The sequence below is a fragment of the Paucimonas lemoignei genome, assembly GCF_004342585.1.
GTDB classification, from domain to species: domain Bacteria; phylum Pseudomonadota; class Gammaproteobacteria; order Burkholderiales; family Burkholderiaceae_D; genus Paucimonas; species Paucimonas lemoignei.
In genome coordinates this window covers 1-56,446 of sequence record NZ_SLZQ01000010.1, presented here as the reverse complement: position 1 = coordinate 56,446, position 56,446 = coordinate 1, and the positions used below count along the sequence as shown (strand labels likewise).

The following is a 56,446-nucleotide window of genomic DNA, read 5'->3' as shown; positions in this document are numbered from 1 at the left end:
ATCTTCCGGCCCCATGCCGGCCATCGGCTCGTCGAGCAGCAGCAGCTTGGGACGCGCCGCCAGCGCCAGCGCGACATCCAGCTTGCGCTGGGCGCCGTGCGGCAGCGTGCCGGCGACACGGTCGAGCGCGTCGCCCAGGCCGACGGTTTCGGCCAGCTCATGAGCGACGGCAAGCAGCGCGGCTTCCCTGTCGCGCTGCCCGAGACAATGAAAGCTGGAGCCGGCATGGGCCTGCGCCGCCAGCAGCAGGTTGTCGCGCACGGTATCGCGGGCAAACACGCTGGTGACCTGGAAACAGCGCGACAGGCCGGCACGCACGCGCCAGTGCGGCGGCAGGCCGGTGAGATCGACGCCGTCCAGCGCCAGCTTGCCGGCGTCGGGCGCCAGCATGCCGGAGATCAGGTTCACCAGGGTCGACTTGCCGGCGCCGTTGGGGCCGATCAGGGCATGGATTTCGCCGGGCTCGACGGTGAGGTCGACGCCGCCGGTGGCGAGCAGCCCGCCGAAGCGTTTCACCAGCCCGCTGGCTACAAACAGGCTCATCGCGCTTTCCCCTTTCCGGCAAAGAGCGCGGCCACGCCGCGCGGCGCACAGAACACGATCAGCAACAGCAGCAGCCCCATCGGCCAGTGCCAGTACTCCGTGTAGAACTTGAGCACTTCTGCCAACACCATCCAGATGACCACGCCGAGCGGCGCGCCCCAGCGGCGGCCGGCGCCGCCCAGCACCACCATCACCAGCAGCGTGGCTGATTCGGTCCAGTGCATCATCGAGGGGCTGACGAAATTGTTATGGCTGGCCAGCATCGCGCCTGCCAGTCCGGCCACGGCGCCGGCGCCGGTGAAGGCTGCCAGCTTCAGGCGATACACCGGATAGCCCAGCGCCATCATGCGCGTCTCGTTGTCGCGGATGCCCGTGAGCGCATGGCCGAAGCGCGATACCTGCAACCGGCTGGCAAAGGCAAAGGTCAGCGCGGCGGCGGCCAGCACGATCCAGTAAAAGATATCGGCATGCAAGGCATCGAGCGCGGCGCCGAAGGACAGCGGCGTGTAGATGCCATAGCCGTCGTCGCCGCCCCAGGTATTGAGCGACACCGCCAGGTAATACAGCATCTGCGCGAAGGCCAGGGTAATCATCAGGAAGTACACGCCGCGCGTGCGCAGCGAAACGGCGCCGATCATCGCCGCGAACAGGGCGCTAACGGCAAAGGCCGCCGCCCATGCGCCCCATGCGGAGGCAAAGCCGGCATCGACCAGCGCCACCACCGTGTAGGCGCCGACGCCGACGAAACCGGCATGGCCGAGCGCGACCATGCCGCCGTAGCCGAGGATGACATTCAGGCTGGCGGCGGCGATCACCATGATCAGCAGCCGCCGCACGAAGCCGACGTAGTATTCGAGACCGAAATGCGGCGCCAGCAACGGAAAAACCGCCAGCGCCAGCAGCAGCGCCCACGGCAGCAGCTTGGCGCCAATGTGGCGGGCGGTCGGCGCGGCGGCGGAAATCGCAAGGTCTTTGGTCTGGTCCATGGCCATCCTCATCCGCGCGCGGGAAACAATCCCGCCGGTTTCAGCGCCAGCACCAGCGCCATCAGCACGTACATGGAAATGCCGGCCAAGGCCGGGCCGAGGTCGGCCGCCAGCGAAGGCGGCAGGATCGCGCGCAGCAATAGCGGCAAAAAAGCGCGGCCGGCGGTGTCCACCATACCGACCAGCAAGGCGGCGACGAAGGCGCCGCGCACCGAACCGATGCCGCCGATGACGATGACCACCAGCGCCGGGATCAGGATCTGCTCGCCCATGCCGATCTGCACCGCGCTGATCGGCCCCATCAAGGCACCGGCGAGCGCAGCCAGCCCGGCGCCCAGCGCAAACACGAAGGAAAATACGCGTCCCACCCGCACGCCCATGTGCTCGGCCATGACGCGGTTGGAGGCGCCGGCGCGCACCAGCATGCCGATGCGGGTATGGCTGACCAGCAGATAAAGGCCGAGCGCCACCACGAAACCGACGCCCAGCAGCATCAGGCGATAGGCCGGATAAGGCAGGCCGTCGAACAGCTGCACCGGACCGGCCAGCGCAGCGGGAGTCGGCGCCAGGATCGGCGACGGCCCCCAGATCATCTTGACGACATCGTCGGCGATAAAAATGATGCCGAAAGTGGCCAGCACCTGGGCCAGATGGTCACGGCGATAAATGCGGCGAAACACCAGCACCTCCAGCAGCGCTGCGACCAGGATGGTCGCCAGCACCGCGATGGCGACGGCGCCGATGAAGGAGCCGCTGGCCTCATGTACCTTGGCGGCGATATACGCGCCGGCCATGTACAGCGACCCGTGGGCAAGGTTCATGGTGTCCATGATGCCGAACACCAGGGTCAGGCCGGCGGCAAGCAGGAACAGCATCAGGCCAAAACCAAGGCCGTTGAGCAGCTGCTCGAAGATGAAAATGGCGTCCATCGGAGTGAGGGTACCGGATGCGGGAAAAACCAGACACGGAGGGCGGCGGCCGCCCTCCGCTTACTGCGGCAAAAGAATCAGCGGGTGCATTCCCCGACGTAGGCGTCCTGGTGCTTTTCCAGCACGGTGCCGACCAGCTTGTTGGCGAGCTTGCCGGAGGCATCCTTGTCCACCACGCGCAGGTAATAGTTCTGCACCGGGTAATGGTTGACGCCATAGGCAAATTCGCCGCGCACCGACTTGAAGCTCGGCTTGGCCAGCGCCTTCACCAGCGCTTCGCGGTTATCCGTCTTGCCGCCGGCGTCGCGCACCGCCGCATCCATCGCCATGATGGAATCGTACGCCATGGCGGCATACACGGACGGCGTGCGGCCGTCGTATTTCTTGCGGAAGGCGCTGACGAATTCCTTGTTGGCCGGCACCGGCAGGTCGTGCGCCCAGTGCGCGGTATTAAGCAGGCCGAGCATCGGCTCGCCGACCGCCTGGATAACGTCCTGGTCAGCCGAGAAGCCGGGAGCGATCAGGGGGATTTCTTTCAAGCCGCCGCCGACATACTGCTTGATGAAGTTGATGCCCATCGCGCCGGGCAGGAAGAAGAACACGGCATCCGGCTTGAGGGCGCGGATGCGGGCGATCTCGGCGGCGTAATCGATCTGGCCGACCTTGGTATAGATCTCATCCTTCAGCGCGCCCTTGTACAGGCGCTTGAAGCCGTTCAGGTGGTCCTTGCCGGCCGGGTAGTTCGGTGCAATCAGCACGACATTCTTGTAACCCTTTTCGTTGGCGATCTTGCCGGCAGCCTCGTCATAGGTGTCGTTCTGGTACTGGCCGAAGAAGTACGGGTTGCACTGCTTGCCGGCGTACTGGCTGGGGCCGGGATTGCTGGAGATGAAAGGCACCTTGGCGGCGAACAGCGCGGGGCCGACTGCCAGCGCGGCATTGGACGGGATCGGCCCGGTGAAGAAGGTGATCTTGTCGCGCTGCAGGTAACGGTTCACCAGCTCGGTGGCCTGCTGCGGATTGCCGGCGTAATCGGCCTGCAGGAATTCCGCCGGCTGGCCGCCGAGCTTGCCGCCGAGTTTTTCGATCGCCAGGTTGAAGCCGTCGCGCGCTTCGGTGCCGAGCGCGGAAAAGGGACCGGAAATATCGAGCGCGATGCCGACCTTGATCGGCTCGGCATAGGCGCCGATCGCGCTGCCCATCGCCACGGCGAAGATGGCGGATTTTATTCTTTTCATGAATTCTCCTGAATTCGGGTTGCTGAAGTTGCGGTTGACTGAACGAATAAAGGCGAATGGGGCCTGGCAGCAGGGGCCCACGCCGGAAGACTGGCCGCGATGGCGGCTGCAGGTGTCGCGCAGTTTTTCAGGATATTACTTGAATATGGTGCATGCTGGCGAGAACTAGCCGGCGGCGGTACTACATTCAGGTACTACATCATGCAGCACCGGCCGTTTTGCTGGCTCCCCGCTTGACGTGCGCAAAGCCGATTCGCTTTGCCCGGCACATCAGGCAGCCGGCAGGGCCCAGGCTTGCTCGCCATAGATATCGTCGAAGTGCGGCACCCCGACGGTTTCAACGCCGACGGCTCGCAGAAAATAAAGCTTGCCCTCGTTTTTTTCATTCGCGGAATGCACATACCAGGCCGGCTTGCGCCGTTCCGGAAACACCCGATAGTACTTGGCGCGCTCAATCAGCAGCCAGCGCAAAAACACTTCGTTTTCGCTCAGTCCCAGCCCGAAAATCAGCAAGGGCTTATGAAAGACGATTTGCAGCCAGGTGGAAGCGCCCACCCAGGCATTGATATCGGCGCCGGAAAACAAGCGTATCGTTCCGCGATATAACAAGGCCCGCGCCCGCTCCACTGCCCCCATGTAATGGGTCAGGCCGAGCCGGATGCTTTGGCGGTAGCATTGCATGCCATTGATATGCCAGACGCCAAAGCCCTTGCAGGGATCGTCGATGGTTTTCAAGCCGTAATAGCGCTCCCACGGATAGTAGGCGGTGAACCTGGGATTGCGCACGCGCTGCAGCGTGCACCCCAAGGCATTGCCGAGAGTGTTTTCGAAATTGGTCGTCAGTACCGGCACGTCATGGCGATGCGCCCATTGCATGACCCTTTTGTGCTGGGCTTGCGGCTGCCAGCTCGCCAGCAGCTCGCAAAATTGCGCCTGCAAACTCGACTTGCCTTTACCTAGCGTGGAAGACAATTCCAGCACATCATAGAACTCGGTCAGCGACATGCCGCTCGGCAACGCGGCGTGCGCCGGGTCCAGCAGCTTTTGCGCCAATGTCGACAACAAGCCATCCCAGGAACTGGCCGCCGCCTCCGCGCCATAGCGATTGATGCCATTACCTATCAATAATGCCAGATCCTGACACTGCGCCTTAAGAATGTCTTTCAAACTCATTGGGAAATTTGCCTTGTATGGGTTTGATTATCGCCGCGAGAAAAATTCCCACATCACGTCATTGGCGGAAATTGCCTGAGAGGCTGGCTCGCCGCGCGTTTGCGAAGCGCCCGGCCAGGAGTGGCCACCGGTTTGCGTGACGCATAACTCGACCTCTGTCCTGCTCCGACATGATGCATAGACTTCGCAATACGCGCCGGCAGTCTCCAATACCCTTTTCGGTGGCGCCGAACAGCCATTCAATTTTGCCCACTTCGACACCGTATCGCCTACCGAGGTAAAGTCAGTCACGGCCTGCTCATTCGGCACACCCGGCCCGGCACCGCCATCGAACAAGACATGCGTATCGTTTTTGGCATGGATATGCAAGATCGAGACCGGCGTCTTCGGATTGCAGCTCACTGTGTTGTCGGTACCGGCCACGGCGGCGATGGCCCTGAACACATCCGGCATTTCACAGGCCAGCCGGTATGCCATCATGCCGCCGTTGGACATGCCGGTGGCATAGATGCGTTTGCGGTCGACATGGACCTGCTGCGAGACACGCGCGACCACTTGGCGGATGAAACCGACGTCATCGACCTGATTATCCCGCGCTGCGCCGCAGCACTTCCCCGCATTCCAGGTTGCGAGTTTTCCGCTTTTCATCCTGCTGTACCCGTTCGGAAAAACCACGATGAACCCTTCCTGCTCCGATTTCGTGATCAAACCGTAGCGATGGTCGTCCGCCTGGAAATCCATGCTGCCACCGCCACCATGCAAGGCTACCAGCAAAGGCATGGAGGTTGCGGGCGTATAACCGGCCGGCACGTGCACGAGATACTGGCGCGTCAAGCCATCATGCTCGATGGTGTAGCGATAGTCGCCCGGCCGCACGATGGCGCCGTCGGGCTGGGAGGACTCGGAAGCGGATGCTTGCTGGTGTCGTTGCATCCAGCGCTCTTTCAGCCGCTGCCTGATCGGCCCATCCTGCGCCGATGCCGCTACCGGCAAAGTGGCAAGGCTGCAGGCAAGCAGCGCGTATGCGAAGAAATCACGGACAGCAGTGCGTTTCATAATCAGCCTCCCCAAGCGAATGACCGGCCGTGGACATTGGCCGGCTCAAGCCTCAAACCGGTACTCGCGCCTGATTTCCGCAACCTGCACGAGGTAAGACTCGTACCATTTTTCGCGCCCGAGCTGCTGTGCGAGAAGATGGTCCGTGTGCGCTTTCCATTGCCGGATGCTGGCCTCGTCCGGTCAGTAAGAAATCGCGACTTCGGCATTGCCTTCGCTCACCGATACAAAGTCCAGGCAGCCAAACGATGTCAGTGCCGTTTCGCGCAACATCGCGGCAACCCGGATATATTCATCATCGATTGCGCCAATCTTTGCCCGGAAAATGACGGCGTACATAAGCGATATGCATTGAGTGTAGTGAATGGCGGTAAACCCGCCCCACAGATTTACCGTCTGATACGGAAGTTACAATTGCAATAATTCTGATTCAAGCCTATTGAACGGCAAGCCGCCAGCGGACTGGAGCATAGCGTCTCAAACATGCCGGCGCCATCCCATGAATATGGGAAGCGGAAGGAAAAAGCGATGAAGGCTATGCCGCCTTCGGTTTCTGCAGCAAGGCCTTCAGATTCGCCAGCCGGTCCTGCGGCGTCAGCACTTCCTCTTCCGTCGGCACGGCATCGCCCTCGTCCAGGCGCATCTCGGCAATAAAGCGCGACATGTCGCAACTGACCGTTTCGCGCGCACGCTTTCTGCGCTTGCACCAGCTGATCGTCAAGGAGCGCTGCGCCCGCGTAATGCCCACGTACATCAGCCGGCGCTCTTCTTCGATGCGCGCCGCCAGCGTGTCGATCGGCGCATCGGGGTCGCCCTTGTGCGGCAGGATGCCCTCTTCCACGCCCACCAGGAACACATGGGGATATTCCAAGCCCTTGGAAGCATGCAGTGTCGACATGCGCACCGCATCCGGTTCTTCATCTTTGCCGTCCAGCATGCTCATCAATGCAACCATCTGCGTCAGTTCCAGCAGGCTCTTTTCCGCGTCCGTCCCATCCCTGCCGCCCTTGGCCTTGTCCTTGAGCCAGTCGGTGAAGTCGAGCACGTTTTGCCACTTGCTCTGCGCCGCGCGATCGTCGAAGTTATCGTACAGGTAAGCTTCGTAATTAATCTCCTTCATCATGTCGTCCAGCAGCTCGGCGGCATTCTCGCCGCGCTTGGAGGCGCGTGCCTCGACCTGGTTGATGAAGTTGCAGAATTCGCGCAGCGGGTGCAGCTGGCGATCGGCCAGCTTGGCTTCGATACCGCCCTTGAAGACCGCCTCGAACAGCGAACATTGCCACTGGCCGGCAAACGCGCCCAACGCTTCCAGCGTCGACTGGCCGACGCCGCGCTTGGGCGTGGTGACGGCGCGGATGAAGGCCGGATCGTCATCGCCATTGGCGATCAAACGCAGGTAGCTGATGATATCCTTGATTTCGGCGCGGTCGAAAAAACTCTGGCCGCCGGAAATCGTGTAGGGAATGCGCTCTTTTCGTAACGCCTGCTCGATCACGCGCGCCTGGTGGTTGCCACGATACAGAATCGCGTAATCGGAAAACTTGGCACGCCGCTCGAACTTATGCGCCGACAGCATGATCGCCACTTGCTCAGCTTCATGCTCGTCATCGTTCATCGCCATGACCTTGATCGGGTCGCCCAAGCCATGTTCCGACCAAAGCGACTTTTCGAACAGCTTGGGATTGTTGCCGATGACCGCATTGGCTGCCTGCAGGATGCGCGTGGTGGAGCGGTAATTTTGCTCCAGCTTGATGATTTTCAGGTCCGGAAAATCCACCTGCAGGGTTTTCAGGTTTTCGATGGTCGCGCCGCGCCAGGCATAAATTGCCTGATCATCGTCACCCACCGCGGTAAACAAGGGTTTCTTGCCGATCCCTGTCACTAACAGCTTCACCAGTTCATATTGGCAGGTATTCGTATCCTGGTATTCATCCACCAACAGGTAGCGCAGCTTCCTTTGCCAGCGGTCGCGCACGGCTTCGCTATTGCGGAACAGTTCCACCGGCAGGCGAATCAGGTCATCGAAGTCCACCGCCTGGTAAGCGGCCAGCGTGGCGACGTAACTGCGGTAGATGCGCGCCGCCTGCGCCTCTTCTTCAGTGACCGCGCTTTTCAGGGCAACCTCGGGGTCGATCAAGCCATTTTTCCACAGCGAGATCGCCGTCTGGATGCGCCGCACTTCCTGCTTGTCGGTCGTGAACGCCATATCCTGCACCAGCGAAAAACAGTCATCGCTATCCATGATGGAAAAGCGATCCTTCAATCCCAGTTCCTTGGCTTCACGGCGCAGGATATTGACGCCGAGCGAATGGAACGTCGAGACGGTCAATTGCTTGGCTTGGCGCGGCTCCTTCAACATCTTCGCCAGGCGTTCCTGCATTTCGGTGGCGGCTTTGTTGGTAAAGGTCAGCGCGGCGATGTTGCGCGGATCGTAGCCGCATTCCTCGATCAGGCGCGTGATCTTTTGCGTGATCACGCGGGTCTTGCCGGAACCGGCGCCAGCCAGCACCAGGCAAGGGCCATCCATGTAGTTGACCGCTTCGCGCTGCGGCGCGTTCATACCAAACGTCGGGGATTGTGACATGCGAAAAACCGGAAGGACGACAAGCGCAACATTGTAGCAGTGCACAGGCGGCATCACGGTTGCCGCACGGCTTTAAATACCGCGAAGTCGCCAGTCAGGCATACATTCCTGACATCATTCAGCAAGGGCAGCGTGCACTTGCTGGCGCAGCGCCGGCACCACCTGCTCCTCGAACCAGGGATTGCGGGTTAACCAAAGCCGGTTGCGCGGACTCGGATGCGGCAATGGAAAATATTGCGGCAAAAACTCGGCGTAATGCGCCACCGTTTCCGTCAGCGTGCTCCTTTTGGACAGGGATAGATAGTGGCGTTGCGCGTAACTGCCGATCAGCAGCGTCAGGCGGATGTGCGGCATGAGCGCCAGCAAGCGGGCATGCCAGGCTGGGGCGCATTCGCGACGCGGCGGCAAATCGCCGCTTTTTCCGGTGCCCGGATAGCAAAATCCCATCGGCATGATGGCAATCCGGCTGGCATCGTAAAACTCGTCTGGCGACATGTCCAGCCAGGTGCGCAATTGCGCGCCGGAGGCATCGTTCCAGGGAATCCCGGTTTCATGCACCTTGCGGCCCGGCGCCTGACCGATGATCAAGAGGCGTGCCGTGCCGCTCATCTGCACTACCGGCCGCGGTCCATGCGGCAGGTGATCGGCGCATATTCGGCAATCTTCGATTTCCCGGTGAATCGGGATGCGGGCGTAAGCGGCCATGCCGCTACTTTACCGCATCCCTTCAGGGCTTACTTGACCGGGGCAGCGAACGGCTTGTCCTTTTCGACGATATATACGGCCAGCACCTTGACGGGCGAGGTGCCGCTGGCCTTGGCATTGTGGGTCTGCCCGGCTTCGATGAAATAGGTGTCGCCGGGTTTTAATGTCCTGGCCGGTTTGCCATCGGCTTCCAGCACCAGCTCGCCTTCGAGAACGTAACCCATTTCCTCGCCCGGATGCGTATGCTTGCCGGTTTCAAGGCCGGAGACGATTTCCGCATGCCCCATGACCGCATCGCGCCCCTGCACCGACAATTCATGCTTCAGCAACACGGTGCGCTTGATGCCGCTTTGCTGCGCATACAGTGCGCCCATGCCGAAAGCACCGAGCAGGATACCGGTAGAAAGAGTGATGCACGTCCTGAGCAAAGTTTTTGTCGTCTTTTGCATGCGAATCTCCTTGAATTGTTGTTGTGCCGTCAATATTGGCGGCTGGTTATCAAACCAAATTCCTGAACATTATTCAAGTTCCCCAGCTCAACAAAAAAGCCGGCATTGGCCGGCCTGTTCATCTTGGAAACGGAGAACTCATCCGCGCTGCTTGATGCGGACCGAAGCCGTTGCCGGACCGTCGATGCGCAAGGCGGCGGCGCGCACCAGGCGCAGCGGAGCCGGCTCTTCCTGCCGCAGGTTCAGATTGGCACGGACCCAGCGCTTGTGTTGCTCCTTCCATTCACGCAACAGCTCAGCCGGATAATGCGCACCCTTGTTTCTGCTGGTGAGCTCGGCGCATTTACTGCACAAGAAGATGGCGTTATCGATCGCCTTGCGCTGATTGCTGCTCATGCCGGCAAGGTAGCGCGGTCCGCCTTCGGGACCGCAGATCGCCACGGCGCGTCCGCGATAGCTCACTCGTTCGGCGTCATCGCCAACCAGGCTCAATGTCAGGCAACGACAATCCGGATTGGCACAGACATAGGCTGCACGGTGCGCCAAAGTGGATTTGACGGATTTGGAAAATTCAATTGCTGTCATGTTATGCCCAAGAAGTATGTCCCTATTCCGCAAATGGTCATGGGTAGAAAACAACGTTGCGGAAGTTTCAATCAATGACTTGATTCTCTGCAGAGCTTCAGCAGGCATTGCTGATTACTATGCGAAAAGGAAAAACTGCCTGGTACAAATCTTAATGCGCACCACGCTGGTGCACATCCCATAAATATGGGAGAAAACGTAAAAAAATTTACATGATCACCCTATGGAAAAGTTAGCGTCGGTAAGCGCCAGCGTAGCTGCTACTGCGCACGAAGTCTTGCTTGATCTGGGCATTGCCTTATTATTGGGTAACACTTGGGAAACGGTTTTCAATGATTCCCGCTGGACTTGGCGGTCCTTGTATATCGCCTATACCCACGATAAGCTCGGCACTCCGGATCAAGTGCACGGAGTATTCTTCGAACAAGACGAAGCTGAAAACCTGATTGAGGAGATCACGCGCGAACATCTGCGCAACCAACCGGGCGAGCAACCCTTTTACAAATATAAAGTTGCGAACTGGCCGCTTGGGGCCTTAGCGATCCGCGATGCACGCGATAGCTTTCACCGCAGTGTCGTAAGTCATCTAGTAAAACGGATCAAACAAGCGCTACAGCAATCAGGCCAGTTGCCTGCCGGCGTAGCCGTAGTCACCGTCACGCCAGCCAACGCGCGTCATACGCCACCGCTTCCTGCCTACATCGATCAATCCGGCGACAGGATCGTGTTATGGGAAGACTTTGAGGGCCTGACCGGGCGTGAAGATACGATCAATTTCCGCACCCGCAGCAATCCCCCTTTATGCGGCTTGATGAATAGTGCCGGGGAAATCCTGATTCCAGCCGCTTTCCATAAAATTGCGCCATTGCGCGAAGGCTTGGCGGTCGTTATGCTGCGCGGCAAATATGGCTATGTCGATGCTGGCGGCAACGTCATCACGCCGATCCAATACGAGGAAGCACTCGATTGCTGCCAAGGCTTGTTGCTCGTGAAAAGCGGCGGGCTGTGGGGCGCGCTCGACCGCAATGGCCAGAAAGTGATTGCGCCACGCTATACCATGCTCAGGCATGACAGCGGCAATGGCGCATTACGCGCCACGCTCGATGGCCGACATGCTTATTTATCGCTATCCGGCCAGTTGCTGGTCGGCTTTTCTGCCCGGCCGCTTTCTTTGGTCAAACAAGCGTTTCTCCGCGACAGAGCGGCGTTTATTGCCAGGAAAAACAAGGGCGAAAGCTTGCGCCTGGCTGGCGACACAACCGGAGACGCGGGAGCGGCCGCCTCCAAAGTGTTGGTGGATGTGCTTGGCCAGTCATGCACTCCGCACGGCTTTGCCTCGATTACCTATGGCGGCCATGACGAGGGCATGCTTTGTGCCAGTACACCACATGGCAAGGAATTTCGTCATGGCTATATCAGCCAGCATGGCCAGGTACTCGTCGACTTCCGCTTCGCTGCCGCCGAAAGCTTTTCAGAAGGGCTGGCGGCTGTCACCGACCCTGCCGACCCGCAACTGTACGGGTATATCGACCGGCGCGGGGACTGGGTCATTAGCCCACGTTTCGACTATGCCGGCGAATTCCGGCACGGGCTTGCTGCGGCAAGTGCCCGGGATATATCTGAGCCGCGTAAAGAATGGCGCCGGATTGCCCGGAAATTGCTGCGGAAGGCGCCCGTGGGGAACGAGAACCAGCGCACGCAAGTGCAACAGGAATTCGCGCGCAAGTATGGCTACATTGACCGTAAAGGCGAGTGGGCAATCACCCCGCGATTTTTGGAAGCCAAGCCGTTCAGCGAAGGCCTGGCATCGGTGCGCACGGAAAACGGCTGGGAATATATCGATGTCTGCGGCATAGCGATTACTTCTGATTATTACCAGGAAGCCGGTCCATTCAAGCGTGGCGTCGCCCGTGTCGGGCGGCGCGTCGATGGCTCGATCCGCTATGGCCTCATCGATTGCAGCGGGCGGGAAATCATCCCGCCACGCTATGACAGGCTGTCATATCCGCAGCAGGGTTTGATCACGGCGCGGGATGAGTTCGGCCTCTGGGGCTGTATCACCCTTTACGGCAACGTCGTCATCCCTTTCATTTACCGCGAAATTCCTGACCTGCAGGTGGCGCTGGCTGCACGCAGCCAAACCCTTCATCACCTCGGCTGAGCCAGGTCCATCGTCCAGTAATATCGATAGCTAGACGCATCGTTGCGCACGCACGCCACGCCGACTTCCGTAAAATTCTGGTTCATCAGATTGGCGCAGTGGCCCGGGCTATTCACCCATGCCGTCATGACCTGATCGACCGTGGTCTGGCCGGCGGCAATGTTTTCGCCGGCCGCGCGCCAGTTGTAACCGGCATTGGTCATGCGCTGGCTGAATGTGCGGCCATCCAGGCTGGTGTGCGAGAAGTAGTTCTTGGCAGCCATATCAGCCGAGTGCCCTGCCGCGGCATTGGACAACTTGTCGTTCCATTTCAGCGGCGGCGCGGCGGCATAGGTGAGCGAACCGCAGGCGCGTGCGGTGGCACGGATTTGGTTGATACGGTTGATCAGCTCTTGCTGGAAATTGGCGAGGCCGCATGTCTGCGCGGCGGGCAAGCCCGCACTCGGTGCGAGAGTCGTGGTCGAGGTGGATGCCAGCGTTGTCGTGGTGGCCAGACTTGACGAAGTCGTGGTGGTGGCCAGCCTGGTGGTGGTCGTGCTTGCCCTCGTCGTTGTGCTACTGGCTTTCGTGGTGGTCGTACTGGCTTTTGTCGTCGTGGTGCTGGCCTTCGTCGTGGTGGTCGACCAGTTCCGGTTAAACAAGCGGGAAAAATCCGCAAAGCTCCAAGCGTAGGCTTGGCCGGCAGTCGTTGCGCACAATGCTCCTAGCAGTGCTAGAGCACAAGTATTACGTCTCAATTGAGTCTCCCTGGACAATTTTGGCTGATGACGCCCGCCAGGACGGCAGGCGTAAGTTTTTCTGGGACGCGCCGACGGCTGCGTGCCTGAAACATTGACATTTCCAGTTGCCAACAAGTTCCATGAAGCAACTACTTATTTCCAGCCCCAGGGTACGCCGACTGGCTGATTTGCTATGCTGTTTTCTTCAGCTATCGCTTGTTCAGCCTTGCCTGTTAAGCTCACGTTCCTGAGTGTCCATTCTTTTTTAATTTAGCTTCTGCTTGTCTGATGAAATTCCACCACCTTATTGAAATTAACGATCGGTTGAATCCCTTGGCTGATTTTTTGACACGTGAACAACTCTGGCACGGGCTCGTGTTGCGTGCGGAAGCGCCGAATCTCTTCATGGCTCACCTCGATCAGTGCACCATCCTGGAAAAAACCGCCACGGGCCTGACGCGTGAACTACGTTACGGCACCGTGATCATTCGCGATCACGTCACGTTTACGCCGCAACAGGAAGTCTTGTACGAAGTGCCGGCACAAGGCGAAATTGCCGCTTCGCGCATGACCATGCGGATCGAAGAACCGCAGCCGGATGCCTTTTTCGTCCGCTTCGATTATGAAGAAGGCTCGCCTGAAACCGCAGGGACGATGGATGATTTTTATAATGAATTTCGCCGCTCGGCATATTATGAAGCGGATCTCGATACCATCAGCACGATTCGCCAGCTGGCTGCGGAAGGCAGGCTTGACCGGCTGCCAAGCTGAGTCGCGGCAGACTTTTCTTGGTAATTGCGCTACCTGACATGCAAGCATGAAAAACGAGGCAATCCGGGGAGCGGATTGCCTCGTTCACGATCACGTATGCGCTGACTTATTGCGAGGCAGTCTAGCGCGTTGCCTTTTCCCAGCCATAGCGCACGGCATTCTTGGCTTTTTCCCAAGGCGTCGCCGCGCCGTAACGGGACTCCCAGTCCGCATGCACGTCTTCCTCGGATTCATCCCAGTTATGGCCGCGGAAGCGTTCGTCTGCCGCCACCGTGGAACCATAGCGATAGGCCGGTTCATAATCTTCAAACCTGTCCGAGGTATCGGTATAGGCGGAACTGAAGTGTTGGCGAAACTCATCGTCGTTGAGGAAATTCCTGCCGGAAGTATCCCGGTCGGTCCCGCTCAACTGTTCCACTTCCACGTCGGTACGCCGGACCTTGTCATGGATTTCCTGGGTGCGGTCACTAGCTTCCTTGCTGACCACGACTTCCTCGACGATGCGAGCGGTTTTGCCGATCACGGCTTCTTCCGCGGTTTCACGCAATTCGAAGGAAGATTCCTTCAGCCCGCTCAAATCGGCTTCGCTGGCCGGCCGGTCGACGGAATGGCGTTCGACATGCACATGCTCTTCATGCAGGCGGACAGATTGATCGACCGGCGTTTCCTTGACGCGCTGATAGACACGCACGCCGCCACGTTGCACTTCCCGTTTGCCGACCTGGAGCTCTTCCTGAATGACGGGAATGGTGCGGGAGTCCGGCGACGTGCCGGCAGCGGTCATATGACGTTGCGACAGGGTGGTGTCGGCATCGGACAAGCGTGTCGCCGCCGGCTCGCTGACTGTCCTGTCTGGCATGTCTGACGACGTCGACGCAAAGTTGGCACCGGTAGTGGTCGTGGTATCTGATGCACTGGAAGTCATCGGCGTCGAGAAGTCGGCGCGAGTGCGATCATCTTCCATCATGTCATCGGTGTGAAGCGTTTCCGATGGCATGGTATCGGCGCGGGCGGTACCGTAATCGGTCGTGGTGTCGCTACCCGCCATGCTGCCGGTGCTGCCGGCCGCGGTCATACCGGCCGACGTGGTGGTGGCATCACTATCCGTTGTCGCCCTGTACGTCTCGTTATCCGTGCTCGGCGTGGTATCCCGCACACTGTAGGTCGGATTGGCGGAGACAGTTTCATCGGCGCGCGAAGTATCGGCGATGGTAGCGTCGGAGGCATTCGTGGCCGCCCCCATGCTGGCGGCGCCTGCTGCGGCTGCGCCCATCGACGGCGAGGTGGAATAATGGCGGCGTTCATCCTCGATCTCGGAATCGTTCAGCGCCGGCGCCGTTTCATCGTAGCGCGACCAGCCACGGCTGCGCCATCCGGCGGCGCGCTCGTCGATATCGATGGGACTGAACTTGTTCATGACCTGCGTCGCCTGGACTCGCTCCTCGTCGCTATCGGTATGGACCGTTACCAGGTAATGGCCGCGGCGCACGGCTTCGGCATAGACATCCGCATGTTCCTGGTATTCATCGTTGCCGCTGAACAGATTATGAAAAAAGTGGCGGATACCGGCGCCGAACGATTGATCGCTGCTATCCTCGCCTGGCGTGCTCGTCGTGCCGGCCGAACTCAACGTCGACTGGCGTGAATCCGATGATTCATCCGATGGGGAAAGCTGCAGATCGCCGCGGTCGAACCCGCAGGAAAGTAGTTCATCGTAAGCTCCGCGAGCCTCGCTGAACCTGTCATACACACCTACCAGAGTGTTAGCCATGATGATCTCCTAAAGTCTTCATTGCCCGGCAGATGTGCCAGGACTATTTGTATTCTGCTTAGGGTTACTTGGCATTCCTGTAGTTCCGCGCCAGCGCGTGTTTTCATCGAAGTGTTCAATACTGACTTCTTGCGACTGCAGGACAACATGCTGCGGCGCGCGAATTTCGCGTTTATGCCGAGTAATGCGCACTTCTTCCTTCAGGCGCAATTGGCGCTCCACGACCAGCACTTCTTCGAATACCGGAACGATGAATGTTTCCCCCTCCTGGCGCGCCTGCGGGATTTGGGCACGGTCGACGGGGCGGCCGATCGGCACGCGTGTGACTTCCAGCACGTCTTCCTGCAGCGGTACATCGACGACTTCGGTGCGTTCCACGACATGCTGATGGACGCGAATGCCGCGTCCGGTCTCGATGGTGCGCTTATTTACCTGCAACTCCTCTTGAATCACAGGAATGACTTGTCCTTGCTGTGGGCTTCGTGTGGCGTTATCCAATGCCGAGAATGCAAATGGAATGGAATAGTCGCCGTCGCTACGTTGTTGCAGCAGGTCTAGCGGGATCTGCAAGCTGGTGCCATCTTGCTGCTTCAAGATAACGTAAGTCCCTCCATTCGTTTCGCCACGCTCGACGATATTTGCCTGGCGACCATCCGTGTCAAAGACCGTCGCATTTTCTGATTGATCGACGGCCGTGCGATCGCGAGTGACCTTGTCTTTCATGAATTTTGTAAATTGCACCGGTACATTAAGGTCTCGTTAGACCAGCAATTGCGGCTCCTGTGCCGCGAAATTATGACGATGGCGGAAGCTCGGATGATCGATCCGATTAGGTGCAAACTTCTCTGGCTCGACATCACTATTGCCGAACTAAATCCCTATCCGGTGTTCTTATTGTTTTGTAATGGTTCATTGTTTTTTGAGGAGCTATTCATGGGGAATATCATTGCCGGTCGATTCGATCAACAAATTTCTGCTGACGAAGCCCGCGCTGAAATTTTGCGTGCGGGTTTTGCTGAAGAACAGGTTTCGACTTTTTACGTCAGTCCGCCGGGCCAGCATGACATGACCCTGATAGGTGGCGATGAAATCAAGTCACATGGCGCGGAACACACCGAGCGAGGGATCGCCAAAGGCGGTATCGCTGGCGGCGTCGTGGGCGCCGTGATTGGCGCGGCGACCATGCCAGTGATCGGGCCGGTTGCGCCGGTTGTCGGCGCGCTGGTTGGGGCGCACGTGGGCGACCTGGCGGGATCATTATCCGAGACGGAGGACGATGGCACCGAAAGCGGCACGCTGCCTTATCGTCGGTCAGGCATGATGCTGGCCATCTCGGCGGCCAGCGAGGATGAGGAAGCACGCGCGGTGCGTGTGCTGCGCGAGCTGCAAGCCTTGGATATCGAACGTGCCGAGGGGACGATCGCCAACGGTGACTGGGAAGATTTCGATCCGCTGCAACCGCCTCGACTGGTGGACTTGCATTGACAATACAGTGATCCGGCCACAACGGGGAAGTGGAAAGTCACGGCGTTCTCGACAGACTTAAATATCTTGCGGGTCCACTTCCAGTGACCATTTGATGCGGGGTTTTATTTCCCGCAATACCGGCAGCCATGCCGTCAAATAAGCCTGCAAGGCCACCCTCGACGTTGATTCGATGAGCAATTGCGCCCGCTCGACATTGGCCACTCTTGTCATTGCCATGGGAATCGGGTCATGGAGAATCACTTCGGGCGGCAAATCCATAGATGAGCGCGCCGCTTCCAGGAATTCCAGCGCGGTTTGCAATTCCCGCGCTTCGGCCCGCATCAGCGCCTGGTAAATAAAGGGTGGCAAACCGGCTTGCACGCGGTCTTGCAGCTGCACGTCCGCAAAGCGCTCATAGTCATGCGCACGCAAGGCGGCATACAAGGGATGTTGAGGATAGCGCGTCTGGATCCAGACTTCGCTGGGATTGCCATCTTCCTTCTGCGCCCGGCGCCCCGCGCGTCCGGCCACCTGCATCAATTGGGCGAACAGGCGTTCGGCGGCGCGGTAATCCTGCGAAAACAATGCCGTATCCGGATTGAGCACGCCGACCAGGGTGAGGTTTTGAAAGTCATGGCCCTTGGCCACCATTTGCGTGCCGATGAGAATATCGACCTCTCCCCGGTGCACGGCATCGAATGCGGCTTGTGCGCTGCCCTTGAGGCGAGTGGAATCGGCATCGATGCGCTGGATGCGCGCAGCAGGAAATAGCTGCTGCAGGCTTTCTTCGACGCGCTGGGTGCCGCGGCCGATCGGCTGCAGGTCGATATTGCCGCAGGTGGGGCAATTGCGCGGGATCCGCATTTCATTGCTGCAGTGGTGGCAACGCAGCTTGCGGTCCAGCTTATGCAACACCATGAATGCGCTGCAATGGGCGCAGTTGCTGATCCATCCGCAGGCTTCGCATGCCATCACCGGTGCATAGCCGCGCCGGTTCAAAAACAGGAGCGATTGTTCGCCGCATTCCAGGCGCAGCCTGACCGCCTTGATGAGGGAAGAGGTCATGCCGCCGGTCGGCCTGTCGCGCTCCATATCGATCATGCGTACCTTGGGCAGCACGGCATCAGGCACGGCGCGCTCGCGCAATTCGAGCTTTTTGTAGCGGCCGGATTGCACATGCTGCCAGGATTCCAGCGAAGGCGTGGCCGACCCCAGCACGACCGGGATGCCCAGCTGGTGAGCGCGCCATACCGCCAGGTCGCGGGCGGAATAGCGCAAGCCCTCCTGCTGCTTATATGAAGGATCGTGTTCCTCGTCGACCACGATCAGTTTCAGGTTCGGCAGCGACGCCAGGATTGCCAGCCGCGTGCCCAGAACGATTTGCGCCCGGCCGTAATGCGCCGCCAGCCAATGCGTCAAGCGCTCGCCTTCCGCAAGCCCGCTATGCAACAAGGCGATGGTCAAGTGCGGGAAGCGCGCTTGCACGTTAGCCAGCCATTGCGGCGTCAGGTTGATCTCTGGAACGAGGATCAAGACCTGAGCCGGCGGGCCTTCACTGTGCGCCTGAGCGAAAATGCGTGCCGCCGCTTGCAGATAGACTTCCGTCTTGCCGCTGCCGGTCACGCCGAACAACAGGTAGGGAGTAAAGCCCATTGTTTCGGCGATGCTTGCGACGGCTTGCTCTTGTGCGGCATTCAGGTTCGGTGTGGCAGACCAGAATACCGGGCTGGCAAGCGCGGCCGGCTCGGCGACTTCAACCGCTGCTTCCGCCTGGGCCGGCGATTCGACCGGGGTAGTTATTGCAGCGTTGCGTCCGCGTGCGCGCGCAGCTTTGCGGAGCCTCGGCAAAGCGACATCTGCGGGCCTGGCGAGCTTTGCCAAGGCTTTGTCGAGCGCTGTCGTCTTGGTGGTACGGAGGTTTTTCGGCAAGCCTGGAATAGCGACTTCGCCGAGCGGGCGGTGGTAATAATCGGCCGCAAAACGGCACAAGTCCAGCCACTCGCGAGACAAAGGCGGCACTTGCACATGCACGGCAAGCGCCTCTCTCAGTTTTTCCGCAGGCAAATCGCTATGGTCGCTCACCGCCACGATGATTCCCACGACTTCGCGGCGGCCAAACGGCACGATGGCCAGTTGTCCCGGCCGTGGAAGTGGCACCGTTTCATCCTGAAGTTTCCACTGGTAATCGAACAGGCTGTCGAGTGGCGAATCCAGCGCGATTTTGAGAATGCAGTGTTCCACGCAATTAAAGTAAATCTTTAATAATTTTGCTAAGCATAGGTTTCATAAGCATTTTTTCAGCTATCCACAGTTATTGTGGATAACTTTGTGGACAAGGCCCTCTTGACAGCCGCAAATGCCAGTATTTATGCGGGTTTCAATAAAATGCCTATTCGACGAGCAAAAATTTTTCCCTTTAAATTCAAATACTTAAGTTTTTGTATTTGATTTGAGAAATTTTTTAAATCAAAAATTGTTTGCTGCTTTGCACCAGTTCAACCTTGTGAATAAGTTCCGGCTAATAGCACTTTTTAGCGATGCTTCAGATCAAAAAGTATTCATGTCGTCAAGCGTTGCCCCATGGCATTTACTGCAGGCTACAACAAGAAAGTTCTGAAGATTTTCACCTAAGTATGTGTCTTATAAAGACTTTTTCATTCTATCCACATCTTCTGTGGATAACTTTGTGGACAATCGCCTCTTGACAGGCTGAAACCCGCGTATTTTCTCTGTTTCTAGGAAATTTCCTACATAGCAGAGGAAAATCGAGCATCAATAAAATCAAGGAGTTACAGAAATTGCCTTGCGAAAAGTCATTTATTTAAAAAAATTTTTTATATACAGAAATTTGCACACTTTTTGTGAATAAGTCCTTGTTTTTTCCCAAACTAGTTACTTACGCGCAATGTTGTTCTATGGACTTAACCTGCTTGACGAAGTTGGCGGCTATGCTTGTGGACCGCATCGACCAGGACTGCCACGGACTCCGGCGGCGTGAATTGCGAAATGCCGTGGCCAAGGTTAAAGACATGACCATTACCCGGCGTGCCGAAGGATTGCAGCAGCCTGCTCACTTCGGCTTCGATCTGTTCCGGTTTGGCGAACAGCACCGCAGGGTCGAGATTGCCTTGCAAAGCGACCTGATGCCCGACACGGGCGCGTGCCTGGCCGAGATTGACGGTCCAGTCCAGACCGACGGCGTCGGCGCCGATCGAGGCGATTTGCTCCAGCCACAGGCCACCGCCCTTGGTAAAGACGATCGAAGGAATCCGTACCCCATTGTGTTCGCGCTTGAGCCCGTTGATCACCTCACGCAGGTACGCCAGCGAAAAGTCCTGGTATGCGCCGTCTGCGAGCACGCCGCCCCACGTATCGAACACCATCACGGCCTGGGCGCCGGCGTCGATCTGTGCGTTGAGATAGGCCGTCACTGCCTGGGCGTTGATTTTCAGGATATGGTGGATCAGGTCGGGACGCTGGTAAAGCATCGTCTTGATGGTACGGAAGTCGTCCGATCCTCCGCCTTCGACCATGTAGCAGGCGAGGGTCCACGGGCTGCCGGAAAAACCGATCAACGGCACGCGGCCGGCCAGCGCCGTGCGGATTTGCGTGACGGCGTCGAAGACATATTGCAACTCGCCGAGATCCGGTGCGCGCAAGGCGTGCACGGCCGCTTCATCGCGGAGCGGACGCTCGAACTTGGGGCCCTCGCCTTCGGCAAAATAAAGTCCCAGCCCCATGGCGTCCGGTACGGTCAGAATATCCGAGAACAGAATGGCGGCATCCAGCGCAAAGCGGTCGAGCGGCTGCAATGTCACTTCGGTGGCGAAGCCGGGATTCTTTGCCAGGCCCAGGAAGGAGCCGGCGCGCTTGCGCGTGGCATTGTATTCAGGCAGATAACGGCCTGCCTGGCGCATCAGCCATAACGGCGTATAGTCGGTCGGCTGGCGCAACAAGGCACGCAGGAAGGTATCGTTCTTGAGAGGCGCGAATGAGCTGGACATGGATTCGATGAAATGAATGGACTAACCCGCTATTATCGCCCAAGCAGTGCGATTGAAGAGGAAATGTCGCGAGCTAACGAGAAAATCGGTTTTGCTTGAAGCCACTGGCACGCAGCGATATTGATGCGATAAGTGCATACGGGCTGAGCGCCGCCGCATAAAAACAAAAGGCAGCCGAAGCTGCCTTTTGCTGCAAGCGAATCTCGCTTAGTGTTGCTTAACGCTTTTGACGCAGTTTCTGGATTGCCGCCAGTTGCGCGATGGCCTGAGCCAGTTCTGCTTGCGCCTGGGCGTAATCAATCTTCGAATCCTTGTTGGCCAGCGCTTCCTCGGCCATTTTCTTGGCTTCGGCAGCTTTGGCTTCGTCGAGGTCGGCGCCGCGGATAGCGGTGTCGGCCAGAACCGTCACCGCGTTCGGCTGCACTTCAAGAATGCCGCCGGCGACGAAGACCAGCTCTTCCTGGGCTTGGTTGCCGACCTTGATGCGCACCGCACCCGGCTTGATGCGAGTGATCAGCGGGGTGTGCATCGGATAGATGCCCAGCTCGCCTGCTTCACCCGGCAACGCGACGAATTCGGCTTCGCCGGAGAAGATTTGCTCTTCAGCGGAAACCACGTCAACGTGAATAGTGTTTGCCATGTTGGAACCTTATACGTTCGTCGGATCGAGGCGGCGAAGCGTTTTCACGATTCACCGCCTAGCGATTTAGGCAGCCTTTTTGACTTCCTCGGCCATCTTGCGACCTTTTTCGATCGCTTCGTCGATGGTGCCGACCATGTAGAAGGCTTGTTCCGGCAGGTGATCCAGTTCGCCGGAAGCGATCATCTTGAAGCCCTTGATCGTGTCTTTCAGCGAAACGTACTTGCCCGGGGAACCGGTAAACACTTCAGCGACGTGGAACGGCTGCGACAGGAAACGCTGCATCTTACGAGCGCGTGCCACCACCAGCTTGTCTTCCGGTGCCAGTTCGTCCATGCCCAGAATCGCGATAATGTCACGCAGTTCCTTGTAGCGCTGCAGCGTGCCTTGCACGGCGCGAGCGGTTTCGTAGTGCTCGGCGCCGACCACGTTCGGGTCCAGCTGACGCGAGGTCGAATCCAGCGGATCCACGGCCGGGTAAATACCCAGAGCAGCGATGTCACGGGACAGAACCACGGTCGAGTCCAAGTGAGCAAAGGTGGTTGCCGGCGACGGGTCGGTCAAGTCATCCGCAGGGACGTACACGGCCTGGATCGAGGTGATCGAACCAACCTTGGTCGAGGTAATACGCTCTTGCAGGCGGCCCATTTCTTCAGCCAGCGTCGGCTGATAGCCCACGGCGGAAGGCATACGGCCCAGCAGCGCGGACACTTCGGTACCGGCCAAGGTGTAACGGTAGATGTTATCGACGAAGAACAGCACGTCACGGCCTTCGTCACGGAACGATTCAGCGATCGTCAGACCGGTCAGCGCCACGCGCAGACGGTTGCCCGGCGGCTCGTTCATCTGGCCATACACCATCGCCACTTTCGACTTGGTGAAGTCTTCAGTGTTGACGACGCCGGCTTCGATCATTTCGTGATAGAAGTCGTTACCTTCACGGGTACGCTCACCCACGCCGGCGAACACGGACAGACCCGAGTGCGCCTTGGCGATGTTGTTGATGAGTTCCATCATGTTCACGGTCTTGCCCACACCGGCGCCGCCGAACAGGCCAACCTTACCGCCCTTGGCGAACGGGCACACCAGGTCGATAACCTTGATGCCGGTTTCCAGCAGGTCTTGCGACGGGCTCAGCTCGTCGTAAGCCGGAGCCTTGCGGTGAATCGAGGCGGTTTGGGTTTGAGCGACAGGACCGACTTCATCGATCGGGTTGCCCAGCACGTCCATGATGCGACCCAGGGTAGCAGCGCCAACCGGCACGGTGATCGGGGCGCCGGTGTTGGTGATCGTCATGCCGCGACGCAGACCGTCGGAGGAGCCCAGCGCGATGGTACGGACAACGCCGTCGCCCAACTGCTGCTGCACTTCCAGGGTCAGCTCGGAGCCTTCCATTTTCAAAGCATCGTACACCTTGGGCATTGCATTGCGGGGGAATTCCACGTCCACCACGGCGCCGATACACTGAACGATTTTGCCTTCAGCCATTTTCGTTCCTTCAATATTAAATTTAAATTCGATAATCCGTTGAGCGAAGCACGCGTTAAACCGCAGCCGCACCAGCGACGATTTCGGACAGCTCGGTAGTAATCGCGGCCTGGCGGGTCTTGTTGTAGACCAGCTTCAATTCCTTGATCACGTTACCGGCATTGTCGGAAGCCGACTTCATCGCCACCATGCGCGCCGACTGCTCGGACGCCATATTCTCTGCGAGGGCCTGGTAGATCAGCGCTTCCACGTAGCGCACCAGCAGCTCATCAATCACGACCGCAGCTTCTGGCTCATAGATGTAATCCCATGCGTGGGATCCTTTATCAGCCTTCATGCGGTCCGACGACAGCGGCAAGAGTTGATCCATGATCGCTTCCTGCTTCATCGTCGTGATGAACTTGGTGTAGCACACGTAGACAGCGTCGAGCTTGCCTTCCTGGTAAGCATCCAGCAGGACCTTGACCGGGCCAATCAGCTTTTCCAGGTGCGGGGTGTCGCCCAATTGAGTCGCCTGCGACACGACCTTCGCGCCGACACGATTCAAAAAGCCCAGGCCCTTGTTGCCGATGGCAACGGCCTGAACCTGGACACCTTGACCTTCGGCTTCGCGGATCTTGTTGGTCGCCAGACGCAAGACGTTGGTGTTCATACCGCCGCACAGACCCTTGTCGGTCGTGACAACGATAAGACCAATCGCCTTGGCGCCTTCCTGCTTGACCAGGAACGGGTGCGTGTACTCCGGATTAGCCTGCGACAAGTTAGCGGCGATATTCCGAACCTTTTCACTGTAGGGACGAGCCGACCGCATCCGGTCCTGCGCCTTGCGCATTTTGGATGCGGCGACCATTTCCATCGCCTTGGTGATCTTCTTCGTATTCTCTACGCTCTTGATCTTGCCGCGTATCTCTTTTCCTGCAGCCATGAGGGGTTACTCCTTCTAGCTGTGGGTTCAGAAAGTTTTCTTGAAGTCGGCAATCGCGGCGGCCAATGCTGCTTCGCCGTCTTTATCGAGTTGCTTGGTATCTTCAATCTTCTGCAACAGTGCACCGTGGCTGATCTTCATGAAGTTATGCAGACCGGCTTCGAATGCCAACACTTGCTTGACGTCGATGCTGTCGAAGTAACCCTTGTTCACGGCGAACAGCGACACGGCCATCAGCGAAACCGGCAGCGGCGAGTATTGCTTCTGCTTGAGCAATTCGGTCACGCGGGCACCTCGGTCGAGCTGCTTGCGGGTGGCTTCGTCGAGGTCAGAAGCGAACTGCGCGAACGCAGCCAATTCACGATACTGCGCCAAGTCGGTACGGATACCGCCGGACAGGTTCTTGATAACCTTGGTCTGGGCAGCACCACCAACGCGGGACACCGAGATACCGGCATTAATCGCAGGACGGATACCGGCGTTGAACAGCGAGGTTTCCAGGAAGATCTGACCGTCGGTAATCGAAATCACGTTGGTCGGAACGAACGCGGACACGTCACCAGCTTGGGTTTCGATGATCGGCAGCGCGGTCAGCGAACCGGTCTTGCCCTTGACTTCGCCATTGGTGAACTTCTCGACGTAGTCCGGGTTCACGCGGGCTGCGCGCTCCAGCAGACGGGAGTGGAGATAGAACACGTCGCCCGGGAACGCTTCACGGCCCGGCGGACGGCGCAGCAGCAGGGAAACCTGACGGTAAGCCACGGCTTGCTTGGACAGATCGTCATAAATGATCAGGGCATCTTCGCCGCGATCACGGAAGTATTCGCCCATGGCGCAACCGGAGTAGGCGGCAACGTATTGCATCGCTGCGGATTCGGAAGCGTTGGCGGCAACGACGATGGTGTATTCCATGGCGCCATGTTCTTCGAGAGCGCGCACCAGGTTCTTCACCGTGGATGCCTTCTGGCCGATAGCGACATAGATACAGGTCATGTTCTGACCTTTTTGATTGATGATGGTATCAATCGCAACGGCAGACTTACCGGTTTGACGGTCACCGATGATCAGCTCGCGCTGGCCACGACCGATCGGCACCATGGCGTCGATCGATTTCAGGCCGGTTTGCATCGGCTGCGACACGGACTGACGCGCGATAACACCCGGCGCAATCTTTTCGATCGGCGCGGTCAGCTTGGTATTGACCGGGCCCTTGCCGTCGATCGGCTGACCCAGCGCGTTCACCACGCGGCCACGCAGTTCCGGACCGATCGGCACTTCCAGGATGCGGCCGGTGGTCTTGACGGTATCGCCTTCGGAAATGTGTTCGTACGGGCCCAGGATAACGGCGCCGACGGAGTCGCGCTCGAGGTTCAGCGCGAGGCCGAAGGTGTTGCCCGGGAATTCCAGCATTTCGCCTTGCATCGCATCGGACAAGCCGTGGATGCGGACGATGCCGTCGGTCACGGAAATAACCGTGCCCTGATTGCGGATCTCAGCGCTTTCGCCAAGACCCTGGATGCGGCTCTTGAGCAGTTCGCTGATTTCAGACGGATTGAGTTGCATGTTAACTCCTAATATTTTTCACTGTGCCTGGCGGTCGTGGGCGTTAAGCCGATCACGACACCAGGGCTGTGTGCATTTTTTGCAGCTTGGCGCGCACCGAGGTGTCCAGCACTTCATCTTCCACGGTCACGCGCACTCCGCCGATCAGCGAATTGTCGACAGTTACCGAAGGAATGAGCTTGCGGCCGAATTTCTTTTCCAGCGCAGCCACCAGTTCCTTCACCTGCGCGTCGCTCAACTCGAACGCGCTCGTGATGTGCGCATCGGCGGCGCCTTCCGCGGCATTTTTCAATGCCTCGAATTGCACGCCGATTTCCGGCAAGGCGGCCAGGCGGCCGTTTTCGACCAGCGCACTGACAAAGTTCCTGGCTTCCGGGCTGACCGGGGACTTGATCAGCGACAGGAAGGTTTCGACAACCTGGGCATCGGTCAGTTTCGGGTTGCTGACGAATTCCTGAACGTCAGGATTGCCAGCGACTTGCGCCATTTCGGACACCAGTTCCGACCAGGCGGCGAGGTTGCCGGCCTTGGCCACGCGGAACAGGGCTTCTGCATAAGGACGAGCGATCGTTGCGAGTTCTGCCATGATTACAGCTCGGCCTTCAATTGGTTCAGCAGGTCGGCGTGAGCCGCTGCATTCACCTCGCGACGCAGGATCTGTTCGGCGCCGGCAACCGCAAGGGTCGCCACTTGGCCGCGCAGCGTTTCACGCGCTTGGGTTACCTGCTGTTCCGCATCTGCCTTGGCGGCCGCGATAATGCGGGCAGCTTCGTCGGAGGCGGTCTTCTTGGCTTCTTCGACGATCGCTGCAGCACGCTTTTCAGCGTCAGCGATGCGCTTCAGGCCTTCATCCTTGGCGGTAGCCAGTTCAGCTTGCACGCGTTTTTCAGCGGCAGCCATTTCAGCCTTGCCTTTTTCTGCGGCAGCCAGGCCGTTCGCGATCTTCTCAGCGCGCTCATCGAGCGCTTTCATCAACGGCGGCCACACGAATTTCATCGTGAACCAAGCGAGGATGAAGAAGACCACGAACTGTGCAAACAACGTTGCATTTAAGTTCACGGTATTTTCCTTCTCAAATAAACAAATGCCGAACGACTAGGTTCGGCCGTTGAGAATTGGCTCGTGGCCGATTAGCCTGCGACGCGGGCAACGAACGGGTTTGCGAAGGCGAACAGCATGGCGATACCAACACCGATCAGGAACGCAGCGTCGATCAGACCAGCCAACAGGAACATCTTGGTTTGCAGAGCGTTCATCAGTTCAGGCTGGCGAGCCGAAGCTTCGAGGTACTTACCACCCATGATTGCGATGCCGATGCAAGCGCCGATAGCGCCCAGGCTGATGATCAAACCGCAGGTCAGGGCAACGAAAGAGAGGTCGGTCATGAGAGTTCCTTTAGAAGGTTAAGTTAAAAATAAAAGTTAAAGCCAAAAATTAAAACTTCGGTACTGCTGGATCCTGAATTTTCTCCTGGTCGTATCAGTGGCCTTCATGCGCCTGACCGATGTACACCAGGGTCAGCATCATGAAGATGAAGGCTTGCAGAAGAACGATCAGGATGTGGAAGATCGCCCACATGGAGCCGGCGATCACATGGCCGACGAAGCCGAAGACGGTAGCCGTCGAGCCCAGCAGCGCAATCAGAAGGAAAATCAATTCGCCGGCATACATGTTGCCGAACAGTCGCATACCCAGCGACACAGTCTTGGCGGCATATTCCACCAGGTTCAACAGGAAGTTGAACGGCGCCAGCCAGATGCCGAACGGCGCGGCGAACAGCTCATGCAACCAGCCGCCCAAGCCCTTGACCTTGATGCCGTAGTAAAGCGACAGCGCCAGCACGCCCAGGGACATGCCGATGGTGCCATTCAGGTCGGCGGTCGGCACCACGCGGTGATACGGGAACACTTCGCCCAGGCCGAGGTAATGAAAAGCTTGCGAGAACAGGTCGACCGGCAGGAAGTCCAGCGAGTTCATCAGGGCGACCCAGACGAACACGGTCAGGGCCAGCGGAGCGATGAAAGTGCGGTTGCCATGCACGATGGATTTGGATTGGTCTTCGACCATCTCGACGATGATCTCGACAAAAGCCTGGAAGCGGCCCGGCACGCCGGCAGTAGCCTTGCGTGCGGCACGATACATGAAGAAGCAGCCGAGCACACCAACCAGGATCGACCAGAACAGCGTGTCGTAGTTGATGATCGAGAAGTCGACGATATTCTTCTGTGCGTGATGCGTATTATTGAGGTGCCCTAGGTGGTGGACAATGTACTCGGAAGCAGTTGGCGTAGCAGAAGATGACATGTCAGTGCCTAAATAATAAGATGATGTAACTTTTCAGTGCCACGATGAAGGCAGCGAGCAGCGCCAGCCAATTCACATCGCGATACAGCAAGACCACTGCGTACAACAACGCAATCGTCATTCCAATCTTGATAAATTCGCCGATGAAAAACACTATCGGACTGGCGCCGCCGGGTTTGCGCGCATTGACAGCCAAGCGCCAAGCAAACAAGCCGTTCGGGACCACGCAGCACATCCCACCCAGCAGCGCAGAGATAAGCGCCGCCTCCCCTCCTATGGCACCGGCGATGATTGCCGTGAGAACTGTAGCGGCAAGTTGCAAAAGTAAGACGCGCTGCATACAGGCCTAATTCGTCGCATCGCGCAAATGGTGCTAGCGCGTAAGCGTTTTTTAATTCGGAGAGCGGTTCAGTGAAGCCTCGGGATTATAAGTGGATTCATAAACTCCAGTCAAACATTTGCCATTACGCAATTCAAGCAATGCGACGGAATTGATACAGCACTTCTCACGTTGAGCAGCGCGGGTTTGCCTCGCTCACATATATATGTATGACCGATAATTTAATATCGGATTGGCCTGCACCGCTTTTTTTTTCACCTTATCTAACTTCATATAGAGTAGAAAAGCAGGGCAGGATCTTGGCAGCCATTCAATTACCGTCGCGCTCATACTACAAAAACACAACAAGTTACGGCATCAGACGGACCATGATTCAAAAACTCTTTAGATGTTGACAACAGTCTCTCGCGTTGCGCCAAATCAAGCCGCTATAATTAGAATCTGTTACGGCAAGATTTTTCCTGGGGTTTATGCGTTCCGCGATCGAGTTTTCCATTACCAGCAACGCTGCCTGGGCCCCCGGCATTGAAACACGCGAGGCGTGGCAGGACTGGGCACTCGGCCAGCCTGTAACGCGCACGGATTCGGAGCCGGCATTGCGCGTAATGCCGGCCATGCAACGTCGGCGCCTGGGACTCCTCGGAAAGATGGCGCTCGAGGTTGCCTATGAATGTCTGGGCGAGCGCCGCGACATCCCGACACTGTTTTGCTCCCGTCATGGGGAGGTATCGCGCTCGGTGGAGTTATTGCGCAACCTGGCACAAGGCGAGCCGCTCTCTCCCACCTCTTTCGGATTGTCGGTCCACAATGCCATTGGCGGGATGTTTTCCATGGCGCGTGGCGACAAGGCTAGCCATATTGCCTTGAGTGGCGGCCATGCCAGTGTCGAGCATGCGCTGATCGAGGCCTGCGGTTTGCTGGCAGATGGCGAACAGGCGGTGCTGCTCGTTGTATACGATTGCCCGTTGCCGGCCGTGTATGCAAGTTTTCAGGATGAGGATACTCACCCGTTTGCATGGGCCTGGCTGATCGAGCCGCCACAGCAGGATGTGATTGCCCTGTCATGGGACGCGCCAACTGGGACGCCAAGCGGAAATGAAATGACAACAACCAGTCTGGAAATTCTGCGCTTTTTCTTGCGGCGGGAGCAAAGCATGAAGCGCCTCTGCGGCAAGCAATCCTGGCAATGGACGCGACATGGTCGTTAATCGTCTTGAACGTTCTGTGCGCGTGCTGACGACGGGCTTGAGCTTTGCCGCCTTTGGCCTGGGCGGGCTGGTGCTGCGCGTGGCGGTATTCCCGATCATCAGTGTGTTTTTCAGGGACCAGCAGCAGCGCACGCTGGTATCCCGCAATGTCATCCGGCTGACATTTCGCGCGTTTATCGAAATGATGCGCGTCATGGGCGTGCTGCGTTATGAGATCAAGGGGCTGGAGCGGCTGGAGCGCGCGGGCTTGCTCGTTATCGCCAACCATCCGACGCTGCTGGATACGGTATTTCTGATGGCATTCGTGAAGCATGCCAATTGCATCGTCAAAAGCGGCTTGTGGAGCAATCCATTTACGCATGGGCCAGTGCGGGCTGCTGGCTATATCAAGAATGAGAATGGCCCCGACCTGGTGGATGATTGCATCGCCACCCTGGCGGATGGCAGTAACCTGATCATTTTCCCGGAAGGGACACGCAGTCCGCGCCATGGCCTGCATCCGTTCAGGCGCGGGGCATCGAATATCGCCGTACGCGGCTTGCGGGACCTGACGCCGGTGACCATCCGCTGCACCCCGCCGACGCTGGGCAAAGGCGAAAAGTGGTGGCAGGTGCCGCCTCGGCGCATGCATTTTGTCATCGAAGTAAGGGAAGACGTCAAGGTCGCGCCTTTTGTTGCAACCGCCAACAATGAAACACTCGCGGCACGCCGCCTGACCGATTATTTGCAAAACTATTTTGCCGAGGAAAACCAACGCCATGCAATCGCTTGAACAAGAAGTAAAGCAGCTCATCATCGATGCCCTGCAACTGGAAGACATCACGCCGGCGGACATCGATACGGATGCGCCTTTGTTTATCGAAGGCCTCGGGCTGGATTCGATCGATGCGCTGGAATTGGGCGTGGCCCTGCAAAAGCGTTATGGCATTTCGCTATCCGCCGATTCGGAAGAAACGCGCCGCCACTTCAAGTCGGTAAGCGCGCTCTGCGCGCTGATCACCGAACATCGCAACAAATAATCAACGGGGGATAAGGAAATGTCTGCGCCGAGCACCACCATGAGCCGGGATGAGATCCAAGCATGGATCGTCGATACCTTGCACGAGATGTTTGAAATCGACAAGGCGGCGATCACCCCGCAATCCAATCTGTACACCGATCTCGATATCGACAGCATCGATGCGGTCGACCTGGCCGTCAAATTGAAGGAATTGACCGGCAAACGCTTGTCGCCGGAAATGTTCAAGACCGTGCGCACGGTCGAGGACGTCATCAATGCCGTAGCCGACCTGCTGACGGAGTAAGAAATCAAACGACGCGTCCTGACCGCATTGCCGGTCCTGGTCACGCTGCTCTACCCGCTGCTGGTCTGGCTGGGCCATGGCGAAGTGGAGCCGCGCTTGCTTGCCGGCGTGCTGGTGCTGGCCGCGGTGCTGCGCATCTTCGCGAAGGGAAGCGACAAGGCCGGCTTCTGGTGGCTGCTGGGCGCGTTGCTGCTTGCCGCAATGACGTTCTGGAAGAATGCCTGGATGCCGCTGAAGTTATATCCGGTATTGGTCAGTGCCGTCATGCTCGGCGTATTTGGTTATAGCCTGATTTCGCCGCCATCGCTGATCGAGCGCTTGGCGCGCATGCAGGATCCTGACTTGCCGCCGTATGCCGTGTCGTACACCTATCGCGTGACACAGGCGTGGTGCGTATTCTTTTTGATTAATGGAGCAATCGCGCTGGGCACGGCGCTGTGGGCGTCGCCTGCAGTCTGGTCACTGTATAACGGCGTGATTTCCTACGTGCTGATGGGCTGCCTGTTCGGCGGCGAGTATCTGGTCAGGCTTCGAGTAAAACGCAACAATGGCTAATCGCTTCAACATTCTTGATCTTCCCGGCAGCGGGCAAGAGCCGAACCGGGTGGTCGGCTGGCGTAACGGCCAGGCGGTATCCCATGCCGAATTGGTGACGCGCACGTCACAGTGGCGCGCCACGTTGCAGAAATCGCCCGATCGCAACGTCGCACTGTTTTTCCATGACAGCCTTGAATTCGCCGCGGCGCTGCTCGGCGCCTGGCATGCGGCGAAGACGGTCTACCTGCCATCGGATACGCTGCCGGCGACCTGCGCCTCGTTGCGTACGCTGGTCACGCAATATATCGGCGATTTTCCGCCTGATTGCCAGCCGGTAGGCGTGCCGGCGGATGACGCGGCGAGCGTTGCCATTGATGACTTCGGTATGCTGGATGCGAACTTCACTGGCTTGGTGGTGTTTACCTCGGGCAGCACGGGCACGCCGCAAGCCATTCCGAAGAAGCTGTCGCAACTGGCAACCGAAGTCGCCACGCTTGCGCAACTGTTCGGCAAGGAGTTCGACAACGCCGCCGTCATTGCGACCGTGTCGCACCAGCATATTTACGGGCTGTTATTCAAGGTGCTGCTGCCGCTGGCATATGGCAGCCCGATCGAAGCGATCAGCCTGAGTTACCCCGAGCAGATTGCCGCCGCCATTGCCATGCGCGACTCGGTCCTGGTGGCGAGCCCGGCGCATTTGAAACGCTTGCCGGACACTTCGATCTGGGACGCCGGCACGCAGCGCTTGCGCGCCATTTTTTCCTCCGGCGGGCCGCTGCCCGAAGATGTCGCGCATGCCACCGCGCGCCTGCTTGGCCGCATGCCGATCGAGGTATATGGCAGCTCCGAAACCGGCGGTATCGCTTGCCGCCAGCGCCATGCCGATAACGGCGACGAATGGCAACTCATGCCCGGCATCGAAGCGCGCATTGCCGAAGATGGCGAATCGCTGGAAGTGTGCTCGCCGCATTTGCCCGACGCGACATGGTTCCGTTGCTCGGATCGGGCGCGCATGATCGATGCGCGCCGTTTCACCCTGCATGGGCGGGCCGACCGTATCGTCAAGATCGAGGAAAAGCGGATCTCGCTGGACTTGATGGAAACGCGGCTGCGGCAGTCGGCGCTGGTGGCGGAAGCGCGGGTAGTGGTCGCGGCCGGCAATCGCGATCGCGTCGCGGCGTTTGTGGTGCTGTCCACTGCCGGCCGCGACGAACTGGTTAAGCAAGGCAAGCTGGCCTTGAACCTGTTCCTGCGCGAGTGGCTGGCCGAATGCATCGAGCGCGTGGCGTTGCCGCGTAGCTGGCGCTATCTTGATGCCTTGCCGGTCAATGCGCAAGGCAAGACGACCCAGGCGGATTTGATGGCACTATTGAACGACACTGTAGCGCAGGAAAGCGACCGGGCCACCGGGCCGCGCACCGCGCTGCTGGAAAAGGACGCGACGCGCGCGCTGTTTGCCCTGGAAGCGGCGCCGGAGCTTCCGTGTTTCGACGGTCACTTTCCGCAAACGCCGATCTTGCCCGGCGTCGCGCAAGTGCAGTGGGCGGTACAGATGGCGCGCGACAGCTTCGCCCTGCCTGCCGAATTTTGCGGCATTCATGCGCTGAAATTCCAGCGCGTGATTCGTCCCGCCATGCCGTTTTCGCTGGAAATGCAGCATGACCCGCTCAAAAACAGCGTGTCGTTCCGCTATTTTTCAGCCGAGGGCAACCATGCGAGCGGCAAGCTGATGTTCGGAGCGGCCCATGTTTAAGCCTTGCGTCGTCATCCCTGTGTATAACCACGAGCATGCCATCGGCGCCGTGACGCAGGCGGTATTGGCAACCGGCTTGCCATGCGTACTGGTGGACGACGGCAGCACGCCACAATGCGCGCAAGTGCTGGACGACATCGCCAAAGCATCGCCGCAGCAAATCATGCTGGTGCGGCATGCGCACAACCAGGGCAAGGGAGGCGCGGTGCTGACCGGTATCCGCCACGCCGCCGATGCCGGCTACACCCATGCCTTGCAAATCGATGCCGATGGCCAGCACAACGTCGCCGATATTCCTCGCTTCATCGAACAGGCGGCGGCACATCCCGCTTCTGTCATCGTCGGTTATCCGCAATACGACGAATCGGTGCCGGCAGTTCGCCTGTACGGCCGCTATCTCACGCATGTCTGGGTATGGATCAATACGCTGTCGCTGCAGATCAAGGATTCGATGTGCGGCTTTCGCGTCTATCCGGTGGCGCCGGTGCTGGAGCTTACCAAGCGCCACAGAATCGGTTCGCGCATGGATTTCGATACGGATATCCTGGTGCGCCTGAGCTGGGAGGGCGTGGATATGGTCAACGTCGGCACGCGTGTCGGCTATCCGACCGATGGCGTGTCGCACTTTCGCATGGTGCTCGATAACGTGCTGATCTCACGCATGCATGCGACGCTATTCTTCGGCATGTTGCTGCGGGCGCCGAAACTGTTGGCGCGCAAATGGAGCAGAGCGTGAGCCAGTCGATGCCTGCCGCGCCGCGCCGCCACTGGGCGCACATCAATGAAGCCAGCTTCGTGGCAGGCATGCGCTTTCTTTTCTGGATTTGCCGCACTTTCGGGCGCTGGCCATTCCGTCTATTCCTTTACCCGGTGCTGACCTGGTACGTGTTGACCCAGCCGGCAGCGCGCGCGGCGTCGTCGGATTATCTGCGCCGCGTGCGCAATCATGGCAAGCTGGAATGGATCAATCCCGGCTTGGCAGGCGTGATGCGCCACTTTGCCGCGTTTGCCGAATGCATCCTCGACAAAATGCTGCTGTGGGGCGGCCACACCAATTTCGGCAAGGTCGCCTACTTCGGCGAAAAGCAGCTCGACGACGATATTGCCAGCGGTCGCGGCGGCTTGTTGATTTGTTCGCACTTCGGCAACCTCGAGCTTTGCCGTGTATTGGCGCGTCAACGCGGCGGGATGAAGATGACCGTCTTGGTGCATACCAAACATGCGCGCAAATTCAATCAATTGCTCGGACAGCTCGATCCGGAAAGCCAGTTGAATTTGCTGCAAGTGACGGAAATGTCGCCGGCGACCGCCATGCTGCTTAACGAACGTGTCAGCCGGGGCGAGTTCGTGGTGATTGCCGGCGACCGCGTGCCCGTCACTTCCGGCGCCCGTACTTGCGAAGCGCAATTCATGGGGGCGCCGGCAGCCTTTCCGGTGGGGCCGTATGTGCTGGCGAGCCTGCTGCAGTGCCCGGTGTACATGCTGTTTTCAATGCGCAGCGGCCGGCGTTCGGAAATTCATTTCGAACGCTTGCGCGATAGCGTCCGCCTGCCGCGCAAGGGGCGCGAACAGGCATTTGCCGAACTGGCACAAGACTATGCGGCACGGCTGGAGCATTTCTGCCTGCGCGCTCCATTCCAATGGTTTAATTTTTTTGAATTCTGGCGTATGCCTGACAGGGAATCCACCGATGCATCCTGCTGACCTGAAAAACACTTCACGCGCTGTCCGTTTCGACCAGGAACGTCTGCAGATCGAGGATATCGCCGATATCGCCGCTGGCCGCGCGCGCGCCACGCTGTCGCAAGCGCCGGAATTCCGCGCGACGATTACGCGCGGCGCGGAATTTCTTGACCGCCTCTTGCGCGAAGATGGCGTCATCTATGGCGTGACGACCGGTTATGGCGATTCGTGCACGGTGACCATTCCGCCCGATCTGGTGGCGGAACTGCCGCATCACCTGTACACCTACCATGGCTGCGGCCTCGGCGCTTATTTCGATGCCGAGCAGACACGCGCCATCATGGCGGCGCGCCTGGCTTCGCTGTGCAAAGGTTACTCGGGCGTCAGCGTGGAATTGCTGGAGCAGATCGTGCGCCTGCTGGATAAGGACTTGCTGCCGCGGATTCCTTCCGAAGGCTCGGTCGGCGCCAGCGGTGACTTGACCCCGCTCTCCTACCTGGCGGCGGTGCTGTGCGGCGAGCGCGAAGTGCTGCGCGACGGCGTCGAAGTGCCGGCTGCGCAGGCATTGCAAGATGCCGGTATCACGCCGCTGCGCCTGCGCCCGAAGGAAGGCTTGGCCATCATGAATGGCACGGCGGTGATGACGGCCTTGGCATGCCTGGCCTATCAGCGCGCCGAATACCTGACCCGGCTTTGCACGCGCATCACCGCGATGGCGTCGTTTGCGCTGGATGGCAACGCCCATCATTTCGATGCCACGCTGTTTTCCGTGAAGCCGCATCCGGGCCAGCAGCAGGTGGCGGCATGGCTGCGCACCGATCTGCAATGCGAGCAAACCCAGCGCAACGGCAAGCGCCTGCAGGATCGTTACTCGCTGCGCTGCGCTCCGCACGTCATCGGCGTACTGGCCGACGCCCTGCCCTGGCTGCGCGACTATATTGAAAACGAGCTCAACAGCGCCAACGATAATCCGATCATCGATGGCGAAGGCGAGCGCGTGCTGCATGGCGGTCATTTCTACGGCGGCCACATTGCCTTTGCCATGGACAGCATGAAAAATGCCGTCGCCAACCTCGCCGACCTGATGGATCGGCAGATGGCGCTGCTGGTCGACAGCCGCTACAACAATGGCTTGCCTTCCAACCTGTCCGGCATGCAGGGGCCGCGCGCGGCGATCAGTCATGGCTTGAAAGCCTTGCAGATCAGCGTCTCGGCCTGGACCGCCGAAGCGCTCAAGCAAACCATGCCGGCATCGGTCTTTTCGCGCTCGACAGAATGCCATAACCAGGACAAGGTCAGCATGGGCACGATCGCCGCGCGCGATTGCCTGCGCGTGCTGGAATTGACCGAGCAAGTCGCCTCTGCCTTGCTGATCGCAGTCATGCAGGGCAGCCTGCTGCGCCAGCGCGTCAATCCGGAGGTGGCGCCGCAAGCTTCCCTGCAAGCGATGATCAATGCGCTGTCGAATGATGTGCCGATGATTGAGGAAGACCGTCGCCTGGAGCCGGACTTGCGCGTGCTGCTGGCGCGTATCCGCACCCATGCCTGGAAGCTGTATGAGTAAGACGCAGCACAAGTGGACTGCCGAGATCGACCTGCAGGTGCAGTTCTTCGATCTCGACCCGATGCAAATCGTCTGGCATGGCCACTACGTCAAATATCTCGAGCAGGCGCGTTGCGCATTGCTCGAGAAGATCGGCTACAACTATCCGGACATGAAAGCTTCCGGTTACATGTGGCCGATCATCGATATGCAGTTGCGTTACATTGGCGCCGCCACCTTCGGGCAGATCATCAAGGTCAGTGCCACGCTGGTGGAATGGGAAAACCGGCTGAGAATCAATTACCTGATCACCGATGCGCAAAGCGGCAAGCGCCTGACGCGCGCCACCACGACGCAGGTGGCGGTGCATGCCGAAACCGGCGAAATGTGCTTCGTCTCGCCGCCTGTGCTATTTGAAAAATTGGGAGTACAACCAACATGAAACGCCTATTTGTCTGCTTGTCGCTGGCGCTGGTCGCGGCATCGGGTTTCGCGGCCGTGCCGGTCGCGAAGATCCAGGCATTGCTGGCCAAGCCGGATGTCATGTGCGGCCGTTTCGATCAGAGCAAGCAGCTGGCCGGGATGAAAAAACCCTTGCTGTCGAGCGGACGCTTTTGCGTGGCGGCGGGCAAGGGCGTCTTGTGGCGTACCCTGCAGCCTTTCCCAAGCACCTTGCGTTTGACGCGTGATGAAATCCTGCAAATGCATGGCGACCGCGTTGCCGTGCGCGTGGATGCCAAGCAGGAGCCGACCGTGCGTGTCATTAACAACATGCTGTTCTCGCTTCTGGCGGGCGACCTGGCACAACTGGAAAACCTGTTCGAAGGCGAAGGCAAGGTACAGGACAAGCAATGGTCAGTGGCGCTGAAAGCGCGCGATGCCGGTCTGGCTAGAGTCATTGCCGGCGTGTCGCTGGAAGGCGGCGCATTCGTCAAGCAAATCACGCTATTTGAGGCCAATGGCGACCGCACCAGCATTACTTTCTCGGCGATGCAAACGGGCGAAACCGCTCTTGCACCGGAAGAGGCGGCGCAATTTTGAAACGGCTTCCTCTTCCCGCCCTGCTATGGGCCATCGTGGTGACGCTATTGCTTGCGTATGGCGCCCACCTTTGGCTCAATCAGCGGCTCGCGCCCGATACCGATATCCTGACGCTGTTACCGGCGCAGGAACAGGATCCGGCCGTGCAGCAAGCCTTCAAGCATATGGCGGACTCGGCGCAGCAAAAAGTCATCGTGCTGGTTGGCGCCAAGAGCTGGGGTGAAGCCAAGCGTGCCGCCGATTCGTATCGTGCCGTACTGTCGACGCATGACAATCTGCTGCAATTTACCGACCGGCTCAGCGACCAGACCCAGCAGGATTGGCTGAGCCTGTTCCAGCAGCACCGATTGGTATTGATGACGCCGGCAGATGAAGAAGCCTTGCGCACACAAACCAAGCAACAGTGGGTCGATACTGCGCTGGCCAAGCTCTACAGCCCTTTCGCGGGTCCCAAGGTCGGCGCGTGGCAAGATGATCCCTTCGGCGTGTTTGGCGGCTGGGTGCAGGCGCGCGCCCAGGAAACGCCGGTGCGTCCGCGCGATGGCCGCCTGTTCGTCGCCGATACCGAGAGATCCTATGTCGTCATGCCGATCAACCTGCTGGTGCCGGCATTTTCCATGGATGCGCAACAATCCGTCACACCGCTATTGGCCAAGGCCCGGCAAGCCGCCGTCAATGCCGCGCCCGGTGTGGAAGTACTGGAAGCCGGCGTGATCCTGCATGCCGCCGTGGCTGGCAAACAAGCCAGCAGCGAGATGTCCACGATCGGCTTGGGCTCGCTGGCCGGCATCGTGCTGCTGATCTGGTTCTCGTTCCGCTCGCTCAAGCCGCTGATCTATGTCGTGCTGTTGCTTGGCGTCGGCTTTCTCGGCGCGCTGACGCTGTGCCTGCTGCTGTTTGATCGCGTGCACCTGCTGACTCTGGTATTCGGCGCCACCCTGATCGGCGTGGCGCAGGATTACGGCATCTATTTCCTCTGCCATCGTCTTGGCGCGGATGCCGGCATGACCTCATTCCAACTCGTGCGCCGCCTGCTGCCAAGCTTGGCTCTGACGCTGCTGGCGGCCGTCATCGGCTACACCGGCCTGGCCTTGACGCCATTTCCGGGCTTGCGGCAGATGGCGGCGTTTTCCGTGACCGGCTTGCTGTTTGCGTGGATGACCGTGGTGTGCTGGTATCCGGTGCTGATCGGTCCGGCGACCATGAAGAACACGGGTCAGGCGCAAACCTTCTTGGCGATGCTGTCGCGCTGGCCCGTATTGCGCGCCGACCGCAAGACGCTATTGGCGCTGCTGGCCGTGGCTGCGCTGATCGGATTGGGCTGGTCGCGCCTTGGCGTCAATGACGATATCCGCTCGCTGCAAAATCCGCCCAAGCATCTGATCAATGAACAGATCAAGCTGGGCAAACTCCTGGATGCACCAACCCCGGTACAGTTCTATCTCGTGCGTGGGCAAAGCGCCGAAGTCGTGCTGCAGCGTGAGGAAGCCTTGAAGCGTCGGCTCGATCCATTAGTCGGCAACCAGACGATTTCAGGCTACCAGGCTATTTCCAACTGGGTGCCGTCGCCGCAGACGCAAGCAGAGCGGCGCAAGCTGGTAACTGACAAGCTGCTGGCTAGTGACGCCGCCTTGCCAGTTCTGGCAGCGCGCATCGGCGAGGATGATGAGTGGGTGCGCGCCGTGCGCGAGCGCAGCAGTTCGGTGCCAGAATTGACGGTCGAGGCCTTCATGCAGTCGCCCGCCAGCGAACCCTGGCGCCATTTATGGCTGGGGCGGCTTGGCGATGGCTATGCCAGCATCGTCGCCGTGCGCGGCCTGACCTTGGCCAAGCTGCCTATCTTGCAGCAAGCGGCCAGCGGACTCGACGGCGTGCAATGGGTCGACAAAGTAGCGGACATTTCTTCGCTGCTGGGACGCTACCGCCAGTACATGGGATGGGCGCTGATGTTTTCTTACATTGGCGTCTTCTGCCTGCTGTTCGTGCGCTATCGCACGGCGACGTGGCGCGTGCTGGCGCCCACCGCGCTTGCCAGCGCCATTACCATCGCGCTGCTGGGTCTTGCCGGCCACCAGCTGCAACTCTTCCATGTGCTGGCCCTGATGCTGTTGCTCGGGATCGGCGTCGACTATGGCGTGTTTTTCCAGGAGCGTCCGGATCGCCGCGAAGCTTCTGCGTGGATGGCGGTCAGCCTGTCGGCAGCCAGCACGCTGCTGTCCTTCGGCTTGCTGGGCTTGAGCAAGACGCCCGCCCTGCAAGCGTTCGGCTTGACCATGCTGCTCGGTACCGCGCTGGTCTGGATGATCGTGCCCTGCTTTGCCCGTGAACATAAGACTGTGACACCGGTGCGGCAAATGGAGAATGTATGCGAATGATGTTGCGAAGCCTGATTCTTTGCGCCGTTGCCGTGCTGGCGCTGGCCGGCTGCGCTACGCCACGGCCACAGCAACCGGCCCGCCTCGGCCTGCGGCTGGCCCCTGCCGCGCTCGGTACCTCAATCCAGCTGCAGCAGCGCCTGGCGGTCGAGCGAGATGGCCGCACCGATTATCTGGAAGGCGCGCTGGAAGTCGATAGCGAGCATGTCAGCATGATTAGCCTGGCGCTTGGTCAGCGCGTGATGAGCCTGGAGTTCGATGGCCGCGAATTGAAGTCATGGCGCCATGCCCTGCTGCCGGAGCAAGTGCGCGCGGAAGACGTGCTGGAAGATATCCAGCTCACCTACTGGCCGGCCGGTGTCATCCGCAGCGCCCTGCCCGCCGGCTGGCGCATCCAGGATGAAGGCATGCGGCGCACGCTCTGGTCGAATGACGCCAAAGTCCTGGAAATCGATTACAGTGCCGAGCCGCGCTGGAAGGGGAAAGTCGTGCTGACCAACCTGCGCTACCAGTACCAGCTCACGATTCAATCGGCACCCATGGGTCCGTAACATGATTTATTTAAACCATCTTGGCATCATCTGCGCCCCAGGCAACTCGCGAGAGGAAGTCTGGCGGCGCGTATTCGAATCGGCAGAAAGCGGCATTACGCCGACCGAACAATATTCGCCCGGGCGCACTCTGCCGCTTGGCTGCGTGAACGCTGCGCTCCCGGCCATCGGCCACCTGCCGCTGCAGCAGCGCAGCCGCAACAACCAGTTGGCGCTGGCAGCCCTGGCGCAAATCCGCACCGAGGTCGACGCGGCCATTGCCCGCTTCGGTGCCAATCGCATCGGCATCATGATCGGCACCAGCACTTCCGGCATTGCGGAAAGTGAAGCGGCGCTGCGCGAACACGTCGCGAGCGGCAAGCTTCCTGATACTTACCACTATGGCCAGCAAGAGCTCGGTTCACCGGCGACGATGCTGGCGTCTGTCCTTGGCACGAACGGCCCAGCCTATGTGCATTCCACCGCCTGCGCCTCCAGCAGCAAGGCCATGGCCAGCGCGGCCCGCTTGCTGAACATGGGTCTGTGCGATGCCGTGATTTGCGGCGGCGTCGACTCGCTGTGCGCCTTCACGGTTGCCGGCTTCGCCTCGCTGGAATCGGTCAGCGACGTTCGCTGCAATCCGCTCAGCGCCAACCGCAAGGGCATCAATATCGGCGAAGGCGCCGCGCTGTTTCTGATGACGCGCGAACCCGCCGCAGTCGCCCTGCGTGGCTGGGGCGAGTCTTCCGACGCTCACCACATGTCCGCGCCCGACCCCGCCGGAACCGGCGCAACCATCGCCATGGAAAAAGCCCTGGCGCGCGCCGGCATTAAGTCGGCACAAATCGATTACATCAACTTGCACGGCACTGCCACGCTACAGAACGATGCCATGGAATCGCGCGCGGTGCATGGCTTGTTCGGCAATGATGTGGCGGTCAGCTCGACCAAGGGCTTCACCGGCCATGCCCTGGGTGCCGCCGGCGCGATCGAAGCGGCATTGTGTTGGCTGGCCATGCAGGATGACAATGCCGAAGGTGTATTGCCGCCGCATTTATGGGATGGCGAGCGCGACACTGGTTTGCCGGCATTGAATGCGGTCGCGCCGGGCACGCGTCTGGGCCGGCGGGTGGAGTGGGCATTGAGCAATTCGTTCGCCTTTGGCGGCGCCAATGCGGCGCTGGTATTCGGAAGAGGTTGAGATGACTTATCCGGATATCCGATTGCTGGTGCCGCATGGCGGGCCGATGGTGTTGCTGGACCGGGTGATTGCGGTGGACCAGGAAAGCCTGTGCGCCGAAGTGACGATCCGGCCCGATAGCATGTTCGGTAGCGCCGCCGGCGTCGGCGCCTGGGTCGGCATCGAATACATGGCGCAGGCGATCGCCGCGCATGCCGGCTATGAAGCGTATCAGCGAGGCGAACCTGTCAAGATCGGCTTCTTGCTGGGGTCGCGTCGCTATTCCTGTGCGAAGTCGATGTTTGCCGTCGGCAGCGTGCTGCGCGTGCATGTTGTCCGGCTGCTGATGGCTGAGAATGGCCTGGGCTCGTTCGAATGCCGCATTGAAGATGAAGAGGGCGTGGCGGCGACCGCCACAGTATCGGTATTTTTGCCTGCGAATGCAGAAGAATTCCTGAATGGGAGCGTGGAGTGAACAAGAGCGTGTTGGTAACGGGTTCCAGCCGCGGCATCGGCAAGGCGATCGCCTTGCGCCTGGCGCGCGATGGATTCGATGTGGTGCTGCATTGCCTGAGCCGGCGCACCGAAGCGGAGGAAGTGGCACAGAGCATTGCCGCGCTCGGGCGCAATGCGCGCGTGCTGCAATTCGATATCGGCGATCGCCAGACCGCTGAAGCGATGCTGACGGCAGACGTGGAGCAGCATGGCTGCTACTACGGCGTCGTGTGTAACGCTGGTGTGGCGCGTGACAATGCCTTTCCGGCCATGCCGGGCGATGAATGGGACATGGTTTTGAAGACCAACCTGGATGGTTTCTATAACGTCCTGCATCCTTTGATCATGCCGATGGTACGCCGCCGCAGCGCCGGCCGTATCGTCACCCTCGCTTCGGTATCGGGATTGACGGGCAATCGCGGCCAGGTGAATTACAGCGCCGCCAAGGCAGGCATCATCGGCGCCACCAAGGCGCTCGCGCTGGAACTGGCTTCGCGCAATATTACGGTCAACTGCGTCGCGCCCGGATTGATCGAGACCGACATGATCAGCGACGTGCCGATGGAAGAAGCCTTGAAACTGATCCCGGCCAAGCGCGTCGGCAAGCCGGAAGAAGTGGCGGCGGCCGTCAGCTTTCTGATGGCGGAAGACGCTGCCTACATTACCCGCCAGGTTATTTCGGTCAATGGAGGATTGGCATGAAGCGTCGCGTCGTCGTCACCGGCATGGCCGGCATCAGCCCGCTGGGCAATGACTGGCCAAGCATCCGCGCAGCGCTGGGCAACTACCGCAATGCCGTCAAGCGCATCGAACAATGGTCCGAATACGAAGGCTTGAATACGCAGATTGCCGCTCCTGCCGCGCCATATGAGCTGTCGGAGCGCTACAACCGCAAGAATACCCGCAGCATGGGCGCAGTCGCCTTGATGGCCACGCGCGCCAGCGAACTGGCCCTGGCTGACGCCGGCTTGCTCGACGATCCCTTGGTGACCAGCGGCTGGATGGGTATTTCGTATGGCTCTTCCGCCGGCACCACGCAAGCGATCTGCGGCTTCGGCAAAATGCTGGAGGAAAAAACCACGCGCGGCATCAATGCCACCACCTACATCAAGATGATGGCGCATACCGCGCCGGTCAACATGGGTGTATTCCTCGGCGTGACCGGCCGCGTGATCACGACGTCGAGCGCCTGCACCTCCGGCAGTCAGGGCATCGGCTACGCCTATGAAGCCATCCGCAGCGGCCGCCAGCGCGCCATGATCGCCGGCGGCTCGGAAGAACTGTGTCCCACCGAAGCGGCGGTGTTCGACACGCTGTTCGCCACCAGCGTGCGTAACGATGCGCCCCATACCACGCCCAGCCCATTCGACGCCAATCGCGATGGCCTGGTGATCGGCGAAGGCGCCGGCTCGCTGATCCTGGAAGACCTGGAACATGCCCAGGCGCGCGGTGCCAAAATTTATGCCGAGATCGTCGGCTTCGGCACCAACAGCGATGGCTGTCATGTCACCCAGCCCAACCCGGATACGATGAAAATCGCCATGGAACTGGCGCTGGACGACGCCGGCCTGCCACCCTCGGCGATCGGTTACGTCAATGCCCATGGCACCGGCACCCAGCATGGTGATGTCGCCGAATCGCAAGCCACCGCGCAAGTGTTCGGCAACAGCATGCCGATCAGTTCACTGAAGAGTTACATGGGCCATACGCTCGGCGCCTGCGGTGCGCTGGAAGCCTGGGCCAGCATCGAGATGATGCGCGAAGGGTGGTTTGCGCCCACCATCAACTTGAAGCAACTGGACCCGGCATGCGCGCAGCTCGACTACATCGTGGAGCAGGGCCGGCGGCTGGAATGCGAATATGTCATGTCGAATAACTTCGCCTTCGGCGGCATTAACACCTCGTTGATCTTCAAGAAGTGGAATTAGTTTGTCATTACCGTTTTAACTGCAACACCCTCAACTTGTCTGAAACTCGAAAGGAGCAATAACAATGAAAAAATGGATTTCGTCGTTTGTGGTTTGTGGTGCTGCACTGGCCGCTGTAGGCAATGTTCACGCTCGGGATACCAAGCACTTGCTGCCGATTGAAACAGCGATGGCAGTCGCAGATAGCAAGGATAAGCTGGAAGGAAACGTGAAGTTTTACTTCGGTAATCAGAAGTCGCCCAAAGTCCTCGCCAAGCTCGGCTCCGATAGCACCAGCAAAAAAACCAATGCTTTCGGCAAGTCCGATGAAACGGCTTGCAACTGGGCGTTTTTGTCGGCACTAGTACAACTGGAGAAACGCGCCATCCAGCTTGGCGCCAATGCCGTGGTCAATGTCGTCAGCAACTACCAGCATAATGTCTACTCCAGCCCGACCGAATTCGAGTGCCATGCTGGCGGGATCATGGCCGGTGTGGCATTGAAAGGGGATTTCGTCAAAATCGCCAACAAGTAACCGCCTCTGCCGTCCATCGTCATGTCGCCGGTGGACGGCGAATCTGATGTGGCGCAGACCATTGAACAACCTGCCACAGCCGTTTCTGCCTTACCGAATCGAATCATCCTTATGAATCAACTCCACGACGTCATTATCATCGGCGCCGGTCCATCCGGATCGATCGCTGCCGCCAACTTGGTCAAGCGCGGCTACAAGCCATTGATCCTGGAACGCGCACTCTTTCCGCGTTTCTCGATCGGCGAGAGCCTGCTGCCGCATTGCATGGAGTTCATCGAAGAAGCCGGTTTGGTCGAGGCGGTGCATGCCCAAGCCGATGAAAAAGGATTCCAGTTCAAGAACGGCGCCGTATTCAATTATGGTGAGCAGCACAGCACCTTCGATTTCACCGACAAATTCTCGCCGGGACCCGGCACCACCTACCAGGTGCGGCGCGCCAACTTCGACAAGCTGCTGGCGGATGAGGCGGAAAAAGCCGGCGTCGAAATCCGCTACCAGCAAGAGATCGTCAATGCCGACTTCGCCGGCGCACAACCTGAGCTGACCGTGCGCGAACATGCCAATGGCGGCGAATACACCATCCGCGCGCGCTTCGTGCTCGACGCCAGCGGGTTCGGGCGCGTGCTGCCGCGCTTGCTGGATCTGGAGGCGCCATCGAACTTCCCGGTGCGCCAGGCCATCTTCACCCATGTCGAGGATCGCATCCGCTCGGAAGATTTCGATCGCAACAAAATTCTCGTCACCGTCCATCCGAGCAACCGCAGCGTCTGGTACTGGACCATTCCCTTTGGCGACGGTCGCGCATCGCTCGGCGTGGTCGCCGAACAAGCCTACTTCGATACCATCCCCGGCAGCCCGGAAGAAAAGCTGCGGCAAATCGTCGGCGAAGCGCCCAGCCTGGCTCGGCATTTGAGGGATGCCGTCTACGACACGCCCTGCCAAGTCATTACCGGCTACAGCGCGAATGTGAAGTCGCTCATCGGCCCGGGCTATGCGCTGCTCGGTAACGCCGGCGAATTCCTCGATCCGGTATTTTCCTCCGGCGTCACCGTCGCCATGAAATCAGCCAGTCTGGCTGCAGCCGTGCTCGATCGCCAGCTGCGCGGTGAGACGGTGGACTGGGAACAGGAGTTTTGCATTCCGCTCAAGCAGGGCGTCAGCACCTTCCGCACGTATGTGGAAACCTGGTACGACGCTTCATTCCAGGATGTGATCTTCCACGAAAATAAAACGCCCGAGATCAAGCGCATGATTTCATCGATCCTGGCCGGCTATGCCTGGGACCAAAACAATCCTTACGTGGCCCATAGCCGGCGGCGGCTGGAAGCGCTGGTGAGTGTCTGTCGTGCCGCCTGATACGGAGGAACTGGAAAGTATGCGTCCGCGCGCCGCCGCGGCGTTAACGTCTTCCAGCCCGGCTCGCCATGACGATTGATCCCCAATTCCTGACATTCGCGGTCAGCACGGCGCTCATTCTGATTACGCCGGGCCCGACCAATACCTTGCTTGCGACGGCTGGCCTCACGCTTGGCATGCGCAAGGCGCTGCGCCTCTTGGCTGTCGAGCTTGCCGGCTATGTTTTGGCGATTTCGACGTGGGGCATCTTTCTCATTTCCCTGCAAGAGCACTATCCGTATCTGGGCACCCTGCTCCGTTTCATCGGCAGCGGCTATCTGCTGTATGTCGCGGTAAAGATGTGGCGTGCGGCCAAGGCGCTGCAGACGTCGCCGCACGCGTCGATCAGCGCCCAGGCATTGTTTACGGCCACGCTGCTGAATCCGAAGGGATTGGTCTTCGCTTCCGCGGTCTTTCCGGCGCAGGCATTCGATGATATCCAGGTTTATTGTGCCGCGATGGCGGTGTTCGGTTGCCTGCTGCTGCCGATTGGCTTTGCCTGGATTGCGTTTGGTGCGACCCTGCGCAGCGGGAAACTGGCGCGTGTGAACCCGTTCAACTTTCAGCGGGCAGCGGCCCTGCTACTCGGCCTGTTCTCGGTCTCGATGGCCTGGGCGGCCATTTCCTGACGATGGCAATACACAGGACGGCGTGAAATCCGCCTGGGCCGGCATGGCTGCCTCACATGGGACGAATGCTGGTTTTAGCTCTGGTCCTTGTGTCGCATTGCCAGTCGCTTTATCTTTATGTCCGGCGTCTTTTCACATAACGACTAAAACGGAGCAGCAAGATGAAAAAAGCAATAACAATGGCATGGCTCGGCATATCGATGGCGGCAGCCCTTGCGCCGGCACAGGCGCGCAATGACAAACTCATGGTGCCGATTAGCGATGCCCTGAAAGTACCCCGCGCCGTAGATGCGGCAGCGATACCGGTTTCAGCGGCAATCCAGATTAAAAGTCCTGGGGTGCGATATAAGCCCGACGATTCGGTGAAATTCTATTTTGGGCCACAGGCGTATCCTGAATCAGCGCAAAAGCTCGGCATGAGGCAAAGCGTGGGCAAGGAGCCGATTGAGAATAACGATGATGTGGCCTCCTGCTTCGCCTCGTTCAACGAAGCCTTGGTGAAGCTGCAGAAGCACGCGAGGAAATTCGGCGCGAATGCCATTGTCAATATCACCAGCGCCAACGCTAAAAATGGTCAGCAAGTCTCCAGCGCGACTGATTTCGAATGCCATGCCGGCAGCTTTAGCACGGCCGTCACGCTCAGAGGCGAACTAGCCCGAATCAGCGAACAGTGATTATCGATCGCCATCCGCCCATCGGTGGCTGGCGATCGTGGCTTTGCCAGAATACGCATGCGTGGACATGGCCATTCGAGCGGCGAGCGGTAGGCAGCAATGACACGAAGTAGTCGCGTTACGCCTGGTGCCCTATCTACGCTTGCGGCTTGAAGGCCACCAGGTTCAGCAAGGTTTCTTCGCGCTGACCGAATGGCGGCGTCTTCTTGATCCCCAGTCGATTCAGCAAGCCGAGGTCACTGCGGCTCCACCATAGATACGGATAAGAGATTTTTTCTTCCGGCACCTGGAAGCCCGCCTGGCGAATCAGCGCCAGGTATTCCTCGGCCGTTTTCTGCACTTCCATCGGATGGCGGAACAAAAGTCGAATAATCCAGGAATGGATGTAGGCACGGGTCGACTCGGCAAACAGCAGCTTGCCGCCCGGCTTGAGCACGCGGAAAAATTCGGCGATCGCCTTTTCCTGCTCCACCAGGTGATGAAAGGTCTGGTGGCAGAACACGATATCGGCACTGTTGTCGGGCAGCGGAATCGCCGCCCCGGTGCCGAGCAGGGTTTCCACTTGCACGCCATCGGCTTGGGCTTGATTGCGCGCCACTTGCAGGATTTCTGCATCAGCATCGATGCCGATCAGTTTTTGCGGATTGAAGCGCTGCTTAAGCAAAGCGAACGATTTGCCCTGTCCGCATCCGACGTCGACGATCGTGCCATAGGCTTGTTGTTCATCCTTGCCGATCAAGCGGACCAGGTCGGCAATCGCGACTTCCAGCACGTGTTTAAGCCATGTTTCACTGCCGAGAAACCAGATGCCAAATCGCGTCTCCGGCACAAATGCGTAATCCTTCAAGCTGCCCTCTTTTTGATTTTGTGAATCGATGCATTGCTTGTAGCTCCATGCTTCAACCAGAATGAACTTGCCGCTCGGTCGGCAAAGGCATTAGTGCTACCGGCTCATTTTGTAATTAATTGTTTGGCGTATCGCCACGCAATCTTGCGATAACCCCATCCAGGGCATCGAGATCGGCAAAGTCGATCAAGACTTGCCCGCGATTCTTCGCGCCGACCTTGATGGTAACCGTCGTGGCCAGCGCATCGGACAATTCTTCTTCGAGGCGCTCGATATCGCGGCTCTTGCTGCGGCCTTCGGTTTGCCTTGCGCCCTGCTCGCTGCTGGCGCGTGCCACCAGTTTTTCTGCTTCGCGCACCGACAGGCGCTTGGCTGCGATCTGGTTCGCCAAGGTGATCTGGGTGGCGGCGTCGACGGCCAGCAAGGCACGCGCATGGCCCATGTCGATATCGCCCGCCATCAGCATGGTCTGCACCGGCTTGGCCAGATTCAACAGGCGCAACAGGTTGGAGACCGCGCTGCGCGAACGGCCTACCGCGCCTGCCGCTTGCTCGTGGGTGAAATTGAAGTCGGTGATCAAGCGATGGATGCCCTGCGCTTCTTCGAGCGGATTCAAATCCTCGCGCTGCATGTTTTCGATCAGCGCCATGGCGGCAGCAGCCTGGTCGTCGACATCCTTGACCAGCACCGGCACTTCATTCAAGCCGGCGATTTGCGCGGCACGGAAGCGCCGCTCACCAGCGATGATTTCATGCGTCACGCCGCCGCTGGCCGCCACCGGCCGCACCAGGATCGGCTGCATCAAGCCCTGGGCCTTGATCGATTCCGCCAGCTCGTTGAGCGCGCCTTCATCCATGCGTGTGCGCGGCTGGTATTTGCCGGCCTGGAGCTGCGCCACCGGCATGACATTCGGCGCGCCGGCGGTGACCGGGACCTCTTCCATCATGTCACTGGAGCCCCCCAACAATGCATCCAGGCCGCGGCCCAATCCCTTGGTTTTTTTGGTTGCCATGATTTGTTATCCGTCTTCTTTTTTGTCGCTGCCGCTTACATCGTCTTGATGCGTTCCACCATCTCTTCGCCAAAGGCGATATAGGCTTGCGCCCCCTTGGAAGATGGATCGAAGGTCACGCCGGGCACGCCATACGAGGGCGCTTCTGCGAGGCGCACGTTTCGCGGAATCAGAGTCTTGAATACCTTGTCGCCGAAGTGCTGCTCCAGCTGCGCCGAGACTTGCTGCGACAAGGTCATGCGCGGGTCGAACATCACGCGCAAGAGGCCAATGATTTTCAAATCCGGGTTGAGCTTGGCATGCACCTTCTTGATGGTGTTGACGAGGTCCGACAAGCCTTCCAGCGCATAGTATTCGCACTGCATGGGAATGACCACGCCATGCGCCGCGCACAAGCCGTTCAGGGTCAGCATTGACAGCGCGGGCGGGCAATCGATCAGGACGAAGTCGTATTCGGCATCGACGACCGCCAGCGCATCCTTCAAGCGCTTTTCGCGGTTGTCCAGTTCGACCATTTCCACTTCGGCGCCGGCCAACTCACGATTGGCGGGCAAGACATCAAAGCCGCCCGCATCGGACCGCTGGCGTGCACCGGCGACGTCAGATAAGCCAAGCAAGACTTCATACACGGAAGCGGTCAGCGTGGCTTTGTTGATGCCGGCGCCCATGGTGGCATTGCCTTGCGGATCCAGGTCAACCAACAAGACACGCTGTTCCAGCCTTGCCAGGCCTGCCGCCAGATTGACTGCCGTGGTGGTTTTGCCGACCCCGCCCTTTTGGTTGGCCACACAAAAAATTTTCGCCATATGCTTTATATAGTTGTCAATTTGACACCGCCCGCGCAACTGATGCGATTGCATTGATCAGTTGCGTGACAATGGCCACTCGCCCCTGGTACTACCTTTACACCGTCTCGCCCTGCCCGCTCGCATTCACAGTTTGGCCGTCGCGCTCGATGAACACGAGGTGACGCTGCGCCTGCAAGCCAGGCACGTGCAAGGCTTGCACCTTGCTGACTTGCCAGCCAGCCGGCAAGCGGCTGATTTCGTCTACCGGCTCCACGCCTTTCATGGCGATGAAGCGACCGTCCTGTGCCAGCACATGCTGCGACCAGATGACGAAATCCTTTAACTCGGCAAACGCCCGCGAAGTGATCACATCGAAAGGCTGATCGACTTTCAGCGTTTCCACCCGCGCGGTATAGACGGTGACATTCGCCAATCCCAGCTCGCTCTTGGCCTGTGTCAGAAAAGCCGTTTTCTTATGCACGGTATCGATCATCGACACGCGCAGATCAGGCTGGCATTCCGATGCCCAGGTCGCCAGCACGAGACCGGGCAAGCCGCCGCCGGCACCGACATCCAGCACATTGCGCGCCCCTGCAAACGCCGGCAAGGCTGCCAGGCAATCGAGCACGTGCTGCGTCAGCATCTGCTGCGGCTCGCGCACGGCAGTCAAGTTATAGACGGCATTCCATTTGCTCAGCAAAGCCAGGTAATCCAGCAATTGCCCGATCTGCCGATCGCTTAATGCCAGTCCCAGTTCTTCAGCGCCCTGGCGCAAGTGGCGCGCAAACGCGTCCCGATCGAATGGTTTCATCGGCTATCGCTCTCAGGCCGCAGCCGGCGCATCACTGCCGCTATTGGCAAAGCCCTTGAAGCCACCCTTTTTCAGGTGCACCAGCAACAAGGAAATCGCGGCTGGCGTGACGCCGGAAATGCGCGAGGCTTGGCCTAAAGTTTCAGGACGATGCTTGTTCAGTTTTTGGCGGACTTCGATCGACAAGGCTTTCACATCCATGTAGTCGATGCCATCCGGCAATTTAAAATTCTCGTAATGGTCATGCCGTTCGACTTCGCGCGCCTGGCGGTCGATATAGCCGGCATATTTGATCTGGATTTCGACTTGTTCTTTCACGGCTTCATCGAGCGCGGTATCGCCAGCCACCTGGACTTCGCCGGCTTGCATGCCCATCAGGGTATCGTAATTGACGTTCGGCCGGCGCAGCAAGTCGGCCAGCGAGTATTCCCGCTCGATTGCCTTGCCCAAGATACGTTCGGCTTCCTGCTCCGCCAGAATGCGCGGGTTGACCCAGGTGGACTTCAGGCGCTCGACTTCTCGTGCCACCGCTTCGCGCTTGCGCTCGAACGCTTCCCATTGCGCATCGCTGACGCAACCAAGCTCACGGCCGATTTCCGTCAGACGCATATCAGCATTATCTTCACGCAGGCTCAGGCGGTATTCCGCCCGGCTGGTGAACATGCGGTACGGCTCTTGCACACCCTTGGTGATCAAGTCATCGACCAGCACGCCCAGATAAGCCTGGTCGCGGCGCGGGGTCCAGCTGTCACGGCCCTGGGTCTGCAAAGCGGCGTTGATACCGGCCAGCATGCCCTGCGCCGCAGCTTCTTCATAGCCGGTGGTGCCATTGATCTGGCCGGCAAAGAACAAGCCTTGGATCGCCTTGGTTTCCAGTGAGGCTTTCAAGCCGCGCGGGTCGAAATAATCGTATTCGATGGCATAGCCCGGGCGCAGGATATGCGCATTTTCCAGGCCGCGCATGGAGCGCACTAGGTCGAGCTGCACATCGAACGGCAAGCTGGTCGACACGCCATTGGGATAGAACTCGTTGGTGGTCAAGCCTTCCGGCTCAAGGAAAATTTGATGCGAAGTCTTGTCGGCAAAGCGATGAATCTTGTCTTCGATGGAGGGGCAATAGCGCGGCCCTACTCCTTCAATGACGCCGGTGTACATCGGGCTGCGGTCGAGGCCGCCGCGAATGATGTCATGCGTACGCTCGTTGGTATGCGTGATCCAGCAAGGCAATTGGCGCGGATGCATGTCTGCCGAACCCATGACGGAAAATACGGGAACGGGATCCAGGTCGCCGGGCTGCTCTTGCATGACGGAAAAATCGATCGTGCGGCCATCAATGCGGGGCGGCGTACCGGTTTTCAAGCGCCCTTGCGGCAGCTTCAACTCTTTCAAGCGCGCTGACAGGGAAACGGCTGGCGGATCGCCAGCACGGCCGGCAGCGTAATTATTCAGGCCGACATGGATCTTCCCATCCAGGAAGGTACCAGCCGTCAGCACCACGGCACGGGAACGAAAACGGATGCCAACCTGGGTGACAGCACCGACGACCCGCTCGCCTTCCACCATCAAGTCATCGACTGCCTGCTGGAACAGCCAGAGGTTCGGCTGGTTTTCCAGCCGACGACGGATCGCTTGTTTGTAAAGAATCCGATCAGCCTGGGCGCGGGTAGCGCGCACGGCTGGGCCTTTCGAGGAGTTAAGGATACGAAACTGAATCCCGCCTTCGTCGGTGGCAATGGCCATTGCCCCGCCCATGGCATCGACTTCGCGCACCAGATGGCCTTTGCCAATGCCGCCGATCGATGGATTGCAGGACATTTGCCCGAGGGTTTCGATATTGTGCGTCAACAACAGGGTTTTTTGACCCATCCGCGCCGAAGCCAAGGCTGCCTCGGTGCCGGCATGACCGCCGCCAACGACAATAACGTCAAATTCCGTAGGAAAGAGCATGGTGTGTTCCAGTACCGCAATAAACTGCTGAGCCGAGATTATAGAGGCTTTTGATGAGTGTGTTTCGACTGTGGCGTGAATTGTTTGGTTTCACGTGAAACATTTTCATTAATGCATCCTGATGCATTGTAGGTCATTGCATTTAACGCAGACAGTTTATCCGCAGCGCGACATTAGCTAACTATACCGACCTTCGCCCTTTTGCTATGTTTCACGTGAAACATAGCATCACCCAACTTGATGGCGCATGATGCCAGCTATAAAACTTGTCTAAACTACGGACCACATCTCCGTCGTGTCCGCTAACGCAAAAATGCATCGTACGCCGACTTAATAATCAAGACCGACACCACCAACAAAAAAACTTGTCGCACCAATCCGCTACCATGCCGCAATGCCAGTCGGCTACCCAAGACCGAACCAGTTACATTACAGACCGCCATGGCTAAACCCAGTGCCCATAACACATGGCCACTATAGCCAAACCAAATCAACGCCGCCAAATTACAAGCCACATTGACGATCTTCGCCGCTGCCGACGCCCGCAAGAAATCAAAGCCAAAAAACCGTACAAATAAAAAAATCAGAAAACTCCCTGTGCCCGGGCCGAAGAAGCCATCATAGAAGCCAATCCCCGCCCCGACCAACAAGGCCAATCGCCGTTCGGTACCGCCTTGGTGAACAGGTGCATGCGTCAAGCCGAGTCCCCTGCTTCTCCAGGTATAGATCAACAGGCAAACCAGTACAAAGGGCAATAGTTTTCGCAGCAACACCCCTGGTAACCAAGTCACGGCGTAGGCGCCAAGAAAGGCAAAGAAAAAAGCCGCAACGGTTGCCGGCCACACCGTATTTCCTTGCAAATTCACCCGCCGGTAGAAATTCCATGCTGCCGTTCCCGTACCCCAGATACTGGCAAACTTGTTCGTCCCTAATAGGGTCGCCGGCGTTGTAGCCGGCATAGTTGAGAATAAAGCCGGGATTTGAACAAGTCCGCCGCCTCCGCCCATTGCGTCGATCAATCCAGCAAAAAACGCTGCACTCATCAGCAGAAAAAATTGTTCGCTCATGTGTGAAAGTAAATCAGACAATCAACCAGAGCATATCAAGGCAACGTGCTCGCCTCTACCGACGAGCAAAAATTCAAACAATTCGAAGATTCAAGCAAACCTGTCCGATAGGCGATACAACCGCCGGCGATCTCCACCGCAAAGCCAACAGTTCAACAGTACCCTGCCGCGACAAGCAGCAGACGAATACCAACTCGCTTGACGCCATAAAGACCTTCAGCGGATTACGCGGACGACCAGATAGCAGGTCCGCGAATACGGGCAAATTAAAACAGGAGAGACACGAAGCAAAATTAACCGTAACCGCGTTAACATCATCGGGAGTCCGCGGGAGACTACCACCGGGAAAGAAAGCGACCATCTTCCTTATCGGTCAAGATTCGGATGGATCAGCACACGCTTTTTAACCAGATACACATGACTCGCCAGAACAGCGCTCAGCCGCTAAGCAAGCTCCAATTAGCATTCGCAAAACCAACTCCTAGTGCCTTATCAGCCGCTTACACCGGCGATACACTCACGCCAATAGAACAGCTCCCCCTCGCCAGCATAGGAGGCAAACAGGCTGCGTAAATGTACAAACCGCGACGCCAAAAACACTGCGGGCGGTAAGCCACCTTTCAGTAGCTTACCGCCCGCAGCAGAACCAGCGGCGAATACCGCCAGATTTTACTTAAGCGCGCTTACGGCTGAAGTACGCCATGAACTCGCCGACAATACCGCGGCGGAATGCCAAGACGCACACGATAAAGATAAAGCCGATCACGATATTGACCGATTCACCCAGGGACCGGAACCACTCGATGGTAGTGACATTGGCCAGGAAGGTACCGATGTCACCCAGCTTCGATTCCAGGATCACGATCACGAAAGCGCCGACGATCGGGCCAGCGATGGTCCCCAGGCCACCGACCAGGGTCATCAGCACGATCAGACCGGACAAGCTCCAGTGAACGTCGGAGAGGGTTTCAAAGCCCAGCACCAGCGTCTTGGTGGAACCGGCCAAGCCAGCCAGCGCCGCCGACAGCACGAAAGCCAGCAGCTTGTACTTGTCGACGTCGTAACCCAGCGAAATGGCGCGCGGCTCGTTTTCTTTCACGGCTGCCAATACTTGGCCGAACGGCGAATGCACCGTACGGACGATCAAGGCAATGCCAGCCACGAAAATTGCCAAAACGACAAAATACAGCGTGAAGTCGCTACCCAGATCGAGCACGCCAAACAGCTTGCCGCGCGGTACACCCTGCAAGCCATCTTCACCGCCCGTGAACGGGAATTGCAAGCACAGGAAGTAAATCAGCTGCGCGATCGCCAAGGTAATCATGGTGAAGTAGATGCCCTGGCGACGAATCGCCACCACGCCCATCAGCCAACCGATCACCGCGCCAGCCAGGGTGCCCAGCACCAGGCCAATTTCCGTCGGCACGCCCCACACCTTCAGCGCATGACCGGCCAGATAGCCGGCACTGCCGAAGAATGCAGCGTGGCCGAACGACAGCAAGCCCGCATAGCCGAACACCAGATTAAAAGCGCTGGCAAACAAGGCGAAGCACAGCATCTTCATCAAAAACACCGGGTAGAAGAAGAACGGCGCAATCAATGCCGCTGCCAATGCCAACCCGTAACCAATTTTTTTGTTCATAAATCCCACCGTTTGCCCTTGAGAGCGGCCCGTGCCACTTTGATCCTTGCCCAACACCGCGCTCATGTTATTTCACCTTGCCGAACAGACCTGCCGGACGAACCAGAAGCACGATGATCATGATGATGAACACCACGGTCGACGACAATTCCGGATAGAACACGCGAGTCAAGCCTTCCACCACGCCCAGCAGCAGGCCAGTGATGATCGAACCCAGAATCGAGCCCATGCCACCGATCACGACCACTGCAAACACGACGATGATCAGGTTGGAACCCATCAGCGGCGAGATTTGGATAACCGGAGCTGACAGCACACCGGCGAAAGCAGCCAGCGCGACGCCGAAGCCGAAGGTCAGCGTCACCATCAGCGGCACGTTGATGCCGAAAGCTTCCACCAGTTTCGGATTTTCCGTACCGGCACGCAGGTAAGCGCCCAGCTTGGTTTTTTCAATCACGAACCAGGTCGCCATGCAGATCGTCACGGACGCCAGCACCACCCATGCGCGATAATTCGGCAGGATCATGAAGCCCAGGTCGGTCGCGCCGGACAACGCTTCCGGCACCGAGTAAGGCTGGCCGGATACGCCGTAAATCGAGCGGAACACGCCTTCAATGATCAGCGTGACGCCAAATGTCAGGAGCAGGCCGTAGATATGGTCGACCTTATAAAGCCAGCGCAACAACAGGCGCTCGATCAGGATGCCGAAAATTGCCACGATAATTGGCGCGGCGATCAGCATCACCCAGTAATTAATATCGAAGTACGCCAAGCCCATCCAGGCCAGGAAGGCCCCGAGCATGTACAGCGCACCGTGAGAAAAGTTAATAACGTTGAGCAAGCCGAAAATCACGGCGAGGCCCAATGACAACATTGCATAAAATGACCCGTTAACCAGACCCAGTAACAACTGGCTCAACATGGCTTGCAGGGGAATGCCGAATATTTCCATGGCAGATCACAAAGAGAAAATTCACCCAAGATGGGCGATGAAACTTGAAAAGCGGCGCGCCGCAGGGCGCACCGCAAGCTTGACACTACTTACTGCTGATTACTTCCAGAGAGCGCACTTGGATTCGGCCTTGGTCATGTAGGCCTGGTCACCCGGGATGGTCTGGATGACTTTGTAGTAATCCCACGGT

At 58.7% G+C, this 56,446-nt stretch carries 58 protein-coding genes (1 of these 58 cut by a window edge); 25 read left to right on the top strand and 33 right to left on the bottom strand.

The annotated features are described in order from the left end of the window. The 11 genes from EDC30_RS14655 to EDC30_RS14605 form a co-directional block, all read right to left on the bottom strand. A protein-coding gene (locus tag EDC30_RS14655) for an ABC transporter ATP-binding protein (RefSeq protein ID WP_132259596.1) crosses the window boundary here: on the bottom strand, positions 1–543 show its 5' portion. Its footprint begins 207 nt before the window's first position; only the first 543 of its 750 coding nucleotides appear in the window; its start codon is at positions 541–543; its stop codon lies off the left edge, out of view. Then, complete coding sequence (locus EDC30_RS14650; RefSeq protein WP_132259595.1) at positions 540–1,529, bottom strand: branched-chain amino acid ABC transporter permease; 990 nt, start codon at positions 1,527–1,529, stop codon at positions 540–542. Before EDC30_RS14650 ends, EDC30_RS14655 begins: the two co-directional genes overlap by 4 nt. Before the next feature lie 8 nt (positions 1,530–1,537). Further along, positions 1,538–2,458 carry a branched-chain amino acid ABC transporter permease gene (locus tag EDC30_RS14645; protein WP_132259594.1) on the bottom strand — a complete coding sequence of 307 codons (921 nt, stop codon included), beginning with the start codon at positions 2,456–2,458 and terminating at the stop codon, positions 1,538–1,540. Positions 2,459–2,535: 77 nt separating this feature from the next. Continuing rightward, positions 2,536–3,696, bottom strand: coding sequence for an ABC transporter substrate-binding protein (locus EDC30_RS14640; protein WP_132259593.1), 1,161 nt, complete (start codon positions 3,694–3,696; stop codon positions 2,536–2,538). Positions 3,697–3,966: 270 nt separating this feature from the next. Next, positions 3,967–4,869 (bottom strand): hypothetical protein, encoded by a 903-nt coding sequence (locus EDC30_RS14635; RefSeq protein WP_207907291.1) that lies wholly within the window; start codon positions 4,867–4,869, stop codon positions 3,967–3,969. A 27-nt stretch (positions 4,870–4,896) separates the two neighbouring features. Further along, positions 4,897–5,925, bottom strand: coding sequence for an extracellular catalytic domain type 1 short-chain-length polyhydroxyalkanoate depolymerase (locus tag EDC30_RS14630; RefSeq protein WP_207907290.1), 1,029 nt, complete (start codon positions 5,923–5,925; stop codon positions 4,897–4,899). Positions 5,926–6,108: 183 nt separating this feature from the next. Next, positions 6,109–6,264, bottom strand: a complete 156-nt coding sequence (locus EDC30_RS19620; RefSeq protein WP_207907289.1) for a hypothetical protein — start codon at positions 6,262–6,264, stop codon at positions 6,109–6,111. Between the two features lie 196 nt (positions 6,265–6,460). Beyond that, entirely contained in the window at positions 6,461–8,509 is a 2,049-nt protein-coding gene (locus EDC30_RS14620) for a UvrD-helicase domain-containing protein (RefSeq protein WP_132259592.1), read from the bottom strand. Positions 8,510–8,623: 114 nt separating this feature from the next. Next, positions 8,624–9,214 (bottom strand): uracil-DNA glycosylase family protein, encoded by a 591-nt coding sequence (locus EDC30_RS14615; protein ID WP_132259591.1) that lies wholly within the window; start codon positions 9,212–9,214, stop codon positions 8,624–8,626. A 29-nt stretch (positions 9,215–9,243) separates the two neighbouring features. Beyond that, a complete protein-coding gene (locus EDC30_RS14610) occupies positions 9,244–9,663 on the bottom strand; it encodes a cupin domain-containing protein (protein WP_132259590.1) in 420 nt (139 codons plus the stop codon). A gap of 138 nt (positions 9,664–9,801) precedes the next feature. Beyond that, positions 9,802–10,248, bottom strand: a complete 447-nt coding sequence (locus EDC30_RS14605) for a hypothetical protein (protein ID WP_132259589.1) — start codon at positions 10,246–10,248, stop codon at positions 9,802–9,804. Between the two features lie 223 nt (positions 10,249–10,471). Here EDC30_RS14605 and EDC30_RS14600 point away from each other — a divergent pair, with 223 nt between their 5' ends. Further along, positions 10,472–12,409: a WG repeat-containing protein gene (locus tag EDC30_RS14600; protein ID WP_132259588.1), complete on the top strand. Its 1,938-nt coding sequence runs from the start codon at positions 10,472–10,474 to the stop codon at positions 12,407–12,409. Here EDC30_RS14600 and EDC30_RS14595 read toward each other — a convergent pair. Further along, complete coding sequence (locus EDC30_RS14595; RefSeq protein WP_207907288.1) at positions 12,397–12,843, bottom strand: CAP domain-containing protein; 447 nt, start codon at positions 12,841–12,843, stop codon at positions 12,397–12,399. The genes EDC30_RS14600 and EDC30_RS14595 overlap by 13 nt on opposite strands. A 31-nt stretch (positions 12,844–12,874) precedes the next feature. Between EDC30_RS14595 and EDC30_RS19515 the strand changes: the two genes are divergently transcribed. Then, positions 12,875–13,081 carry a hypothetical protein gene (locus EDC30_RS19515; RefSeq protein ID WP_165973834.1) on the top strand — a complete coding sequence of 69 codons (207 nt, stop codon included), beginning with the start codon at positions 12,875–12,877 and terminating at the stop codon, positions 13,079–13,081. A 335-nt stretch (positions 13,082–13,416) separates the two neighbouring features. Continuing rightward, positions 13,417–13,899, top strand: a complete 483-nt coding sequence (locus EDC30_RS14590) for an SRPBCC family protein (RefSeq protein WP_132259587.1) — start codon at positions 13,417–13,419, stop codon at positions 13,897–13,899. A gap of 121 nt (positions 13,900–14,020) precedes the next feature. Here EDC30_RS14590 and EDC30_RS19810 read toward each other — a convergent pair whose 3' ends face one another. Both EDC30_RS19810 and EDC30_RS14580 read right to left on the bottom strand, forming a co-directional pair. Continuing rightward, positions 14,021–15,670 (bottom strand): YsnF/AvaK domain-containing protein, encoded by a 1,650-nt coding sequence (locus tag EDC30_RS19810; protein ID WP_243656801.1) that lies wholly within the window; start codon positions 15,668–15,670, stop codon positions 14,021–14,023. Positions 15,671–15,688: 18 nt separating this feature from the next. Then, positions 15,689–16,393: a DUF2382 domain-containing protein gene (locus EDC30_RS14580; protein WP_132259667.1), complete on the bottom strand. Its 705-nt coding sequence runs from the start codon at positions 16,391–16,393 to the stop codon at positions 15,689–15,691. A 210-nt stretch (positions 16,394–16,603) separates the two neighbouring features. On the opposite strand from EDC30_RS14580, the gene EDC30_RS14575 reads away from it, so the two are divergent. Next, complete coding sequence (locus EDC30_RS14575) at positions 16,604–17,155, top strand: hypothetical protein (RefSeq protein WP_132259586.1); 552 nt, start codon at positions 16,604–16,606, stop codon at positions 17,153–17,155. A gap of 57 nt (positions 17,156–17,212) precedes the next feature. On the opposite strand, the gene EDC30_RS14570 is transcribed toward EDC30_RS14575, so the two are convergent. The 11 genes from EDC30_RS14570 to EDC30_RS14520 all read right to left on the bottom strand — a co-directional run bounded on the left by EDC30_RS14570 (position 17,213) and on the right by EDC30_RS14520 (position 28,401). After that, complete coding sequence (locus EDC30_RS14570) at positions 17,213–19,378, bottom strand: primosomal protein N' (RefSeq protein ID WP_132259585.1); 2,166 nt, start codon at positions 19,376–19,378, stop codon at positions 17,213–17,215. Between the two features lie 680 nt (positions 19,379–20,058). Beyond that, positions 20,059–21,141: a uroporphyrinogen decarboxylase gene (gene hemE / locus EDC30_RS14565; protein WP_132259584.1), complete on the bottom strand. Its 1,083-nt coding sequence runs from the start codon at positions 21,139–21,141 to the stop codon at positions 20,059–20,061. Positions 21,142–21,358: 217 nt separating this feature from the next. Further along, entirely contained in the window at positions 21,359–21,781 is a 423-nt protein-coding gene (locus EDC30_RS14560) for a F0F1 ATP synthase subunit epsilon (RefSeq protein WP_132259583.1), read from the bottom strand. 66 nt (positions 21,782–21,847) lie between these two features. Continuing rightward, a complete protein-coding gene (gene atpD, locus EDC30_RS14555) occupies positions 21,848–23,269 on the bottom strand; it encodes a F0F1 ATP synthase subunit beta (RefSeq protein WP_132259582.1) in 1,422 nt (473 codons plus the stop codon). Between the two features lie 55 nt (positions 23,270–23,324). Then, a complete protein-coding gene (atpG, locus tag EDC30_RS14550) occupies positions 23,325–24,194 on the bottom strand; it encodes a F0F1 ATP synthase subunit gamma (RefSeq protein WP_132259581.1) in 870 nt (289 codons plus the stop codon). A 27-nt stretch (positions 24,195–24,221) separates the two neighbouring features. Continuing rightward, on the bottom strand, positions 24,222–25,757 hold the full coding sequence (gene atpA / locus EDC30_RS14545) for a F0F1 ATP synthase subunit alpha (protein WP_132259580.1): 1,536 nt from the start codon (positions 25,755–25,757) through the stop codon (positions 24,222–24,224). A gap of 52 nt (positions 25,758–25,809) precedes the next feature. Continuing rightward, positions 25,810–26,343 (bottom strand): F0F1 ATP synthase subunit delta, encoded by a 534-nt coding sequence (locus tag EDC30_RS14540; protein ID WP_132259579.1) that lies wholly within the window; start codon positions 26,341–26,343, stop codon positions 25,810–25,812. A gap of 2 nt (positions 26,344–26,345) precedes the next feature. Beyond that, entirely contained in the window at positions 26,346–26,816 is a 471-nt protein-coding gene (locus tag EDC30_RS14535; protein WP_132259578.1) for a F0F1 ATP synthase subunit B, read from the bottom strand. 71 nt (positions 26,817–26,887) lie between these two features. Next, positions 26,888–27,142, bottom strand: coding sequence for a F0F1 ATP synthase subunit C (gene atpE / locus EDC30_RS14530; RefSeq protein WP_132259577.1), 255 nt, complete (start codon positions 27,140–27,142; stop codon positions 26,888–26,890). 94 nt (positions 27,143–27,236) lie between these two features. After that, a complete protein-coding gene (atpB, locus tag EDC30_RS14525; protein ID WP_132259576.1) occupies positions 27,237–28,061 on the bottom strand; it encodes a F0F1 ATP synthase subunit A in 825 nt (274 codons plus the stop codon). Between the two features lies 1 nt (position 28,062). Further along, a complete protein-coding gene (locus EDC30_RS14520) occupies positions 28,063–28,401 on the bottom strand; it encodes an ATP synthase subunit I (protein WP_132259575.1) in 339 nt (112 codons plus the stop codon). Between the two features lie 470 nt (positions 28,402–28,871). Between EDC30_RS14520 and EDC30_RS14515 the strand changes: the two genes are divergently transcribed. From EDC30_RS14515 to EDC30_RS14415, 21 genes are all read left to right on the top strand, one after another. Beyond that, a complete protein-coding gene (locus tag EDC30_RS14515) occupies positions 28,872–29,609 on the top strand; it encodes a beta-ketoacyl synthase chain length factor (RefSeq protein ID WP_132259574.1) in 738 nt (245 codons plus the stop codon). After that, positions 29,599–30,381 carry a lysophospholipid acyltransferase family protein gene (locus EDC30_RS14510; RefSeq protein WP_132259573.1) on the top strand — a complete coding sequence of 261 codons (783 nt, stop codon included), beginning with the start codon at positions 29,599–29,601 and terminating at the stop codon, positions 30,379–30,381. Before EDC30_RS14515 ends, EDC30_RS14510 begins: the two co-directional genes overlap by 11 nt. After that, positions 30,368–30,628 (top strand): phosphopantetheine-binding protein, encoded by a 261-nt coding sequence (locus tag EDC30_RS14505; protein WP_132259572.1) that lies wholly within the window; start codon positions 30,368–30,370, stop codon positions 30,626–30,628. The genes EDC30_RS14510 and EDC30_RS14505 overlap by 14 nt, the downstream gene beginning before the upstream one ends. A gap of 18 nt (positions 30,629–30,646) precedes the next feature. Then, positions 30,647–30,913: an acyl carrier protein gene (locus EDC30_RS14500; protein WP_243656800.1), complete on the top strand. Its 267-nt coding sequence runs from the start codon at positions 30,647–30,649 to the stop codon at positions 30,911–30,913. Positions 30,914–30,940: 27 nt separating this feature from the next. Beyond that, a complete protein-coding gene (locus tag EDC30_RS14495; RefSeq protein WP_243656799.1) occupies positions 30,941–31,468 on the top strand; it encodes a COG4648 family protein in 528 nt (175 codons plus the stop codon). Then, complete coding sequence (locus EDC30_RS14490) at positions 31,461–33,203, top strand: ApeI family dehydratase (protein WP_132259570.1); 1,743 nt, start codon at positions 31,461–31,463, stop codon at positions 33,201–33,203. Before EDC30_RS14495 ends, EDC30_RS14490 begins: the two co-directional genes overlap by 8 nt. Next, a complete protein-coding gene (locus EDC30_RS14485) occupies positions 33,196–33,939 on the top strand; it encodes a glycosyltransferase family 2 protein (protein ID WP_132259569.1) in 744 nt (247 codons plus the stop codon). The genes EDC30_RS14490 and EDC30_RS14485 overlap by 8 nt, the downstream gene beginning before the upstream one ends. Next, entirely contained in the window at positions 33,936–34,907 is a 972-nt protein-coding gene (locus EDC30_RS14480) for an LpxL/LpxP family acyltransferase (protein ID WP_481347984.1), read from the top strand. Before EDC30_RS14485 ends, EDC30_RS14480 begins: the two co-directional genes overlap by 4 nt. Next, complete coding sequence (locus EDC30_RS14475) at positions 34,894–36,450, top strand: HAL/PAL/TAL family ammonia-lyase (protein WP_132259568.1); 1,557 nt, start codon at positions 34,894–34,896, stop codon at positions 36,448–36,450. The genes EDC30_RS14480 and EDC30_RS14475 overlap by 14 nt, the downstream gene beginning before the upstream one ends. Continuing rightward, positions 36,443–36,871 (top strand): acyl-CoA thioesterase, encoded by a 429-nt coding sequence (locus EDC30_RS14470; protein WP_132259567.1) that lies wholly within the window; start codon positions 36,443–36,445, stop codon positions 36,869–36,871. The genes EDC30_RS14475 and EDC30_RS14470 overlap by 8 nt, the downstream gene beginning before the upstream one ends. After that, the gene (locus EDC30_RS14465; RefSeq protein WP_132259566.1) at positions 36,868–37,470 is read left to right on the top strand and encodes an outer membrane lipoprotein carrier protein LolA; all 603 of its coding nucleotides are present in this window, start codon (positions 36,868–36,870) and stop codon (positions 37,468–37,470) included. Before EDC30_RS14470 ends, EDC30_RS14465 begins: the two co-directional genes overlap by 4 nt. Beyond that, positions 37,467–39,845 carry an MMPL family transporter gene (locus tag EDC30_RS14460; protein ID WP_132259565.1) on the top strand — a complete coding sequence of 793 codons (2,379 nt, stop codon included), beginning with the start codon at positions 37,467–37,469 and terminating at the stop codon, positions 39,843–39,845. The genes EDC30_RS14465 and EDC30_RS14460 overlap by 4 nt, the downstream gene beginning before the upstream one ends. Continuing rightward, positions 39,842–40,396 carry a DUF3261 domain-containing protein gene (locus EDC30_RS14455; protein ID WP_341539871.1) on the top strand — a complete coding sequence of 185 codons (555 nt, stop codon included), beginning with the start codon at positions 39,842–39,844 and terminating at the stop codon, positions 40,394–40,396. The genes EDC30_RS14460 and EDC30_RS14455 overlap by 4 nt, the downstream gene beginning before the upstream one ends. A gap of 1 nt (position 40,397) precedes the next feature. Beyond that, positions 40,398–41,576, top strand: coding sequence for a beta-ketoacyl-ACP synthase (locus EDC30_RS14450; protein ID WP_132259564.1), 1,179 nt, complete (start codon positions 40,398–40,400; stop codon positions 41,574–41,576). Continuing rightward, complete coding sequence (locus tag EDC30_RS14445) at positions 41,548–42,030, top strand: hotdog family protein (protein ID WP_243656798.1); 483 nt, start codon at positions 41,548–41,550, stop codon at positions 42,028–42,030. Before EDC30_RS14450 ends, EDC30_RS14445 begins: the two co-directional genes overlap by 29 nt. After that, positions 42,027–42,752, top strand: a complete 726-nt coding sequence (gene fabG / locus EDC30_RS14440; RefSeq protein ID WP_132259562.1) for a 3-oxoacyl-ACP reductase FabG — start codon at positions 42,027–42,029, stop codon at positions 42,750–42,752. The genes EDC30_RS14445 and fabG overlap by 4 nt, the downstream gene beginning before the upstream one ends. After that, the gene (locus tag EDC30_RS14435) at positions 42,749–43,978 is read left to right on the top strand and encodes a beta-ketoacyl-ACP synthase (protein WP_132259561.1); all 1,230 of its coding nucleotides are present in this window, start codon (positions 42,749–42,751) and stop codon (positions 43,976–43,978) included. Before fabG ends, EDC30_RS14435 begins: the two co-directional genes overlap by 4 nt. Positions 43,979–44,042: 64 nt before the next feature. Beyond that, the gene (locus EDC30_RS14430) at positions 44,043–44,492 is read left to right on the top strand and encodes an excinuclease ATPase subunit (protein WP_132259560.1); all 450 of its coding nucleotides are present in this window, start codon (positions 44,043–44,045) and stop codon (positions 44,490–44,492) included. Between the two features lie 111 nt (positions 44,493–44,603). Then, entirely contained in the window at positions 44,604–45,848 is a 1,245-nt protein-coding gene (locus EDC30_RS14425; protein ID WP_132259559.1) for an NAD(P)/FAD-dependent oxidoreductase, read from the top strand. Positions 45,849–45,916: 68 nt separating this feature from the next. Continuing rightward, positions 45,917–46,516: a LysE family translocator gene (locus tag EDC30_RS14420; RefSeq protein WP_132259558.1), complete on the top strand. Its 600-nt coding sequence runs from the start codon at positions 45,917–45,919 to the stop codon at positions 46,514–46,516. Between the two features lie 161 nt (positions 46,517–46,677). Then, positions 46,678–47,190 (top strand): hypothetical protein, encoded by a 513-nt coding sequence (locus tag EDC30_RS14415; RefSeq protein WP_132259557.1) that lies wholly within the window; start codon positions 46,678–46,680, stop codon positions 47,188–47,190. A gap of 136 nt (positions 47,191–47,326) precedes the next feature. Here EDC30_RS14415 and EDC30_RS14410 read toward each other — a convergent pair whose 3' ends face one another. The 8 genes from EDC30_RS14410 to EDC30_RS14375 form a co-directional block, all read right to left on the bottom strand. Beyond that, the gene (locus tag EDC30_RS14410; protein ID WP_132259556.1) at positions 47,327–48,037 is read right to left on the bottom strand and encodes a class I SAM-dependent methyltransferase; all 711 of its coding nucleotides are present in this window, start codon (positions 48,035–48,037) and stop codon (positions 47,327–47,329) included. 115 nt (positions 48,038–48,152) lie between these two features. Next, a complete protein-coding gene (locus EDC30_RS14405) occupies positions 48,153–49,049 on the bottom strand; it encodes a ParB/RepB/Spo0J family partition protein (protein WP_132259555.1) in 897 nt (298 codons plus the stop codon). 35 nt (positions 49,050–49,084) lie between these two features. Beyond that, the gene (locus EDC30_RS14400; protein WP_132259554.1) at positions 49,085–49,855 is read right to left on the bottom strand and encodes a ParA family protein; all 771 of its coding nucleotides are present in this window, start codon (positions 49,853–49,855) and stop codon (positions 49,085–49,087) included. Between the two features lie 97 nt (positions 49,856–49,952). Further along, complete coding sequence (gene rsmG, locus EDC30_RS14395) at positions 49,953–50,648, bottom strand: 16S rRNA (guanine(527)-N(7))-methyltransferase RsmG (RefSeq protein WP_132259553.1); 696 nt, start codon at positions 50,646–50,648, stop codon at positions 49,953–49,955. A 12-nt stretch (positions 50,649–50,660) separates the two neighbouring features. Then, complete coding sequence (gene mnmG / locus EDC30_RS14390; protein WP_132259552.1) at positions 50,661–52,595, bottom strand: tRNA uridine-5-carboxymethylaminomethyl(34) synthesis enzyme MnmG; 1,935 nt, start codon at positions 52,593–52,595, stop codon at positions 50,661–50,663. A gap of 302 nt (positions 52,596–52,897) precedes the next feature. Next, complete coding sequence (locus EDC30_RS14385) at positions 52,898–53,662, bottom strand: sulfite exporter TauE/SafE family protein (RefSeq protein ID WP_132259551.1); 765 nt, start codon at positions 53,660–53,662, stop codon at positions 52,898–52,900. Positions 53,663–54,335: 673 nt separating this feature from the next. Further along, positions 54,336–55,304 (bottom strand): branched-chain amino acid ABC transporter permease, encoded by a 969-nt coding sequence (locus EDC30_RS14380; protein ID WP_132259550.1) that lies wholly within the window; start codon positions 55,302–55,304, stop codon positions 54,336–54,338. A 67-nt stretch (positions 55,305–55,371) separates the two neighbouring features. Next, complete coding sequence (locus tag EDC30_RS14375; RefSeq protein ID WP_132259549.1) at positions 55,372–56,256, bottom strand: branched-chain amino acid ABC transporter permease; 885 nt, start codon at positions 56,254–56,256, stop codon at positions 55,372–55,374. Positions 56,257–56,446: the final 190 nt, after the last annotated feature.

What these genes read in the sequence shown, in the direction of transcription:
- EDC30_RS14415 (WP_132259557.1), top strand. Translation starts at nt 46,678, where the DNA reads ATGAAAAAAGCAATAACAATGGCATGGCTCGGCATATCGATGGCGGCA.
- EDC30_RS14485 (WP_132259569.1), top strand. Translation starts at nt 33,196, where the DNA reads ATGTTTAAGCCTTGCGTCGTCATCCCTGTGTATAACCACGAGCATGCC.
- EDC30_RS14450 (WP_132259564.1), top strand. Translation starts at nt 40,398, where the DNA reads ATGATTTATTTAAACCATCTTGGCATCATCTGCGCCCCAGGCAACTCG.
- EDC30_RS14455 (WP_341539871.1), top strand. Translation starts at nt 39,842, where the DNA reads ATGATGTTGCGAAGCCTGATTCTTTGCGCCGTTGCCGTGCTGGCGCTG.
- EDC30_RS14505 (WP_132259572.1), top strand. Translation starts at nt 30,368, where the DNA reads ATGCAATCGCTTGAACAAGAAGTAAAGCAGCTCATCATCGATGCCCTG.
- EDC30_RS14375 (WP_132259549.1), bottom strand. Translation starts at nt 56,256, where the DNA reads ATGGAAATATTCGGCATTCCCCTGCAAGCCATGTTGAGCCAGTTGTTA.
- EDC30_RS14420 (WP_132259558.1), top strand. Translation starts at nt 45,917, where the DNA reads ATGACGATTGATCCCCAATTCCTGACATTCGCGGTCAGCACGGCGCTC.
- EDC30_RS19620 (WP_207907289.1), bottom strand. Translation starts at nt 6,264, where the DNA reads ATGTACGCCGTCATTTTCCGGGCAAAGATTGGCGCAATCGATGATGAA.
- EDC30_RS14515 (WP_132259574.1), top strand. Translation starts at nt 28,872, where the DNA reads ATGCGTTCCGCGATCGAGTTTTCCATTACCAGCAACGCTGCCTGGGCC.
- EDC30_RS14510 (WP_132259573.1), top strand. Translation starts at nt 29,599, where the DNA reads ATGGTCGTTAATCGTCTTGAACGTTCTGTGCGCGTGCTGACGACGGGC.
- atpG (WP_132259581.1), bottom strand. Translation starts at nt 24,194, where the DNA reads ATGGCTGCAGGAAAAGAGATACGCGGCAAGATCAAGAGCGTAGAGAAT.
- EDC30_RS14635 (WP_207907291.1), bottom strand. Translation starts at nt 4,869, where the DNA reads ATGAGTTTGAAAGACATTCTTAAGGCGCAGTGTCAGGATCTGGCATTA.
- EDC30_RS14610 (WP_132259590.1), bottom strand. Translation starts at nt 9,663, where the DNA reads ATGCAAAAGACGACAAAAACTTTGCTCAGGACGTGCATCACTCTTTCT.
- EDC30_RS14470 (WP_132259567.1), top strand. Translation starts at nt 36,443, where the DNA reads ATGAGTAAGACGCAGCACAAGTGGACTGCCGAGATCGACCTGCAGGTG.
- EDC30_RS14645 (WP_132259594.1), bottom strand. Translation starts at nt 2,458, where the DNA reads ATGGACGCCATTTTCATCTTCGAGCAGCTGCTCAACGGCCTTGGTTTT.
- hemE (WP_132259584.1), bottom strand. Translation starts at nt 21,141, where the DNA reads ATGTCCAGCTCATTCGCGCCTCTCAAGAACGATACCTTCCTGCGTGCC.
- EDC30_RS14425 (WP_132259559.1), top strand. Translation starts at nt 44,604, where the DNA reads ATGAATCAACTCCACGACGTCATTATCATCGGCGCCGGTCCATCCGGA.
- rsmG (WP_132259553.1), bottom strand. Translation starts at nt 50,648, where the DNA reads ATGAAACCATTCGATCGGGACGCGTTTGCGCGCCACTTGCGCCAGGGC.
- EDC30_RS14400 (WP_132259554.1), bottom strand. Translation starts at nt 49,855, where the DNA reads ATGGCGAAAATTTTTTGTGTGGCCAACCAAAAGGGCGGGGTCGGCAAA.
- EDC30_RS14650 (WP_132259595.1), bottom strand. Translation starts at nt 1,529, where the DNA reads ATGGACCAGACCAAAGACCTTGCGATTTCCGCCGCCGCGCCGACCGCC.
- EDC30_RS14630 (WP_207907290.1), bottom strand. Translation starts at nt 5,925, where the DNA reads ATGAAACGCACTGCTGTCCGTGATTTCTTCGCATACGCGCTGCTTGCC.
- mnmG (WP_132259552.1), bottom strand. Translation starts at nt 52,595, where the DNA reads ATGCTCTTTCCTACGGAATTTGACGTTATTGTCGTTGGCGGCGGTCAT.
- EDC30_RS14490 (WP_132259570.1), top strand. Translation starts at nt 31,461, where the DNA reads ATGGCTAATCGCTTCAACATTCTTGATCTTCCCGGCAGCGGGCAAGAG.
- EDC30_RS14540 (WP_132259579.1), bottom strand. Translation starts at nt 26,343, where the DNA reads ATGGCAGAACTCGCAACGATCGCTCGTCCTTATGCAGAAGCCCTGTTC.
- EDC30_RS14590 (WP_132259587.1), top strand. Translation starts at nt 13,417, where the DNA reads ATGAAATTCCACCACCTTATTGAAATTAACGATCGGTTGAATCCCTTG.
- atpB (WP_132259576.1), bottom strand. Translation starts at nt 28,061, where the DNA reads ATGTCATCTTCTGCTACGCCAACTGCTTCCGAGTACATTGTCCACCAC.
- EDC30_RS14605 (WP_132259589.1), bottom strand. Translation starts at nt 10,248, where the DNA reads ATGACAGCAATTGAATTTTCCAAATCCGTCAAATCCACTTTGGCGCAC.
- EDC30_RS14435 (WP_132259561.1), top strand. Translation starts at nt 42,749, where the DNA reads ATGAAGCGTCGCGTCGTCGTCACCGGCATGGCCGGCATCAGCCCGCTG.
- EDC30_RS14620 (WP_132259592.1), bottom strand. Translation starts at nt 8,509, where the DNA reads ATGTCACAATCCCCGACGTTTGGTATGAACGCGCCGCAGCGCGAAGCG.
- EDC30_RS14500 (WP_243656800.1), top strand. Translation starts at nt 30,647, where the DNA reads ATGTCTGCGCCGAGCACCACCATGAGCCGGGATGAGATCCAAGCATGG.
- EDC30_RS14385 (WP_132259551.1), bottom strand. Translation starts at nt 53,662, where the DNA reads ATGAGCGAACAATTTTTTCTGCTGATGAGTGCAGCGTTTTTTGCTGGA.
- EDC30_RS19810 (WP_243656801.1), bottom strand. Translation starts at nt 15,670, where the DNA reads ATGGCTAACACTCTGGTAGGTGTGTATGACAGGTTCAGCGAGGCTCGC.
- atpE (WP_132259577.1), bottom strand. Translation starts at nt 27,142, where the DNA reads ATGACCGACCTCTCTTTCGTTGCCCTGACCTGCGGTTTGATCATCAGC.
- EDC30_RS14445 (WP_243656798.1), top strand. Translation starts at nt 41,548, where the DNA reads ATGCGGCGCTGGTATTCGGAAGAGGTTGAGATGACTTATCCGGATATC.
- EDC30_RS14640 (WP_132259593.1), bottom strand. Translation starts at nt 3,696, where the DNA reads ATGAAAAGAATAAAATCCGCCATCTTCGCCGTGGCGATGGGCAGCGCG.
- EDC30_RS14580 (WP_132259667.1), bottom strand. Translation starts at nt 16,393, where the DNA reads ATGAAAGACAAGGTCACTCGCGATCGCACGGCCGTCGATCAATCAGAA.
- atpD (WP_132259582.1), bottom strand. Translation starts at nt 23,269, where the DNA reads ATGGCTGAAGGCAAAATCGTTCAGTGTATCGGCGCCGTGGTGGACGTG.
- EDC30_RS14465 (WP_132259566.1), top strand. Translation starts at nt 36,868, where the DNA reads ATGAAACGCCTATTTGTCTGCTTGTCGCTGGCGCTGGTCGCGGCATCG.
- EDC30_RS14600 (WP_132259588.1), top strand. Translation starts at nt 10,472, where the DNA reads ATGGAAAAGTTAGCGTCGGTAAGCGCCAGCGTAGCTGCTACTGCGCAC.
- EDC30_RS14520 (WP_132259575.1), bottom strand. Translation starts at nt 28,401, where the DNA reads ATGCAGCGCGTCTTACTTTTGCAACTTGCCGCTACAGTTCTCACGGCA.
- EDC30_RS14475 (WP_132259568.1), top strand. Translation starts at nt 34,894, where the DNA reads ATGCATCCTGCTGACCTGAAAAACACTTCACGCGCTGTCCGTTTCGAC.
- atpA (WP_132259580.1), bottom strand. Translation starts at nt 25,757, where the DNA reads ATGCAACTCAATCCGTCTGAAATCAGCGAACTGCTCAAGAGCCGCATC.
- EDC30_RS14575 (WP_132259586.1), top strand. Translation starts at nt 16,604, where the DNA reads ATGGGGAATATCATTGCCGGTCGATTCGATCAACAAATTTCTGCTGAC.
- EDC30_RS14405 (WP_132259555.1), bottom strand. Translation starts at nt 49,049, where the DNA reads ATGGCAACCAAAAAAACCAAGGGATTGGGCCGCGGCCTGGATGCATTG.
- EDC30_RS14380 (WP_132259550.1), bottom strand. Translation starts at nt 55,304, where the DNA reads ATGAACAAAAAAATTGGTTACGGGTTGGCATTGGCAGCGGCATTGATT.
- EDC30_RS14560 (WP_132259583.1), bottom strand. Translation starts at nt 21,781, where the DNA reads ATGGCAAACACTATTCACGTTGACGTGGTTTCCGCTGAAGAGCAAATC.
- EDC30_RS14615 (WP_132259591.1), bottom strand. Translation starts at nt 9,214, where the DNA reads ATGGCCGCTTACGCCCGCATCCCGATTCACCGGGAAATCGAAGATTGC.
- EDC30_RS14430 (WP_132259560.1), top strand. Translation starts at nt 44,043, where the DNA reads ATGAAAAAATGGATTTCGTCGTTTGTGGTTTGTGGTGCTGCACTGGCC.